Origin of the sequence: Veillonella sp. T14073-2 (genome assembly GCF_002959875.1) — a bacterium.
Taxonomy (GTDB): domain Bacteria; phylum Bacillota; class Negativicutes; order Veillonellales; family Veillonellaceae; genus Veillonella; species Veillonella infantium.
In genome coordinates, this window is record NZ_PPDC01000009.1 from 1 (window position 1) to 46,103 (window position 46,103).

Consider the following 46,103-nt stretch of genomic DNA (forward strand, 5'->3'; position numbering starts at 1 on the left):
AGATGTGTATAAGAGACAGGTGATATATTCTAATCACAGCAAGGCACCACTAATAAAGAGGTGAGACTGTGATAGAAAATATAGTCGAGGAAACGTGGACACTCCTAATATATCTTTCATAGTTATACCACTTATACAGTGAATGTCTTCTGATAATATAAATTCTTATTTATAAGAAAGAAGGAATTCATTATGAAAAAACAATTTGCAACAATTTTTGCAGCAACAGCAGTATTAGGTGTAACAACAGCATTCGCTGCTAACCCATTCTCCGATGTAACTCCAGATAGCTGGGCATACCAAGCTGTATCCCAATTAGCACAATCTGGTATCGTTAATGGTTACCCAGACGGCACTTTCAAAGGCCAAAACAATATCACTCGTTATGAAATGGCTCAAATGGTAGCTAAAGCAATGGCTAACCAAGATCGTGCTAATGCAGAACAACAAGCAATGATTAATCGCTTGGCTGACGAGTTCTCCAATGAGTTGAACAGCTTAGGCGTTCGCGTATCTCGTTTGGAAGACCGTGTAGGTAATGTAAAAGTAACTGGTGATGCTCGTATCCGTTACCAAGGTTCTGAAGATAAAGGCGTTTACAAAAATAACAGTAAATCCTTAACAGATGGCCGTGCACGTGTTCAATTCAACGGTAAAGTAAATGATAAAACTGAAGCTGTTGTTCGTGTAAAAGGTAATTACGAATTCGGTGATTCTACAAAAGGTGCTGATGCAACAATTGATCGTGCTTATGTAGATCACAAATTTGGTAATAGAGTATCTGCTAAAGGTGGTCGTTTCCAACAAACAATTGGTGGCGGTTTAATGTACGATGATACATTTGATGGTGCTCAATTGAACGTAGGTAATGACAAAGTTCAAGTACAAGGTGCTTATGGTTACATGATGGATGGCGCTGCTGATGGTAACTCCAAATCCGATAACCCTTCCGTAGCTTATGTAGGTGTTAAAGGTAAAGTTGGTCAAGAATCCACAGTTGGTGGTTTCTACTCTAAATTATCTAGCGGTAACTTGAACCATAACGGTTCCACAGTAAGCTCTGATGGCCAAGACGTATACGGATTCAATGCAGACTTCCGTAAAGATAAAGTTTGGGTTGGTGGTGAATGGTTAAAAGCTTCCAACGTAAATGATTCCCAAGCTTGGACAGCTGGTGTTGGTTATGGTAACTACGACATCGCTAAAAAAGGTACATGGGATGTGAAAGGTCAATACTTCAACCAAAAAGCTAACGCTCCAATCGTAAGCTCCACTTGGGACCAAGCATATGACTTAACAAATACATCTAATGGTTACAAAGGTTACATGGCTAGCGTAAACTACGCAGTTCAAGATAACGTAGGCTTATCCGCTGGTTATGGTTTCAACTCTAAAGACCAAAAAGGTAACGATCTTTCCGATTTCTACCGTGCAGAATTAAACTACAAATTCTAATTCCCTTACAAACAAAAAAGACTTCTTCGGAAGTCTTTTTTTGTTGTATATAGATAGATAATATTTACTTTTGTATATAATAGTATATATATAGTAAAATAAATCTATATATAGTGAACGTTAAAAATTAATTTGATTGGTATATATAGAGGGCTGTTACACAATATATTGTATGAGGTGTTTATGAACCATTTATGCATAAAATGGGCATGTACTAATTAATAATGGTTTAATTGATTAGCACAACTTAATAATATATATGATAATAAATCTCATCTAGTGTAAAAAAAGATAAATTTGATATTTTTAGTAAAAAAAAATATATCTCATAAACGTAGATAATAAGTGAATTTTAGGGCATTTTAAATTATAAAATTTTTATAATGAGAATGAAATTGAGAAAAAAGGGTTTACACGAAAATTTGGTTGTGCTAATATCACCCTACAAGAAGTAACAAACACATGAAACGAAGAACTTCGATGTAGAATGTGGCGAGGAAACGTGGACACTCCCAAAAATTCTTATTCTGAAGAACAGAGTAGAATGTGAATGTTATGACTTGTAACATTTTATATTTCTATTTTTCAGAAAGAAGGAATTCAACTATGAAAAAACAATTAGCAGCAATCTTTGCAGCAACAGCAGTTTTGGGCGTAACTACTGCATTCGCAGCTAACCCATTCTCCGATGTAACTCCAGATTCTTGGGCATACCAAGCAGTTTCCCAATTGGCAGCAGCTGGTATCGTTAATGGTTACCCAGATGGTACTTTCAAAGGCCAAAACAACATCACTCGTTACGAAATGGCTCAAATGGTAGCTAAAGCTATGGCTAACCAAGACCGCGCTAACGCTGAACAACAAGCTATGATCAATCGTTTGGCTGATGAATTCTCCAACGAATTGAACAACTTGGGCGTTCGTGTAGCTCGCTTGGAAGACCGCGTAGGTAACGTAAAAGTTACTGGTGATGCTCGTCTTCGTTACCAAGATGCTGAACATGCTAAATCCAAATTCGACGCTCGTGCTCGTGTACAATTCAACGCAAAAGTAAACGATCGCACTGACGCAGTTGTTCGTTTGACTTCTGGTAACTTCGAATTGGGTAACTCCCAAAACGGTGGTAACTCCAACGCTACAATCGACCGCGCTTATGTAAACCATAAATTCGGCGAACGCGTATCCTTGAAAGCTGGTCGTTTCGGCCAAACTATCGGTGGCGGCTTAGCATTTGATGGTACTTTCGACGGTGCTCAATTGAACGCTGGCAACGACAAAATTATGGCTCAAGCAGCTTACGGTTACATGGTATCCGGTGAAGCAGCTGGCTTAACTAAAGACCAAAACGTAACTAACACTTACCTTGGCTTAAAAGGTAAAGTAGGTAAACACACTATGCTTGGTGGTTTCTACGATCGTGTAAACCAAGATAGCACTAATGGTTACAAAAATATCTACGGCTTCAACGCTGATGCTAACTTCGACAAAGTTTGGGTTGGTGGCGAATGGTTGAAAGACTCCCACGTTGATGAATCTCAAGCTTGGACTGCAGGTCTTGGCTTTGGCGACTACAACATCGCTAAAAAAGGTTCTTGGGATGTTAAAGGCCAATACTTCAACGCTAAAGCTAACGCTCCTATCGTTGATACTACTTACAACCACCTTTACACTACAAATGCTAAAGGTTGGATGGCTTCCGTTAACTATGCATTGCAAAACAACGTTGGCTTGTCCGCTAACTACGGTTTCGACTGGAAAACTCAAGACGGTGCTGATCTTAACGACTTCTACCGTGCAGACCTTAACTACAAATTCTAATTTGATAGTTAACCATATAAAAGGGACTCCTTCGGGAGTCTCTTTTTTTATGAATAATCTATAGATTCCTATAACAAATTGATATAGAATGCCTTTTATTATGCAATTTTGATAATTAAAGATCAACTTATATACAAATAATACTTATCTTTTATTTTGTGATTTATAAGCTCTGTTACTGGGAGAAGTAAAATATTTTTGATAGAGGATTACTGTATATTTCTATCTATATAAGTATTATAAATGGTATAATAAAGAGTATTAGATTTTCTTGTGAAGGAGGTAAGAATGAATCCTTCTTTTTCTCATATAAAAATGGTAGCCATCGATTGTGATGAGACGTTAGTTCGAAGTGATAATACAGTTTCTGCGTATACAGTTGATGTATTGCATCGCTTGCAGCAGAAGGGAATTGGTATAACAATTGCAACTGGACGCATGTATCAAACGGCAAAACCAATTGGATTAGCATTACAACTTGGTAATGTTCCTATGATACTGTTCTCTGGTGGTTTAATCCAGGAGTTAGAAACGGGATATAAGCTATTTGAACAAACTGTTCCTATAGATGTCGTATATCGTGTTTTTCAACTCGGTCAACAATATAGTTGGCATATACAATCGTACGTAGATGATCATTTACTGTGTCATCATAAAAATTGGCAATCCGATCATTATGAACAGCAAACAGGGGCTGTAGCTGAGTTTTTAGGTGATACAATTTATACACTTTCTTCAGAACCCAATAAGCTCATTGCTATCGATACAGAAGAAGGAATCGATAGAATTATTGATATCTTGACCCCATTAGTTGGTAATCAAGTTACATTAGTGCGTAGTCAACGAGATTTCCTCGAAATCACTGCACCGAATGTATCAAAAGGGCGTGCATTAGCTCAATTAGCTCTAGATAATAATCTTAGTCTTGAAAATATAGTTTCCTTTGGAAATGCAGAGAACGATATTTCTATGTTAAGTGAAACGGGATATTCGGTAGCTGTTTCAAATGCAACAGAACATGTAAAATCTGTGGCTAATGAAGTATGTGGTCATCATAATGAAGATGGTGTAGCTCACTGGATAGAAAAGAATCTTTTATAATGGAGTAAAACTATGGAAGCATTTCGTTTATTAATTGTTACAGGCATGTCTGGTGCCGGCAAAACTCAGGTTCTACAAGCATTAGAGGATATGGGCTATCTATGTATTGATAATATTCCTCCTATACTGATTCCTAAGCTAAGTGAAATTTGTCGACAAGGTGGAGAACGTACAAACCGTGTAGCTTTAGTTGTAGATATTCGCGGTGGTGAATTCTTTGAAGCCCTTTCATCATCTCTTGAAACATTAAGAGAAATGAAGGTAGATTATGAAATTGTCTTTATGGATGCTACAGATGAGACGTTAATTAGACGATATAAAGAAAGTCGTCGCAGCCATCCACTGGCTCCAGATGGGATGATCACTACAGGTTTGAAAGAAGAACGTCAGATATTAAATTCTGTACGACATAAAGCAGACTTCATTATTGATACAACGAATATGAAAACTGCGAGCCTCAAAGAGTATTTAAAAACTCGATTCACTCAAGTTGACGAAGGACATGGCATGTCTATTACAGTTGTAAGCTTTGGCTTTAAATATGGATTACCATTGGATGCGGATATGGTTTGGGATGTTCGATTTTTACCAAACCCATTCTACATTCCAGATTTCCGTCATAAAACAGGTCGTGTGAAAGCTGTAAATGAATATATTCATTCTTTTGAAGTTACAGAGGAATTTAAAAAGCGTTATTTTGATACCATTGATTTTCTTGTGCCTAATTATGAACAAGAAGGGAAGTCTCAATTTATCGTTGCTGTAGGCTGTACAGGTGGTATGCATCGATCTGTGGCTATGGCAGAAGCATTATATTCGCATCTATTAGAAAACGGCTATCGCGTTTCTGTAGAACATCGAGATATGATGAAAAATAATGTAGAAGAAGATTATAATCCTCATGAAATTAAAACATTTGGTAACTAGATAGGGGTTCATATGTTGCGAAAAAGATGGTTTCGGTGGCTTATTCCGGGCCTAAATATAAAACGTTGGCTTGCCCTATTTAGTTGTGGTGTAGGTCTTTTAATCATAGGCATTTCATTGATATTTAATTATCAATGGCTTGCCGTTCTTGAAGATATTGTATTAGCCTTTTCTTATAATATGACGGGCTTTTACAATTATAATGTGCTCATTGCTGTAGGCGCTGTTGTACTATCGATTGGCGCTGTGTTAATGTTAATCGGTACGAGTAAGGTTATTAAAACGATTATTCGTGCTGTATTACCTAATCCTGATAGTAAGGTGTCAGATATTATTTTCCAAAATATACGCCTCGATAAAGGTCCTAAAATCGTTGTTATCGGCGGTGGTACAGGATTGTCTAATCTATTGCGTGGATTGAAAACACACACATCTAATTTATCAGCTATTGTTACAGTAGCTGACGATGGTGGTTCATCAGGTCGTTTACGGGAAGATTTTAAAATGATTGCCCCTGGTGACTTACGAAACTGCTTGGTCGCATTAGCAGAACAAGAAGGGGTTATGGAAAATCTTTTCCGCTACCGCTTTGAAGGGGAAAATGAGCTATCTGGACATAGTTTTGGCAATCTCTTTATTACAGCACTTGCTCAAGTATACGATGGCGATGTGGAGGAAGCACTTGAAGCAGCTAGTAAATTACTACGTGTACGCGGTCGTGTAATTCCTTCATCTACAGAGTTCATTAAATTGGTAGCTGAGATGACAGATGGTACCATTGTAGAAGGTGAAAGTAATATTCCAAACTCTGGTAAAACCATTCGCCATATGTATAGCGAACCGGCGCAACCAAAGCCGGAAGGTGCTGCGTTACGTGCTATCGATGAAGCAGATGTCATCATTTTTGGACCGGGTAGTTTATATACAAGTATCATTCCAAACTTGTTAACTGATAAAATTGCATCTCATATACGTGCTAGTAAGGCAAATAAAATTTATATTGCCAATGTTATGACTCAACCTGGAGAAACTTCAGGTTATACGCTTAGTGATCATGTGGAGGCACTCATCGCTCATGGTGGGGAAGGTATTGTAGATACCGTACTGGCAAACGATGGTCCACTACCAATTCAAATGGTAGAACAATATAGTGCCGTAGGTTCAGAGCCTGTAGCATTAGATACTAAGAAACTACAAGCTAAAGGGATTCGCACGATTCGGGCTACTTTAATTAGTCCGAAAAAGCCAGCTGTTCATGATCCAGAACGGTTGGGTAAAGTAATTATGGATATTGTTCACGCCATGCAATCGGATACTGAACCACATATCTTAGAGTATTATCTCCAACGAGATGATCATTAATGAGAAGGGATACCTATGTCATTTGCTGAAGATGTAAAAAATGAATTATGCCAATATGAATCCTCTAGTGATGCAGATGTGGCCATGAAAATTGAAGCGTCTTGCTTATTGCGCATGGGTGGATCTATCATTTTAGGGATGAAGGGCGCTGTTGGTATTAGATTAGCTACTGCAAATAATGCAGTAGCTCGTCGCTTGTTAGGCATCTTAAAGAAACAATATGAATTGCCTACCAATGTATTAGTACGACAAGGGCTTAACTTGCGTAAGAAAAATATGTATACCTTATCTGTGGAGCCATCCATAGAAGGGCGACAGGCTTTAGAAGATCTTGCTTTATGGCCTGTAACTGAACAAATTCCTCGTAGTTGGCTTAAATCTATGGAGGCACGACGTGCTTTTTTACGGGGTGCTTTTTTAGGTGGAGGATCTGTTAATAAGCCACAAAGTGATTATCATCTTGAGTTTATGACGGGGAATGAGAATTTTGCAAAGGAAATTATACATGTATTGCGGTTATTTCATATTCATGCAGGTTTGACTGAGCGTAAGGAAGAGTATGTAGTATATCTTAAAGAAGGGGACGCTGTAACGAATTGCTTGCAGATTATGGGGGCTCAATCAGCCTTGATGGAGTTTGAAAATGTACGCATTATGAAGACTGTGCGAAATCAAATCAATCGGCAAGTAAACTGTGAGACAGCCAATTTACAAAAGGTTGTAGATGCTGCAGTACGTCAGGTAAAAGCAATTCGAATCATCGATAGAGAAATTGGCATTGATGCATTGCCTGACAAGTTGAGGATTGTAGCCAGACTGAGATGGGACAATCCAGAAGCGAGCTTAAAAGAGCTAGAAGAATTGATGGATGGCGAATTATCCAAGTCGGGTATTGGTCATCGTTTAAAGAAAATCGAAGCATTAGCACTTACGTATGACCCTATGGGGCTTGAAGAAATATAGAGGTATTAATATATGTTTTCTTATAAATCAAAATATTGTGTAGCTGCGGCCATGGCCGCCATGGCTGCGCTTACAGGCCATGTAGAGGCTCGTGATATAGATTTACAATCAATTGGATATTTTCAGTTTTCTCCGTTGCCACCAAGCTTGGTGTCTCAAACGGATACATTGCTATTATCGGATAGCCCTGAATATGTAGGCCCAGTAGGCGGTACACTTAGTGCTGGTACCATTAATGGGAATGGCCGTATTTATTTTTATCACGTAAATGAAATGGATCAACCCCATAAGATTGCTATTGTACTAGAAAATCAAACGGCATATCCTAATACTGTTCATGTAATGAGACAGCTTAAATCTGTGGCAACGCCAGATTATTTTGCTGCTGGTCGCGATTTATCCCGCAAGGATTTAGAGCATCCTTTAGATGAAAGTCCTAATGCGAGACCTTTATATTCGCTAAGCATTCCGCCCCAAGGTCGACAATTAATCTTTACTGATTTAGAAAATACACCGGTATATCAAGATGCATTATTTACAGGCATTGTAGATATTAAAACAGAGGCGCCAATCTTTGCTCGCGTTATGATGCTACCTATGGGCATGGACGCCGTTGATGCATCACATTGGGCTAAGAACTTACCTATTGATGAAATTCAATTGCGCGGTACATATACTGGTTCTAAGCGTAATATGGAGGTTACCACGCCTTTTGATACTGCTTTAGGCGGTGCTTTTGTTGAAGTTGGTAATGACCGTGAGGATGCCTTTATCAATGGTGTAGATGAAATGCAAAATAAAGCATTTGTTCGTGACCGTGGTAACTATGGTGTTTCATACACTTTAAAAATTCCTACAAAGGGTAATGAACCGTTTAGATTGTATTTTAACCCTCTTGGTGGGCCATATTCTGGCTCCTTTACGGTAAAAGCACTTCATCAACAAGGTGCCCGTAGAGGTCAAACCGATACGCGTACCTATCATATCGGTGGTGCTGATGGGATTACTGCACTAGGGGACGGTACTATATTAGATAGCCGTCTTATGGGTAATTATAATGCAGGCGATTTGTTAACATTAAACTTCATGCCGGCAGGTGCATCTAATTTGCCAATACGATTCTTATTGATTCCTGAATCTCTTGCAAATCCACAAAAACATCAGACTATTGCGGTCAATGTACCAAAAGATGTAACAGACAGTTTGGGTCATCCAACTCAAAGTGGTACACAAATTCCTGTAGGTCCTATCAATGGTAAAGATAGCAATAAGGGTACTGTAGATACATCTAAATCTACTATGACTCCTGCAAAACAGGCAGAAACAATTGCTCACGAAGAAACAAAAAAATTGAGCGATAAAGCAGCTGCTGATGCTAAAAAAGAGGCACAACTTAAAAAAGCGAAAGAAGCTGAGGAAGCATTAGCTCGTAAAAAAGCGGAAGAAGCTAAATTAGCTGCCGAAAAAGCAGAAATAGCACGCAAGGCTGCAGAAGCTAAACATGCTGAAATTGAGCGTAAAATGGCTGAGAAAGCTGAAGCTGATCGTAAGGCTGCCGAGTTGAAGGCTGCTCAAGAGGCGCAAGCTGCTAAAGACAAAGCGGCCTTAGAAGCGAAAAAGGCTGAGGAAATGCGACAAGCAGAAGAGGCTAAACGCTTAGAGGCAGAAAGAAAAGCTGAGCTTGATCGAAAGGTAGCTGAAGCTCGTAAGGCCGAAGAAGAACGTAAAGCTGAAATGGCGCGTATTGAAGCTGCTAGAAAGGCCGAAGCCGATCGTTTAGAAGCAGCACGTAAAGCGGAGGAAGCTCGTGTAGCGGCCGAAGCAAAACGTCTTGAAGAAGAACGTAGAATTGAAGCGGCTCGTATTGAAGCAGCACGAAAGGCAGAAGAAGCTAGACAAGCCGCTGAAGCTAAGGCTCGTTTTGAAGCACAACGGGCAGCAGAAAAGGCTGCATTAGAAGCTAAAAAAGCTGAAGAAGAACGCTTAGCTGCAGAAGCAAAAGCTCGCTTAGAAGCACAACGAAAAGCAGAACAAGAAGCATTGGAAGCTCGTCGTGCCGAAGAAGCACGTAAAGCGGCCGAAGCGAAAGCTGCATTAGAAGCCCAACGTGCAGCTGAACAGGCTGCGTTAGAAGCAAAACGTCAAGAAGATGCTCGTAAAGCGGCAGAAGCAAAAGCAGCCTTAGAAGCACAACGTATTGAAGCGGCAAGAAAAGCTGAAGAAGCACGTCGTGCAGAAGAAGCGAGAAAGGCTGAGGAGGCAAGAATCGAAGCGGCCCGTAAAGCAGAGGAAGCTCGTGTTGCAGCAGAGGCTAAACGTGCAGAAGAAGCGCGTAAGGCTGAAGAGGCAAGAATTGAAGCGGCCCGTAAAGCAGAAGAAGCGCGTAAGGCAGAAGAAGCACGCCGCGCAGAAGAAGCACGTCGCTTAGAAGTAGCTAAACTTGAGGCACAACGCAAGGCTGAACAAGAACGACTTGAAGCGGCTCGTAAAGCTGAAGAAGCTCGCGTTTCTGCTGAAGCAAAACGTCAGGAAGAATTGCGTAAGGCCGAGGAAGCTCGAATCGCAGCTGAAGCAAAACGGGCAGAAGAACTTCGTAAGGCTGAGGAAGCTCGAATCGCAGCCGAAGCGAAACGTGCAGAAGAAGCTCGTAGAGCAGAGGAAGCTCGTCGCATAGAAGAAGCTAGACGAGCAGAAGAAGCGCGTAAAGCCGAAGAAGCTCGTATAGCTGCTGAGGCACGTAAGGCTGAACAAGCTAGATTGGCTGCAGAACGAGCAGAAGCTGAACGTCAAGCAGCAGAGGCAAAACGTATTGCTGAAGAACGCTACCAAGCTCATTTAGAAGCGGAACGCAAAGCAGAAGAAGCTCGTCAACAAGCACTTGCACAAGCTGAAGTGGAACGTAAAGCAAAAGAACGAGCTGAAGCAATTCAACGTGTCAAAGAACAGCAAGAAAATGCTCGTCGTCGTGCAGAGCTTGCACGTCAACAAATTGAGGCAGAACGTAAGGCTGCTCAAGCGGCTAAGACAGGACCTTCCTTCAGTGAACTTGATGACGTCCACGAAGATACTCCTTCCGTAACGATTCCGAATGCTGTATCTATTGATGAATTGACTAAACCAAGACCGACTGCATCTCAAAATACACGTCGTCGTGATCAACGTCAACCTCAGCATAATCAACAATATGCACAACAGAATCCAATGACTTATGATCAACAAGGTCAAGCTCCATATGGTTCACAGCAAGATCAACAAAATGATGATCAAAATCCACCAAGATTATATCCTATGAATCGATAATCCATGATCATAATAATAAAAACTAGTAATGTCTAATTATAGGTTTTGGGGATTCGGATAATGATGTAAGTATAGAGAGGACAAGCCACTTTACTGGGCTTGTCCTCTTTTTAAAATACTTATGAACTTTCGCTTTTACATTGACTTTCAAGGGCAGATTCAGTACAATAAATAAAGAAAATGCACCTATGGTACGAGAGACCATTGCATAGTACAAAACCTTTTAATTTAGTCCAGAGAGGCTGAGAAAGGAATATAGTTGAAGCGCCCCCATAAGGGCTTCTTTGTGCAAACTATTTGACCTTTTGCCCTGGGCAAAAGGTCTTTTTTGTTACGTGAGTTAGGAGGAAATCATGGGACAAGTTAGCCTAAAAGGCAAACATTTATTGGGTTTGCAAAATGTGTCACCTGAAGAAATCAAATTGATTTTGAATGTGGCAAAGAAAATGAAGAAAATCGTTCTTTCTGATGATAAGAAGGTTCCACTTTTAAAGGGGAAATCTATTATTAACCTCTTTATGGAGCCAAGTACTCGTACCCGTAGTTCCTTTGAATTAGCCGGCAAATATTTAGGGGCTGACGTTATCAATCTTTCTCCTAGCGGTTCTTCCATGGGTAAAGGTGAAAGCTTCCGTGATACTTTGCTAACATTATCCTATATGGGCACGGATGCTATCGTAATGCGTCATAGTGCAGAAGGGGCTCCTCTATATGCTACTAAAGCAGTAGATCCTATTATTATCAATGCTGGTGATGGCGCTCATGAACATCCAACACAAGCATTATTAGATATGTACTCCATTTTAGAGAAAAAAGAATCTATTGAAGGCTTAAAAGTTGTTATCTTAGGCGATATTATGCATAGCCGTGTAGCAAGATCTAACATTTATGGCCTTACAAAAATGGGTGCTAAAGTCCATTTGGCTGGCCCTCGTACAATGGTATATCCAGAGCTCGAAAAATTAGGTGTTACCGTTCACCACGATATTCGTGAAGCAGTGGCTGATGCAGATGTAGTTAACGTACTTCGCATTCAATTAGAACGTATTCATTCTGCATTGTATCCTACAAATAGAGAATATGCACGTATCTTTGGTATTAATAATGATGTATTGAAATTGGCTAAAGATGATGTAATGGTAATGCACCCAGGTCCTATGAACCGGGGCCTTGAAATTGCACCAGATGTAGCATATTCTGATCAATCCGTAATTCAAGAACAGGTACGTAATGGCGTAGCTGTACGTATGGCGGTATTGTACTTAACTATTATCGGAGGTGACGGTAGTGAGCTTGCTTATTAAAAATGGTACGGTAGTTAATCCGGCAAAAAAACAAAACGAAGTAGCAGATGTTCTTGTAAAAGATGGTAAAATTGCAGCCATCGGACAAAACTTGAGTGCTGAAGGCGCTGAAGTATATGATGCAACAGGTCTTATCGTAGCACCGGGCCTTATCGATATTCACACACATTTACGTGAACCAGGCCAAGAGGCGAAAGAAGACTTCCACTCCGGTACACAAGCGGCTGCAGCAGGTGGTTTCACACGTGTTGTAACTATGGCTAATACAAATCCAGTTGTAGATAATGCTGCTCTTGTAAGAGGCTTACAAAAACAGGCTGAGCTTACAGGTGTTGTAAAAGTAGAATTTATTGGTGCTGTATCAAAAGGCCTTGAAGGCAAAGAACTTGCTGAAATGGGTGATATGGCAGAAGCCGGTGTAGTAGCCTTCTCCGATGATGGTCACTATGTAGAAAATGCTGCGTTTATGCGTCGTGCCTTAGAATACTCCTCCATGTTCAATAAAATGGTTATCGACCATGCGGAAGACATTACATTGACTAAAAATGGTCATATGCATGAAGGTATCGTTTCTTATGAATTAGGTGTTATTGGTCGTCCTGCAGTAGCTGAAGATTTGGCTGTTGCTCGTGACATCTTGTTGTCTGAAATGACAGGTGGTCACATTCATATTGCTCACGTAAGTAGTAAAAATACTGTAGATATGGTTCGTCGTGCAAAAGCAAAAGGTCTTAATGTAACATGTGAAGTTACAAGCCAACATTTATCTTTCACAGATGAATATTTACGCGAATATAACCCAGCGTTCAAAATGGCTCCTCCAATTCGATCCGAAGATCATCGCCAAGCATTATTAGAAGGCTTGAAAGATGGCACAATTGATGCAATTATTACAGACCATGCACCACATGCGTATGAAGAAAAAGACCATGAGTTCTGCTGTGCACCAAATGGTTTCAGTGGTCTCGAAACATCTTTGGCAGCGGTTATTACTAATGCATATGGTCCAGATAAACTCAGTATTGACCAAGTTGTGTACTATATGAGTACACGTCCAGCTGAATTAATGCGCCTTGATGCAGGTGTTCTTGAGGTTGGTAAACCAGCAGATATTACTGTATTCTCTACAACAGAAGAGTGGACAGTAGATCGAAATAAATTTTATACAAAAGGCAAAGTCAGTCCATTTGATGGTATGACTGTTACAGGTAAGGCCAAACTTACAGTAGTTGATGGCAAAGTAGTTATGAAGGAGGGCGTAGTCTTATAATGAAAGGCAAGTTAGTTCTTGAAGATGGTTCCGTGTTTGAAGGTTCCTTATTAGGTGGCGCTCCTACATTAGGGGAAGTTGTATTTAACACAGGTATGACAGGGTATCAAGAAATCTTGACTGACCCGTCCTATGCGGATCAAATTATTACATTAACATATCCTTTGATTGGTAATTATGGTACATTGAATGCTATTACTCAAGGTCCTAAACCATATTGTAAAGGCTTTATCGTAGGCGAACTGTGTGATTTCCCATCTAACTGGCAAAATGAAGGGCTATTTAGCGAGTATCTTCGTTTACACGGCATCCCTTGCCTTTATGATGTAGATACACGTGCTATTACACGTGTTATTCGTAATCATGGTGTAATGAAAGGCGTACTTGTACGTTCTGATTACCCTATGGAAGATATCCAAAAATTATTTAAACAAGACTTGCCAACAGATCAAGTTATGCGTGTAACTACAAAATGGCAAGGTATGCGTGGCGATAAAAATGCAGAGTTCCATGTAGCTGTAATGGACTATGGTGTAAAAGAAAATATCCTTCGTTCTTTAGAAGCAGCTGGTTGCCGATTAACAGTGTTCCCTGCAGATGCTAAGGCTGAAGATGTATTAGCAGCAAATCCAGATGGTGTGTTCTTATCCAACGGCCCTGGAGACCCTCAAGATCTTGGCTATGCCGTAGAAGAGGTAAAGAAATTGTTCGGTAAAAAACCTATCTTCGGCATTTGCATGGGTCATCAAGTATTGGCACAAGCCTATGGTGGTGCAACATTTAAATTAAAATTTGGTCACCGTGGCTCTAACCATCCAGTACAAGATTTACGTACAGGCCGCGTATATATTACATCTCAAAACCATGGCTATGCAGTAGATGATACTTCCTTGCCAGACTTTGTAGAAATTACACATCGCAGTGTAAATGATGGCACTGTAGAAGGAATGCGCCATAAAGAATTGCCTATTTTCTCTGTACAATATCACCCAGAAGCGTCCCCAGGACCTACTGATAATCTATATTTATTTGACGAATTTGAAGACTTAATGAGAAAGGGAAAATAATATGACCACAGAAGCAAAAAAAGTACTTGTAATTGGTTCTGGTCCAATTATTATCGGCCAAGCTGCAGAGTTTGACTATGCTGGTACACAAGCATGCCGTTCCCTTCGTGAAGAAGGTTATAAAGTAGTATTGGTTAACTCCAATCCTGCTACAATTATGACTGATACAGATATTGCAGACCGCGTATATGTAGAACCAATTAGTCTTGAATTCGTAACAGAAGTAATCAAAAAAGAACGCCCTTGGGGCTTATTGGCTACATTAGGTGGCCAAGTAGGTCTTAATATGGCCGTACAATTGTCTGAAGCTGGCGTATTAGAAGAATACGGTGTAAAACTTCTTGGTACAACTCTTGAAGCAATTAAACAAGCCGAAGACCGTGAGCTATTCAAAGAAGCGATGAAGAAAATCAACCAACCAGTTCCTGAATCCGATATCTTTAATGATCTTGAAGAAGCTGTAGCCTTTGCTAATCGCATTGGTTATCCTATCATCATCCGTCCTGCATATACATTGGGTGGTACTGGTGGCGGTATTGCACATAACGAAGATGAAATGTATGAAATCACACGCCGTGGTTTGAAACTTTCACCAATCCATCAAATTTTGGCGGAGCGTTCAGTTGCAGGTTGGAAGGAAATCGAATACGAAGTAATGCGCGATAGTGCAGATAACTGTATCATCGTATGTAACATGGAAAATATCGATCCTGTTGGCGTACATACTGGTGACTCCATCGTTGTGGCACCAAGCCAAACATTGAACGATATTCAATACCAAATGCTTCGTACTGCATCTGTAGAAATTATTCGTTATTTGAAAATCGAAGGTGGTTGTAACGTACAATACGCCTTGAATCCTAATAGCAATGAATATATCGTTATCGAAGTAAACCCTCGTGTATCCCGTTCCTCTGCATTAGCATCTAAAGCAACTGGCTATCCAATTGCGAAGGTAGCTGCAAAAATTGCAGTAGGCATGACATTGGATCAAATTACAAATGCTGTAACAGGCGAAACAAAAGCATGCTTCGAGCCTACACTGGACTATGTAGTAACTAAGTTCCCACGTTGGCCATTTGAAAAATTCAATTTGGCAGACCGTACATTGGGCACTCAAATGAAGGCGACTGGTGAGGTTATGGCTATCGATCGCTCTTTAGAAGGTTCTTTGTTAAAAGCTATCCGTTCCTTGGAAATTGGTTTAGATCATATTGAACTTAAGAAAATCGGTCATGAGTCCATGGAACAATTGATTGAACGTTTACATTTAGTAGATGATGAACGTATCTATGTTGTAGCAGAAGCCCTTCGCAAGGGGATTAGTGTAGAAAAAATTCATTACATTACAAAAATTGATACATTCTTTATTGAAAAAATCAAAAATATTGTTAATGTAGAAAAAGCGTTAGATGAACATGGATTAACAGAAGAGGTCTTGCGCAAAGCAAAACGTTATTCTTTCACTGATTCTGTTATTGCTCGTTACGCTAATACAACTGTAGAAGATGTTCGGGCAAAACGTAAAGAATGGAATATTCTTCCAACCTATAAATATGTAGATACATGTGCTGCAGAATTCGAATCTAAAACACCATACTACTATAGTGCTTATGCACAAGAAGATGAAGTTAAACCACTAGGTGAAAAATCCGTTGTAGTACTTGGTTCTGGTCCAATTCGCATCGGTCAAGGTGTAGAGTTTGACTACTGCTCTGTGCATTCCTCTTGGGCACTTCGTAAAGCGGGTTACCAATCTATTATGATCAACAATAACCCAGAAACGGTGTCTACAGACTTCGATATTTCTGATTCCTTGTACTTCGAACCATTAACAGTGGACGATGTAATGGAAATCATTGATAAAGAAAAACCAGCTGGCGTTATTGCTCAATTTGGTGGTCAAACAGCTATCAACTTGGCGGGTCCATTGGCTAAGCGCGGTGTAAAAATTCTCGGTACATCCGTAGATAGCATCGACATGGCGGAAGACCGTGAACGTTTTGATGAATTATTGGCAAAACTTGGTATTCCTCGTCCAGTAGGTGCTCTTGTAACCTCTGATGAAGAAGCCCTAGCAGCAGCTAAAAACTTGAAATATCCATTAATCGTTCGTCCTTCTTATGTATTGGGCGGTCGTGCTATGGAAATCGTATACAACGATAAAGAACTCGATGTATACATGAAGGAAGCCGTAGTAGCATCTAAGGAACATCCAGTACTTATCGACCGTTACATGGTTGGCATGGAGGTAGAGGTTGACGCTATTTCCGATGGTACTGATGTTTGTATCCCTGGCATTATGGAACAAATCGAACGCGCCGGTGTTCACTCTGGTGACTCCATGGCCGTTTATCCAGCTCAACATTTAAGTCAAGAAATTATAGATCAAATTGTTGATTATACACGCCGTATTGCAATTGGCCTTAATGTTAAAGGTGTTCTTAATATTCAATATATTGTGGCTGATGGGGAACTTAATGTTATCGAAGTTAACCCTCGTTCTAGTCGTACCGTACCATTCATTTCTAAGGTTACAGGTATCAATATGGTTGAATGTGCAACACGAATTGCCCTTGGTGAAAGCTTAAAAGAATTAGGCTTGCCACTTGGTCTTGTACCTAACAAGCCATATGTAGCTGTAAAAGCACCTGTATTCTCCTTCTCCAAAATGGGCCTTGTAGAAATCGCTCTTGGACCTGAAATGAAATCTACCGGTGAGGTTATGGGTATTGGACGTACATATTCTGAAGCTTTATTTAAAGCAATCAATGGCGCCAACATGCGTATCCCAGAAGATGGTACAATTCTCATGACGGTAGCAGACCGTGATAAAGAGGAAGCTAGTCAATTAGCAAAAGGCTTTATTGAATTGGGCTATCACATTGAAGCAACTGGTGGTACTGGTAAATACTTCAAAGAACATGGCGTTGACTGCAAGGTAGTTAACAAAATCTCTGAAGGTGATGACAACTGTGCTGACCACATTCGTCAAGACAAAGTCGATCTTGTACTTAATACATTGACTGCAGGTAAACGTCCTGAACGTGAAGGCTTCCAATTGCGTCGTCTTGCGGTAGAAATGGGTACACCATGCTTAACAAGTCTCGATACAGCTCGCGAAGTATTGCGCGTTGTAGCAAACCGAAAAGATGATGCTAACTACAACGTAGAAGCATTACAGGATTTTGAATTGGAGTAAAACCATGAGTGGCTATGTAGAACAGGGCGAAGTCGTTCGCAATGAGCAAATAGGCTCTGATGTGTGGATTATGGATATTCACGCACCAAAACAGGCAGCAGAAGCAAAGGTAGGACAGTTTTGTAATGTTCGCGTAGCGAACTCTACGGCGCCATTATTGCGTCGCCCTATTAGCTATGCTGGATTCGATGTACAAAAGGGGACTATTACCCTTTTGTATCGCGTCGTAGGCAAGGGAACTGAAATTATGACACATCTCGTGCCTGGTGATACATTAGATTGTTTAGGACCTTTAGGTGAACCATTTGTAACATCTAATAATATGCTACTTGTTGGTGGTGGTGTTGGTATTGCACCGATGCTATGCATAGCGTCTCACTTGCAAAACGGTGAAGAAGCACAAGTTATTTTGGGCTTTAGAAATGAAAGTGAAACCTTCTGGGCAGACTTATTCAAAGATACGCCTGTAGAGGTGCATATCACTACTGATGATGGTAGCGTAGGTACAAAAGGTTTCCCTACAGCGATTATGCCAGAACTTATTAACGCTAATACGTTCACATCTGTTATGACTTGTGGTCCTACACCGATGATGAAGGGTGTCGCACAAGTTGCTAAAGAGCTCAATGTACTATGCCAAGTATCTCTTGAAGAACGCATGGGATGTGGTACAGGCGGTTGTTTAGGCTGCGCTTGTGATGGTGCTGGTGGCAAACGTTATAAAGTTTGTAAAGATGGTCCTGTATTCCCAGCTGAGGAGGTGTTCTTTTAATGAGTGAACGCGATTTAAATAACACCGTTACGCCTAATCCAAAGCTTGCTGTAGATTATTGCGGGATTAAGATGAAAAATCCTATTATCGCTGCGTCTGGTACCTTTGGTAATGGTCCTGAGTATGCTGGTTATTTAGACCTTAGTAATGAAGTAGGTGCTATTTCGGTAAAAGGATTAACGCCTAAAGGTCGCCATGGTAATCCAGGAACTCGTATTGCAGAAACACCATCTGGTGTATTAAACTGTATTGGACTTGAAAATCCAGGGGCAGAACATTTTGTTACAGATATTTTGCCAGACCTCAAGAAATATGATGTACCATTGCTAGCCAATATGTCTGCTGGTACAGTGGAGGAATTTGCGTGGATGGCAGAAACATTATCTGTAGATGGTATTGCAGGCCTTGAAGTTAATGTATCTTGCCCAAATGTTGCCTGTGAAGGAATGGCTTTTGGTATAGATCCAAAGGTAGTAGAACAGGTAACAAAAGCGGTTCGTAAAGTAACAGATAAGCCTGTTATTGTAAAACTTTCACCAAATGTTACGGATATTGTGGAAATCGCAAAGGCTGTAGAAGCTGGTGGTGGTGATGGGGTAAGCCTCATTAATACCATTCTCGGCATGGCTATAGATATCCATCGTCGTAAACCTGTTTTGGGTAATATTTATGGTGGTTTATCTGGGCCAGCTGTTAAACCGGTTGCACTTCGCATGGTGCACCAAGTGTATAAAGGGGTCAATATTCCTATTATGGGCCTTGGTGGCATTATGACAGGCACTGATGCTATTGAATTTATGATGGCTGGTGCACAAGCAGTTCAAGTTGGGGTTGCTACGATGGTAGATCCGACGGCTATTTCTCGTATTGCTCGTGAAATGGGCGATTATGTGGAACAATATAATCTTAACAGCATTACTGATATAGTAGGTGCTGTACATCAAGGGTAGTAATAGCTTGTAGCTAGTAAATGTAAGGACTAAAATTTTACTTGTGTAGCTTAGATGGATTACCACACATATTAAGATTACAAAGAAAAGACCTAGTACATAATGTACTAGGTCTTTTCTTATGTATTGTATTGGTATATAACATAGGGTAGGTACCAATCGTGGAAACTGTTGATATCATAATAGTAATCATATGTAGAACTTTAATTATACATATGCTTTATAGAAATCAATAAATTGCTGTGCTACCGGAGATAAAGCATGTCCTTTGAGGGTAATAAATGCTTTTTTGAAATCTCCAGAGAATTCTGGTAATTTAATGCGGGCCATTTTACGATGGTTAACAAGCTCTTTTCCATCCATAGGAACTAAAGAGACAGTTCTACCAGAAGATGCCCATTCGATGGCAGAACTCTTAGTTGTAGTGATAGCAACGGCATTGAGTTGGTCCATATCTGTCAAGCTAGATTGCATAATCATTCGTACAGAGCCGCCGGAGAGGGATAATGGGCACTTTTTGATATCATCCCAAGTGATTGTATCATGTTCACGGTCTATCCAGAATACATCACGACGGAAGATAGCATATAAGTGTTCTTCTTGTGTGAGAAGAATATCAAATTTGTCAGTGTCTACCATTTGAATGTTGGCAATTCCTAGCTCAGCATTACCATTAATCAGTTGATTAACTACATTCGTCATCAGTCCTTCATAGATTTCAAAGTGAACTGATGGGTATTTCATGGAAAAGGCTGGTAAATATTGTTGTACGATTGGTGTGGAACGAGATGCAGAGGTAGCGATTCTCAACGTACCTTCAATGCGTGAATTTAACTGATGCACCGCATTATACGTAGATTCTTCAATAGAACATAGTTGTTGGGCTTTTTCGTAGAAGATTTTACCTGCATCAGTAAGTTGTAAGTTCGATCCTCGTTGACCTCGCTTGATATTGATGAGTTGAGCCCCAAATTCAGCTTCTAAGTATTTTAATTGTTTACTTAAAGCGGGTTGTGTAATATGAAGAATCTCTGCGGCCTGTGTCATATTGCCCGTTTGAACGAGGGTAATAAAATTGTGGTAGTAAGATGTATCCATAGAATCTCCCTATTATACACAAAATAAGATAAATAAAATTTATAACGAACTAAGTAATAGTAATTTCACATTTAATAAAATGGTATATATACTATAGTTATCAAGGAAAGAGAAAGAATAATGTGTTTAAAATAAACTTTCTATCCTTATCACAAATTTTTATATAATATAGTGATTAAGAAAGTAGGTACTATCATGGGCGTAGTAAAAAGAACATTAGGTAAAGCAATTCGTAACTGGGAAGCACGTAGATTAATGACTGCACATAATACAGGTCTTAGCCGTAAAAAACAACTAGAACGCGTATGGCCTCATCCATTGACTAATGAAAAACGTCACGAACTAAGTCAAGGCATAAGTGGATTAGTCCATAGTGATAACTAATTAATGTGCGTGTCAGTAAGATTATTGTTCTAGCGGTAGCACCACTTCAATAGAATCTAATATAGTACAAGTAGCAGCTCCATGACTCATGTCTTGGAGCTCTTTTTGTATGCGTTCTACATCAGTAGGAGGTACTAAAATAGTAATATCTACATGTTCGCCAAAACTTGCTTCATAATGTAGTTTTTGATCTTGCACATATCTTTCTATAGCTCCATACATGGAATAGTCGATGGTAGCCTGCAACTGAGTTCGTGTTGTGTGTAGTTCTTTAGGGGCAAGACGTAAGGTTTCTGCAACGGAGTGTGAATATGCACGAATCAAGCCACCTGCGCCTAGCTTAATACCTCCAAAATAGCGCGTTACTACGACGGCCACATTGGTAATACCTGTTTTTTTGAGTACTTCTAACATAGGTTTACCAGCTGTACCAGATGGTTCACCATTGTCAGAAGAGCGTTGTTGTTCTTGTTTTGGTCCTAATGCAAAGGCTGTACAATTATGACGTGCATCCCAAAATTCTTTGTTGATACGGCCGATAAAAGCCTGCGCTTCCTCTTCTGTAGAACAAGGGCATACAGTTGTGATAAAACGTGACTTCTCAACAACATATTCATGGCGAAATTCCTTCGCTACTGAAGTAAATTCTATTATAGGGCTTATTGATTCAGACATATATTCACCTCCTTTAGAATCAAAGTTTATGTTTATTCATCATCACTTTATTATAATCTATTTATGAATGTTGTGTATAGGTGGGGACATGTTAAATCCCCTATGAAAAAGGAATAGTCCTCCAGATTTAGTAGGATATTGACGTAATGATAATTTATGTTATTATTGATTATAGACCTATGAATGAATACTCATGTAATTGTTCATATATTAAACCATATGTGTTTATAAAATACGCTGCTATCGATGTATGATATGTTTACTATGAGTTTCTGACTTATATAGATATATAGGAACATATATCTTTGAAGATTCTGGTAGAAAGAAGTGATATGATGAGCAAGAAGAAACAAGAGTTTGATATTACTGGTATGCACTGTGCTGCTTGTGTAAAGCGCGTTGAAAACGTTGTTTCTAAGATTGATGGCGTAGAAACTGTAAAGGTTAATCTACTCACTCGTAAGGGAAGCGTTGAATATAAAGACGGTTCTACTGTAGAACCACAACAAATTATCGATGCCATTACAAATATTGGTTTCGGTGCTGCAGAGGCAGATGAAACAAAACAAGAAATAGAAAAAGTAAATTTAAAGCCTCATATTATCCGATTAATAGTTGCAGCTTGTATGGCTGTGCCTATGATGGTGAATATGACGCTCCATCGATTCGGTATTGAAGCCTTGCCAGTATGGGTAGAGTTCATTCTTGCTACCATTGCTCAGTTCGGTCCGGGCCTTATGTTCTATAAGAGTGCGTGGAGTGCGGTGAAGAATGGTGCCCTTACCATGGATGTTCTCGTTGTAATGGGTACGACTGTTGCTTATCTATTCAGTATTTATAATTGGCAGTTCCATCCAGAACTTGGTCCTCATGGTATTTACTTTGAAACCTCTGCATGGCTCATTACATTCATCCTTCTTGGCAAACTCTTAGAAGAAATTGCTAAGGGGCGTACCTCTGAGGCACTTCAAAAATTAATTGCCTTACAACCTGCAACGGCTCATGTGTTGCGCAATGGTGAGTTTGTAGATATTCCTACATCTAAGGTTGTAGCAGGTGATATCTTACAAGTTCGGGCCGGTGAAAAAATTCCAGTAGATGGTACTGTTACTGAAGGTTATTCTACTGTAGACGAAGCTATGCTTACCGGTGAAAGCTTGCCTGTAGAAAAACAAGTAGGTTCCGAGGTAATTGGGGCGACTATTAACTTGAGTGGTGCTTTCACGATGGAAGCAAAACGTATCGGTTCTGATACAATGCTCTCTCAAATTATTAAAGTCGTAGAGGAAGCTCAAACCTCTAAAGCAAGTATTCAACGTATTGCAGATATCGTTGCTCAATATTTTGTGCCTACCGTTATTGGTCTCGCTATATTGACTGGTCTTGTATGGTATTTTATTGTAGGCGATTCTGTTAATGTAGCTCTCATTAATGCTACAGCAGTGCTTGTTATCGCTTGTCCTTGTGCCCTTGGTCTCGCTACACCAACATCTATTATGGTAGGCTCTGGCTTAGGTGCGGAGCATGGTGTTCTCATCAAGAGTGCGGAATATCTTGAAAAAGCTGGTAAACTCGATGCTATCGTTATGGATAAAACTGGCACTCTTACACAAGGTGTTCTCGATGTAACGGCTTTCAAAAATTATAATGGTGATGAAAGCACAAATATGTCTATTATGATAGCTCTAGAAAGTGGCACATCTCATCCGATTGCAAAGGCTATGGTCTACTATGGTGAAGATCATGGTTACAAAGGTAAAGGTGTAGAACTTGAAAGCTTTGGTGATGTACCTGGTAAAGGTTTGCAAGGCGCATACCAAGGCGTATCTGTACAACTTGGTCATAGCCGTTGGATGTCTGAATTAGGTTACGATTTAAGTGCAGTTCAAGACGATATTCTACACTATGAAGAACAAGGTGCTTCCGTGTCTGTTCTTGCTGTAGATGGTGTCATCAGTGCATTATGGGCTGTAGAGGATGAATTGCGTCCAGAAACTATTGAGGTGGTAAAAGAATTACAGTCTCAAGGTATCGATGTGTGGATGCTTACCGGTGATAATCGACGTACGGCTCAATATATTGCTAAACAAGCAGGTATTACTCACGTTATTGCAGAAGTCTTGCCTCAAGATAAAGCTAGCAAGGTAAAAGAGTTACAAGATAAAGGTCTGGTAGTGGGCATGGTTGGTGATGGTATCAATGATGCACCAGCTCTTGTAACGGCAGATATTGGTTTTGCTATTGGTAGTGGTACAGATATTGCCGTAGAGGCAGCAGATATCGTTCTTGTAAGAAATGATTTACACACACTAGTACAAGCAGTACGCCTCAGTCGTAAGACTATGACTAATATTAAACAAAATCTATTCTGGGCGTTGATCTTTAACTGCATTGGTATTCCATTAGCTGCTGTCGGCGCATTAAATCCGATGATTGCAGGTACAGCGATGGCATTTAGCTCCGTTACCGTTGTGGGTAACTCCCTTCGCTTGAAACGAGCTAAGATTTAATTTAACTTGTATCTTATAACACATAATATTTGATAGAGTTGATTAAAGTTTATAAAGCACCTATACCATGGTATAGGTGCTTTGTTATTTAATTCCTACGAAATCGGTATTTTTAGATTGAGTGAGATTTGTTATACTAAATATAGTTATTCAGCTAAAAGAGAGGAGCTAGATTATGAAATTAAACACGCACGATATTGTATATATTGGATTTATTGCTGCCTTATGTGCAGTAGCAACAACGATTCGCATTGAAATACCAGGTGGGGCCATGGTTCATTTAGGGTCAGCCGCATTATTCACATCATCCATTCTTTTTGGCGGCTTATATGGTGGTTTAGGTGCGGCCATTGGTTCTGCATTATTTGATCTTTTTGGTGGACATACGCAATACATTGTATTCTCTTTCTTTATTAAAGGTATTGCAGGTCTTATTGTAGGTGGTATGACAGCAGGTTACTTGCCTCCATCCATTACAAAGCCAACAGCATCCTTTACACGCATTTTGATTGCTCTTATTATTGGTACAATTTGGACTGCATTTGGCTATTTCTTAGCATGGTGGTTTGTTCTTGAAAGTGCAGCCGTAGCAGCTAGCAAAATTCAATACTCTTTAATTACTAGTGCTGCAGGTATTGTGGTGGCTATTATATTGACACCAAAGCTACAAAAGGTAGTACGTAGATTATTTACAAAAAACTAATAGAGAGAACAATTGCAGATGCTATATGGAACTATCTTAATAATAGGTACTATGAATAGGTCAAAGGGCGCTCATTAGCATATATGTTAGCTAATGAGCGCCCTTTTATTTTTCAGTATATATCAATTGTTATTAAGTTTGTTTATGGCATTAAAAGTTACAGAGGTCGTTTAGGTTTTCTGCCATGGTAGGATGTGTGAAGATTTGATTTTTGAAATATGTATATGGAATGTTGTTATCCATAGCTATTTTAATGAGGTTAATCAACTCTTCAGCACCTTGAGAATAAAGTGTAGCACCGAGGATTAAATCGTTATCTGCATTTACTACAATTTTAAAAGCACCTTTTAAATAGTCGTTTACATGAGCTCTTGGCATGGTAGCTACGAGCATTTCTTTAGTTTTAACTGTATATCCTTTGTTGATAGCATCTTCTTCTGTGAGACCTACACGAGCCAGTGGGGGTGTTAAGAATGTTGTGTAAGGAATATTTTTGCGATCTTTTAATGTGTATTGGCCATTACCTGTAAGAGCACCAAATACAATGCGGAAGTCATCGAGAGAAATATACGTAAATTGAGGACCACCGTTTACATCGCCTACTGCATATACACCAGGAACGGAGCTTTCACACGTATCATTAACTACGATAGCACCGCGTTCGTTAGTAGTAATATCCGTATTTTTTAAACCGATGTTAGCTGTATTTGGTTTGCGACCTGTAGCATATAAAACGGCATCAAACGTATAGTTTTGACCATTTGCAGTAATAACAGGTTTGTTGCCATCATTAGATACAGAGTTTAATGTTACATCGTTAAGAATAGTAATACCTTGCTCAGTCAAGTACTCGTTAGCTAATTCTTGTACAATCGGTTCTTCCCGTTTTAAGATGCTAGATTCAATATTAAATACTGTTACCTTTGTACCTAGTTTAGCGTATAGGCTAGCAAATTCGAGGCCGATAGGGCCCGCGCCGATGACGCCTAGAGTACTTGGTTGAGGGGATAATTGTTGGATTTCTGTGCTATTATAGAAGCCTGTTGCTGTGTCGATGCTATCAATATTAGGCTTAATCGCTACAGCACCAGTGTTAATAATAATTGTTTCACTAGATAAGATGATTTTATCTTCCCCAGCTGTAACGGCGATTTCTTTATTACTAATAAATTCACCATGTCCAGTATATACATCGACATGTTCATTTGTATCTAACATACCGAAGTTTTTATTGCGTAAACGAGAGGTAACTACCTCGCGTTGGTTTAATACTTGATCGTAAGATAAGCCTTTTGATGCGGCTATAATCATCGTTTTAGTTGGGATACATGCAATATTAATACATGTGCCACCATACATAAGTGGGTTTTCTTCAATCATAGCAACAGATTTGCCCATAGAGCCAAATTTTGCTGCCAATGTTTTACCGGCTTTGCCGAAACCTAGGACGATGAGGTCGTATTGTTTGGTATTCATAAAATACCTCCTGTTTTTATATTGAAAATATTAGATATTTATATTATAGCATATTATAGTAGATATAAAAGTTAAAATATAAAAACTATTATCAATTATAGTATATGAAATTTTATATGTAATATATGCAGTTGATTAATATTTTTATGTAGTGGATGGAATCATATATTAGATGTAATATAATAATCAAAAGATGTGTTAAGTATTTCTACTTGACACATCTTTTTTTATGCTGTAGTATATGTAAAGTAATATGACTTGACAGTGATGGAGGTGGCGAAATGGAAGAACGAGTACTGATCAGTTTGCTCTTAGATTTCTACGGGCCACTATTGACGGACAAGCAACGCATGTCCTTACAACTTCACCACGAAGACGATATGTCCCTTGGCGAGATTGCTGAGGAATTAGGTGTATCACGGCAAGCTGTACACGATAATTTACAGCGTGCTCGACACATTTTAAATGATTACGAATCAAAATTGCACTTGGTAGAACAATATGAACAGCGGGAAGGTTTGCTTTCACAGTTGAAAGAGACATTGCCTAAAGAGGTTCTAGCGGAGACTAAGGTACAACAAGTATTGGCGCAAATGGAGGGATATTATGGCATTTGATAGCTTGTCAGAAAAACTGCAAGAAGCCTTTCAATCCTTAAAAGGAAAGGGCAAAATTACAGAAGAAGATGTCAATCTTGCGTTGCGTCAAGTACGTACTGCACTTTTAGAAGCTGACGTTAATTTTATGGTTGCAAAGGACTTTGTTAAGTCCATCAAGGAAAAGGCCCTCGGTGAAGAGGTGTTCGGCTCCTTGAACCCAGCGCAAACGGTTATTAAAATCGTAAATGACGAATTAACGGCTCTCTTAGGCGGTACACAAAGTCGTATCATGATTTCTAGCAAACCTCCAACGATTATCATGCTCGTTGGTTTGCAAGGTGCTGGTAAGACTACAACAGCTGGTAAATTGGCAGTATATCTTCGCAAACAAGGTAAGCACCCAATGCTCGTAGCTGCCGACGTATATCGTCCAGCCGCGATTACTCAATTGCAAGTTGTAGGGAAGCAAATCGATATTCCAGTATTTGCTGATGAAACACCTGGTGCTAATCCAGTAGATATTGCGCGTCGCGCTGTAGAGCAAAGCACGCATATGTTGAAAGATGTTGTTATTATCGATACAGCGGGTCGTTTGGCAATTGACGAAGTCCTCATGGATGAGTTATCCAATATTAAAGCTGCTGTTCGACCTCATGAAATTCTACTCGTTGTAGACTCCATGATCGGTCAAGATGCGGTAACAACGGCACAAACGTTTAATGAGAAATTAGGCGTTGATGGTGTTATCCTTACTAAACTCGATGGTGATGCGCGCGGTGGTGCTGCATTATCTATTAAAGCTGTAACAGGGTTGCCAATTAAGTTCACAGGTGTGAGCGAAAAAATGGATGGTTTCGATGTATTCTATCCAGACCGCATGGCTTCTCGTATTCTCGACTTGGGCGACTTTAAAACATTGATTGAGAATGTTCAAGGCGCTATCGATGAAGAAGAAGCTCGTGAAATGGCTAAGAAAATGGCGAAAAACAATTTTACCTTGGATGATTTCTTGAAACAGATGAACCAAGTGAGAAAGTTAGGGCCATTACAAAATATTATTGGGATGTTGCCAGGCATGGGACAAATTAAGGATCAATTGAAAGACCTTGATTTGAACAGTAAAGAGGTGCGCCGCATTGAAGCTATCATTACATCTATGACGGCAGCAGAGCGAGAAAATCCAAGTATTCTTAATGGTTCTCGCCGCAAGCGTATTGCATTAGGTTCTGGTACTCAGGTACAAGATGTAAATCGCTTGTTGAAACAATTTGAGGAAGCGCGGAAGATGATGAAGCGCATGCAAGGTTTACGTGGCGGTAAGGGTGGCTTCCCTGGAATGCCTAAATTACCGTTTATGTAATACATGGGCAGGGGCGCTGAACCTGTCCACCCACATCAGTATAAGGAGGTGAATTTCACATGTTAAAAATTCGTTTGACTCGTTTAGGTGCTAAAAAAGCTCCTTTCTACCGTATCGTTGTTGCTGACGCACGTGCTCCACGTGAAGGTCGTCCTGTTGACACTATTGGTCAATATGATGCTACTAAACAACCAGCTATCGTTAATGTAGACGAAGAAAAAGCTTTGGCTTGGTTAGCTAAAGGTGCTCAGCCTACTGACACTGTTCGCTCCTTGTTCAAAAAACAAGGCGTTATGCAAAAATTTGCTGACGCTAAAAAGTAATTAATAGAGAGGCATACTGTGATGATAGAATTAATTTCATTAATTGCGAAATCATTAGTGAAGCAGCCTGATGCCGTATCTGTTACCATGGTCCAAAAGGGGAATATGGAGGTTTACGAACTTCACGTAGCTCCAGAGGATATGGGCAAAGTCATCGGAAAGCAAGGACGAATTGCGAAGGCGATTCGCGCTGTGGTGAAAGCGGCGGCTATTAAAGAGAACAAAAAGATATCTGTTGATATTGTCTAAAAGGGAGTATTCCAATGGAAGAAATGACATTACGTGTCCCTGTAGCAGTAAAAGCAAAAGTAACAGAAGACTTGAAAGCGAAAATTGTATCTGATCTTGAAACTCGCCTTGATATGGTGAATAAAGATTTGGAAGCAATTGAGTTTCAAGCTCAACGTATTTTGGCTGATGCGGCTAAAGTTGATGCTACAAGTCTTACTGCGATTCGTCAACAAATCGACGAAGAGAAAAATAAACGCTTGGCTTTCAAAGAAGAAGTAACAGCTAAATTGAAAGATGCTCAAGAATTGTCCTTAGGAACTGAAATTCCTCAAGGTACATTAGAGCAAACAGTTACCGTTAAAATCGGGGATAATTTGGATGCCATGATGGGCGCTGAAATCCTATTAGAAGACGGTAAAATCGTTGCGTTTCGTCAATAATGAAGCATAACGATTTCATCACAATAGGTGTTATCATCGCCCCGCACGGTGTGCGGGGTGATCTTCGTATTATGCCTCAAACCGATTTTCCAGAACGGTTTATGCATATGGATGCCTGTTACATCGATGGTAAAGAATACCACGTTGCATCCGCACGATTTCATAAGCAATTTGTACTAGCCTCCTTTAAGGAGATTCCAGATCGAAACACAGCTGAATTATTTGGTAAGAAAGAAATTCAAGTGCGTCGTGAAGATTTAGTGGAATTACCTGAAGGTCGCTATTACATCTTTGATATCATTGGTCTTGAAGTACAAGATACAAAGGGAAATGTGCTTGGCACAGTGACTGATGTATTACAACCGGGGGCTAATGATGTCTATGTGGTTTCCAAAGATGGGGAACCAGATCAATTATTTGCAGCCATTGAAGACGTCGTTAAAGACATCGATGTGGATAATAAATTGATGATCGTAGATCCGCCTGAATGGATATAATCCTTTAGGCGGTTTTTTTTATCTACATATAGGTATATTATGGTAAAAGTTATATAATATAGCTATATATAGATAATGCTAATGAGTTAATATGAGTTAATAAGTACAGAGGACGGTCTATGCGTATCGATATCATATCTTTATTTCCTGAGTTTTTTGATGCCTTTTTTAGTCACTCCATCATAAAACGGGCTATCGAAGCAGAACGATTGTCTATGGGTGTAACTAACCCTCGCGACTTTAGCCATAATAAACATGGTCAAGTAGATGATACGCCCTATGGTGGCGGGGCCGGTATGCTTATGATGGCACCTCCCATCTTTGAAGCGGTAGAATCTGTTATTGCTCAATATGATAGCCATATTAATAGTGCCTATTCCGTAGATGAGATGTGTGATGAAATGAGCCTCATTGGTAATCCTAGTGAAAGTTTACGACGTCGTGTTATTTTTATGGGACCTACAGGTCAGCCGTTCACACAGGAAAAGGCTCGTGAATTAGCGACGTACGATCAAATAGTTCTCATTTGTGGGCATTATGAAGGTGTAGACTATCGTGTCGAGGAACATTTAGTAGACGAAACGATTTCTATTGGCGATTATGTATTAACTGGTGGTGAATTGCCAGCTATGGTTGTGGCCGATGCAGTAGCTCGTATGATTCCTGGCGTATTAGGTGCGGCGAGTGGTGCACAAGAAGACTCATTTTATGAACCCCTATTAGAATGCCCGCAATATACAAAGCCACCAGAATTCAGAGGGTGGGGTGTTCCTGATGTATTGCGTAGCGGTCATCACAAAAATATTGCTACCTGGCGACAAAAGGAAGCCTTGAAGCGGACACGATTATTGCGACCTGATTTACTGGAACGACCATTAACAAAAGAAGAAGTTAAACTTTTAAAAGAGATTATTGCTGAAGAATCTGAAAGAGATGCAGGTGAAGTATGAAAGCGTTAGTACTAGGTGCTACTGGTGCAGTAGGTCGCCATATTGTAGAATCATTAATTGATAATCATGAAATTCAAGAAGTTCATGTATTTGTACGTCGTCAAGTTACGTTTACATCTCCAAAGGTAACGGTTCATATCGTCAATTTTGATGAACCTCGTGAATGGGCACACTTAGTAACAGGAGATATCTTATTCTCTGCTATGGGTACAAACCGTAAACAAGCGGGCTCTAAAGAAGCACAATGGACTGTAGATTATACGTATCAGTATGAAATGGCGCGCATTGCAGCTCAAAATGGTGTGAAAAAATATGGTTTAGTATCCTCTTTGGGGGCAAATCCAAAATCTCCATTCTTCTATATGTCCATGAAAGGACAATTAGAAGAGGTTATTTTAGAGTTGCCTTTTGAAGCGATTGTTATTGCTCGTCCAGCTACATTGATTCGAGAAGAACCTAAATTGGTAGAGCGTATTAGCTGTGCTGTATTTGGAGTCATCAATAAAGCACGTGTATTAATGAGTCAAGAGCCTGTAAAAACTGCTGATGTAGCTAAGGTTCTTGTAACAGCTACTATAGGGCAACAATATGGTATTTCTATTATTGAAAATGAAATGATTCATGAACGTGTAGGTTATTTTAAAGCTTAATTTCATTAAATCCCGTTTAGGAGAGGGAGTAGTTTAGACGCATATAGGTTATTGCTACTCTAACGAGGTTGTTTATGGAGTTTAATTGTTACGATGTCCTTGAGGTTCAGGGCAGCCGTTATGTAATAACAGAAAAAATTAAATATAATGAGATTATTCCAAAAGCAGATCAGGAACAGGCCTATAAAGCTAAGCCGTCAATGCAAAAATCACCTGGAGATTATTGGCACGAATATGGTCTCGAGGATGTTGAGGGGTCCGATAAAATATGGGTTACCATTGAATACAATGATAATGAATGGTGCACTGTATCTAGAACATCTTATCGCAAACGAGCGCCGAAGGGTTTTACGTTACATCAAATCGGTTTAGAGAAGGTTGTAGCTGTAGATGGTGATAGTGGTGCTTCTGTAGGTGACCGGGCTGGCTACAAGGAATACCAATTGCCTTGTGAAGGCGGTGCTAGTGTATTCTTTGAAGAAAACTGGTTTAAAGGGGAGAAGATGTTCGCCGAAGGGGCACGTGTTCCTTTGAGGAATATTCGTCTCTGTAATGATGCAGAAGCTAATGCTATTAGTAAAAAGAAACGGAATCAACGGCTGAAAAAACGCTTTGAAGGAGTTGCTACTTCTATAGGGATCGGTGTATTATTTTTACTATTTCTGTTTTGGTCGGACAATGATTTGTCTTGGCATAGTATACGCGCTATGTTTGGAGTGCCTTATACGGCGAAAGAACATATGCATGACACATCTGCATATTATACAAAAACAGATTCGGATGGCGATTATGTATACACGTCTTCGTTGGACCCTGTTAGCACCGCATTAGATTTGATTGATTCTGTGAATGGTGATATTAAAAATGAGCGGGACAACTTAGAAGAGGGACATGAAGTTATTGTATTTTATTCTGGGGACTTGGTGTATATCATTACCAATACGGATGGACAAACTAAGGTTAAGGTATGTGAACAATCAAAATTGACACAAGAGGATTGGAAAATTATTGATCGTACATTAATCAGCTCTCATATACTCGATAACTATGCGACTATGGTTCGACTAGGGGATAATACGGGACGCGAACGGTTGTATCCTACCAGCAACTCTAATAACACATCCAATACAAAATTATATTATTAGGAGGCTTATTATGATTTATATACCAGATATATTATTGACGATTTTTTATGCTTGTTTTGGAATTTTTCTAATGTTAACAGCTAATACTGTTATTGATTTCTTCGTGCCTGGAAAATTTAGTGAAGAAATTAAGCGTGGTAACTGTGCTGTCGCATGGCTCTCAGCAGGTTCATTTATCGGCATTGGTGAAATCTTGCGCGCTGTCATCATGTCTCCTGTAGTGGCTACAGCTGATACATCTTTATTGCACGGTGTTGTGGCCAGTATCGTATATGCTATTTTAGGAATTGTATTATTTGTAACAGGCTATATGTTTATTAATTTATGGCATCGAAAATATAATTTATCTGAAGAGATTATGCGTGGTAATACAGCAGCGGGTATCCTCGTTTTTGGCATCTTTGTAGGTCTTGCTCTCGTTATTAGTGGTGCTGTGCACTAAGGGAGTGTCCTATGTATAAGCCAAGTAAGAAAACTCTATACATAACGGGTGCCTTTGCCGCTGTAGCAGGTATCGTTGGTGTGTCTTCATACTGGAATGACATTGCTTATGTCGTATGTGATAAAATCTATCCTGAAGCAAATGACGGGGAAGTTCGATTAAAGGATAATCAAGGTAATCGTTATTCTCTATTAAATCATGGAGATGGTAAAGAAACAGCTTTATATGATGATAACCGGTCTGTTACATTTCACCGCGATACTAGTGGAAATTTAGTGTGGGACGCTGGTTTAGCTGGGCTGCTACCTAGTATTGCAGCAGGTTATTATATTTTTCACGGATTTAATCCACCAACAGCGCGTATGGATGGACGAACTATGACCTATCGTGTGGCAGCCCCATTAAAACCCTATGAGGAGCCTAATGTATATACAACAACAGGTTCAAATACGCATAGTTCTTTAGGACGACGTACGTATAAAGACTATGAGAAGCGTAGAAGTCAAAAAGCCTCTTCTATAGGTCAAAAGTCTGGCTTTGGTAGTGCAGGTGCACGTTCTAGTAGTTCCTAATGGAGGCCGATATTATGAAATCGTATATAGATGAACTTGATACGAATATATTGCCCTTTGTAGATTATGAAGGCTATGATGATCGGTATCCTGCTCTTACTGCACAATCCTTTCCAGCCGAATTTTATGATGAAATACGACATGCATCGCGGATGTTATTTCAAATATTTTGTAAAGCCGCTAAGGTATTTCAGCAGGCTCCTGATGAGTTCGCTCTCAATATGGATATGCCCGGAAATTTGATTCCCTATTTACATCGTGGGAATCCATTGGGCTTACCTACGTGGCTATCCCGATTTGACTTTGTCCTTGATGATAGAGGGCAATTGCGTATGGTCGAGATTAATGCGGATACACCCTGCTTTCTAATTGAAAGCTATTATGCTAATGGTGTAGCGGCACGATATTTCGATAAAGTAGATCCTAATATAGATGCTTATAATGAACTTGAACGTTTTTTGAAACGCGTATATGAAGGAACATCTCGTAAAAAATATAGTGTGACTAATAAACAACATAATATGATGACAGATAATGAAACAGAACCCTTTGTTTTCGGGTGCTTTCATGATTATTTAGAGGACTATGGAACTACACAGTTTCTCTTACAGGCTATGAAATCAGCATGCCCAGAAGCAGATGTTCGATTCCTATCCTTTTATGATATGGTCATTGATGATGAGGGTATTCTATTATCTGACGGTAGTCATGCAGCCAATCTGTATCGTTTACATCCTATGGAACTATTGATTGATGAAACTACAGCAGATGGTGAACCACTAGGTGAAATGTTTTTAGATTTGTATAATGAATACCGCTTTAATCTATTTAATCCACCAGAGGCGATTATTTTACAGAATAAATCGTTTATGTCCTTAGTGTATGCTCTATACTTAACAAACCAATTTTTTACGGCCCCTGAGCGAGATATTATCGAGCGCTATTTGACGCCGTCCTATTTTGAAAGTGATTTCCTGAACCTTGATGATGGACTTTATATTCAAAAGGAAATTTGGGGACGTGAAGGGCGAAATATTCAGGTTGTTCAAAAACGTGGAAATCAAGCTGAATTATACATGGAGAAATTTGTAGATAACTATGATGATATAGTTTGTCGGGACAGCAAAAAGGTTATGTATCAGGAATTCATTAAGCAGAAACACTTTATTCATACCGTAGATAGTGGTATGAAAGAAGGCTGTTTGACATTATCTTGTTTTATGCTTGGCGATCAAGCCTCTGCAGTCGGTTGTCGTTTTTCTCCTGAAGAAATTGCCGGCACTGAAGCATATTTTGTACCGCTTTTAGTAGATTAATTAGTATTTTAATTTTATGTTTTGTTTTAGTATCTCAATTTGGATAGTTTTATTTAACATTTACTGGATCAGATTGATATCGTTATTATTGTTGGAGATTTAAGGCGTTGGCTAATTTATATATTGGGCTTGTTCATTATCCAATTATGAACAAGCATAAAGAGGTCATTACGACGGCCATTACAAATTATGATATTCACGATATTGCACGAGCATCTATTACCTATGATGTATCTAAATATTTTGTGATTCACAATATACCTGCTCAGCGTGAGTTGGTGCGCACCATCATGGAACATTGGAAATCTGGATTTGGTTCTACTTACAATCCAGATCGCAAGGATGCTTTCACCGGCGTGGAGTTGGTTAACTCTATTGCAGTAGCAGTGCGAATGATTGAAGACCTAGAAGGTATGAAACCTATTGTGGCGACAACAGATGCGCGTACCTATGATAATACAATTTCCTATGCACGGATGCGTGAACATCTTGAAAATGAGGGGCGCCCTGTGTTAGTATTATTTGGTACCGGTTATGGTATGACAAAAGAAACGATGGAAAGCTTTGACTATATTTTAGAACCTATATATGGCCATGGTGAATACAATCATTTATCTGTGCGTAGTGCCGTTTCAATCATCTTGGATCGATTACGGGGCGAAGCATGGTGGAATAAATAGGAGGCGTCTATGTCAGGACATTCAAAATGGGCAAATATTAAACATAAAAAAGGTAAAACCGATGCATTGAAGGCTAAATTGGCTACGAAAATCGGTCGTGAAATTACTGTAGCAGCACGTATGGGTGGTGCCGATCCAACAGGTAATATGCGTTTGAAATTGGCTTTACAAAAAGCTCGTGAAAACAATATTCCTAAAGATAATATTCAACGTGCTATCGATAAGGGCGTTGGCGCTACGGATATGAACGCATACGAAGAAATCGTATATGAAGGTTATGGTCCTGCCGGTGTTGCCGTTACTGTAGAAGTTATGACGGATAATCGTAACCGTGCGGCTGCTGATGTGCGTCATGCTTTCTCCAAACAAGGTGGTAATCTTGGTGAAAGCGGTTGCGTAGGCTGGATGTTCAAATCTAAAGGCGTTTTCGTTATCGATAAAGAAGGTCATGACGAAGATGAATTGACTATGCTTGCTCTTGAAGCAGGTGCAGAAGATCTTAAGTCTGAAGATGATGTATTTGAAATTTATACTACTCCTGAAGATTATGATGCGGTAGAATCAGCTCTTGCTGATGCGGGCATTGAAACAGAAGTAGCGAAAATCACAATGATTCCAGATACTACAATTGAATTGACTGGTGATGATGCTGTAAAAATGCAAAAAATGCTAGACGTATTGGATGATCTTGATGATGTACAAAATGTATATCACAATGGTATTTTGCCAGACGACGAAGAAGAATAATATTAAGGAGTACTCTGAGGGGTGCTCCTTTTTTATTGATTCATGAAATTTAGAGTTTTTGTAAATGTTAAGAATACTAATAGATTTCTTATAAATTTTATATTGAAATTCATGAACTTCGATGTGGTATTGTGCTATAATAAAATAGATTATGTAATGGAGGTAGGCGACAGCTTATCTCATTTTTAAACTAGGGGGTTGAGATGCGAATAATAGGTATTGACCCAGGCACGGCTATATGTGGATATGGCATTATTGACGTGAAGGGCAGCAAATTAACGCCAGTAGCCTATGGGGCTATTACAACTCCTAAGGAATTAACTGATTCACAACGGTTAGAAATTTTATTTAATGATCTAAGTGATATTCTAGAGGAATTTAAACCGGATAAGTTCGGCGTAGAGGAATTGTTCTTCAATCGCAATGTAACGACGGCGATTAAGGTTGGGCAAGCACGTGGAGTTATCTTGTTAGCAGCTGAACAACAGCGTATTCCTATTTATGAATATACACCGCTACAAATCAAGCAAGCTGTTACAGGATACGGTAAGGCTGATAAGAATCAGGTTATTTATATGACCATGAATATTTTGGGGATTCGTGAGAAAATTAAGCCCGATGATACGGCAGATGCATTAGCTGTTGCCATCTGTACGGCCCATAGTTCTCACAATGATAGATTGAAGAGGTTGGTATAATGATAGGGTATGTACGGGGCATCGTAACACATCTCTTTAAAGAGTCTTGTTACGTAGATGTACATGGCGTAGGGTATCGCGTTTATGTGCCGACCACTACGCGTCAACAACTGATCGAAGGCCGTGAGGCAACGTTATTCACGTATTTAAATGTACGGGAAGATGCGATGCAACTCTATGGCTTTTTGACGGAAGAGGAGTATGAGTTGTTCATTTTACTCATTTCTGTTTCTGGTATAGGGCCTAAGGTAGGGTTAGGTATTTTGTCTGGCATGACACCGGAGGCTTTCAAATTAGCTGTTATTAATGGCCAAGTACAGCAATTAACCAAATTGCCTGGCATTGGTAAGAAATCTGCAGAGCGACTTGTTTTGGAGTTAAAGGATAAGCTAGCGAAAATGACGCATATATTTGCAGAATCTCCAGCAGCTATACAGCCGATTGGTGTTGCCGCTAGTGGTGCTACCGGTGAGGCTATTGAAGCTCTTGTATCGCTAGGTTATTCAGAACGAGATGTAGCTGATATTGTAGAGTCTTTAGATGATGGTAAACGCGATGTATCTGAGTTGATTAAGGTCAGCTTGATTGAGCTTGGGAAAGGACGATAAGGATGAACGAAGAAGTACGCCTTGTCGGAAATGGCGAGCACGAAGAAGATATGTGGCAATATAGCCTACGACCAAAGTTCTTTAATGAGTATGTAGGTCAAGAAGAGGCTAAAGGTAATCTAAATGTGTATATTCAGGCGGCTAAGCAACGTGGTGAAGCCTTAGATCACGTATTGCTCTATGGTCCACCAGGTCTTGGGAAGACTACTTTGGCAGGAATTATTGCGAATGAATTGGGTGTTAATTTTCGCATAACCTCTGGTCCTGCCATTGAAAAGTCTGGTGACTTGGCTGCGATTTTAACAAATTTAGATGATCACGATGTACTATTTATCGATGAAATTCATCGCTTGTCTCGTAGTGTAGAGGAAGTATTGTACTCTGCAATGGAGGACTATGCTATTGATATCATCATCGGTAAGGGCCCAAGTGCTCGAACGGTGCGCATTGATTTGCCAAAGTTTACTTTGGTAGGTGCCACTACTCGGGCCGGGGCTTTGGCGGCACCTTTAAGGGACCGCTTTGGTATTATTAACCGGTTGGAATATTATAAACAACCAGAATTAGAGTTTATTGTGACTCGAGCCGCAGATATACTCAATATAGGTATTGAGCCAACTGGGGCTAGCGAAATTGCGCGTCGTTCAAGGGGGACGCCGCGTATCGCAAATCGTCTACTTAAACGGGTACGTGATTTTGCACAAGTTATTGGTGATGGGGTTATCACTCAGGAAATTGCAGATGAAGCGTTACAACGTTTATACATAGACAAAGAAGGACTTGATCGAATCGATCGACGTGTGTTGGAGTGTATTATTGAAAAGTATGATGGCGGTCCAGTAGGTATCGATACTATTGCGGCGGCTATCAGCGAAGAGAGAGATACCATCGAAGATGTGTATGAACCATATTTGATGCAATTAGGATTTTTAGGACGCACACCACGTGGGAGGGTGGCTACTAAACTTGCTTATGAGCATTTAGGTATTTCACAGACAGGGAAATAAAAATGAAAACGAAACGATTACAATTGATGATAATGGCAACGTTGTTTTTAGGTGTAAATATTGGCGGTGCTTCTGTTGCTCAAGGGGCAACATTGCAACATAAAAGTACAGTAGTAACTAAAAAGCCAATGCCGAAATCAACAGTATCTACAATAAATGTATCGAAAGTAAATTCGACTAAGAAGTCAACTTTTCGACCACTTGTAACTAAACCGGCTCCAAAGCCTGTGTCAAAAGTGTCGTCGAAGCCAGCTGCTAAACCTGCAGCATCTAGTGCTACAACGAAAGCTCAGAAAACAGTAGCTCCAAAACCTGTAGCAAAAACTACATCTACTGGTGTTAAGTCTACTGCATCTAAGGTTGTAAAAACATCTAATGCAAATAGCATTCAAGCTAATACGGCAGTTATTACGCGTAATAAGGTGGGTTCTGTAGTAACGCCTGCTACGGAGCGCATAGAGCATGTACCAAATGTACGTGTTCTATTAGGGAGCCGTAGCTCCGATGCTAAGGTGACATCTACTGCCAATATGGTTGTGTTAAATAGTAATAATGGTCAGGTTAGTACAATTAGTGCGAATCATGGTACCTCTGTTGGCATCCGAGGTGGTAAAATTGTTGTTAATGGCAAGGCCATTGATAGTGTAGTTACCTTAAAACCAGCTAATAGTGATGCGCCATTCTTGTTTGAAGGTAAAGGTTATCGCGGTGGACTTACATTACGTGCTAATAATGGTAAAATGATGGTCATCAACTCTGTACCTCTTGAAGACTATCTTTATGGCGTAGTTCCACAGGAAGTCGTTCCGTCTTGGCCGGCAGCAGCATTAGAAGCACAAGCTGTAGCAGCTCGCACTTATGCGCTTCATACAATGGAAGAAAATAAAGGGAAATTGTATGATGTGAGTACGTCCACAGATCATCAAGTTTATAATGGGGTTAGTGGTGAAACCCAGGCTACTACTAATGCAGTAAATAAGACAAAGGGTATGGTTATGCTATATAATCAACGCCCTATTAATGCCTTATTCCATTCTGATGGTGGTGGCTATACTGAGGATAGTGTTAATGTGTGGGGCAGTGATGTACCATATTTGAAAGGTGTAAAGGATTTTAGTACTGGCACATCTACATCAAATTGGACTGTTACAACTTCTCGCCAGGCTCTTGAAAGTAAGCTCAATGCAGCAAGTAAAGGTGTGGGTAAATTGAAGAGCATTCAATTGACTCCTCTTGGCAAGCCTGGTCAACAAACATCTGACCGAGGCGTGTCTGGTCGTATCAAAAGTGCTACTTTCATAGGCACCTCTGGGAAGACGACGGTAGATGGCGATTCCTTGCGTAGTATTTTAGGTTTAAAATCTACACTATTTGATTTTTATGTAAATCATAACCCTGCTAAAGACACGGGTAAGGCATATCATAACTTTACGGGCAATAATGATACTGTCTATATTAAAGGCCACGGTTGGGGACATGGTCTTGGTATGTCTCAATGGGGTGCCGCAGAGATGGCGAAACGTGCTACCCCAGGGGATACAAATTATTACCAAACTATTTTGCGTCACTACTATAGTGGCATTACATTAAAGAAAATGTACTAATAAGGATTACGATGAAAGTTACAGATTTTGATTATGAATTGCCAGAGGAACTAATTGCTCAACATCCGGTAGAACCTCGCGATACTGCAAGACTTTTAACCTTGGATAAGGTTACAGGTGAGGTTGCTCATAAAGAGCATTTTTACGATTTGCTTGATGAACTCCATGAAGGGGATGTACTTGTATTTAATAATACAAAGGTTATTCCTGCGAGATTATATGGTCAACGGCAAGGTTCTGGTGGCAAGGTAGAGGTATTGCTCCTCACTCCATGCGGTGAAAACCGGTGGGAATGCCTTGTTAAACCTGGTAAAAAGTGTCCTATTGGTCAAGTTATCGAATTTGATGACCGATTAAGTGGGACTGTTATAGATAAAACGGAGTTTGGCGGTCGTATCATTGAATTCACTTGTAAAGGTGTATTTGATGATGTTATACAAGATATTGGTGAGATGCCATTACCTCCATATATTCATGAGAAGTTAGAAGATAAAGATCGTTATCAAACAGTCTATGCAAAGGAAAAGGGTTCCGCAGCAGCACCAACGGCAGGACTTCACTTTACACCTGAATTATTAGAAAAAATAAAAGCTAAAGGTGTAGAACTTGAGTTTGTTACGTTGCATGTGGGCCTTGGAACCTTTAGACCCGTATCAGCAGAGACGATTGAAGACCATGAGATGCATAGTGAGTTCTTCGTTGTATCTCAAGAAACTGCTGACCGTATTAATACAGCTAAGAGAAACGGACGCCGTATTATTGCGGTAGGTACTACATCTGTACGTACACTCGAGTCTGCTACGAATGATGACGGTATACTACAAGGTATTAGTGGATGGACTCAAATCTTTATCTATCCTGGTTATAAATTTAAGATGATTGATGCATTGGTAACGAATTTCCATTTGCCTCAATCTACATTGTTAATGTTGATCAGTGCATTAGCCGGTCGTGAACATTGTTTAGCAGCTTACGAAGAAGCTGTTCGAGAACGTTATCGCTTCTTTAGCTTTGGCGACGCTATGTTTATTCGTTAGGAGGGACTATGCCAAGTATTACTTATGAATTACAAAAGACATGTCCTCATACGGGGGCACGTGCAGGTTTATTGCATACGCCACATGGTACCTTCCAAACGCCTATGTTTATGCCTGTAGGTACACAGGCAACTGTTAAAACAATGACACCTGAAGAATTAAAGGCTATGGGTTCTCAAGTCATCTTGAGTAATACGTACCATTTATTCCTTCGTCCTGGTCCTGAGCTTGTGGAAGAAGCAGGTGGATTGCATAAGTTTATGAATTGGGATCAAGCTATTTTAACTGATAGCGGTGGGTTCCAAGTATTTAGCTTAGGCGACATGCGTAAGATCACTGAAGAAGGAGTAACTTTTAGATCACATATTGATGGTTCTAAACAGTTTTTATCTCCAGAAGTTGCCACAAAGGTACAAGAGCAATTAGGTTCTGATATTGCCATGGCCTTTGACGAATGTATTCCGTATCCTGCTGATCACGATTATGCAAAGCGGTCTACAGCGCGTACCACACGTTGGGCTCATCGTTGCCAAGAGGCTCGTAAAGCTCATGACCGTCAAGGTATGTTTGGCATTGTTCAAGGTGGCATGTACAAAGACTTGCGCAAACAAAGTGCGGAAGAGTTAGTCGCTATGGACTTTGAAGGCTATAGTATCGGCGGCTTATCCGTTGGGGAACCTCATGATTTAATGAACGAGATTTTGGAATATACTACACCATTGTTGCCAACTAACAAGGCTCGTTACTTGATGGGCGTTGGTACAGCAGATTGTCTTGTGGAAGGTGTGGCACGTGGTATTGATATGTTTGACTGCGTATATCCAACACGTGTTGCTCGAAATGGGATGGCTATGACTTGGAAGGGGCGCCTTAACATTCGAAATGCGCAATTTGCTCACGATTGGGGGCCTTTAGAAGAAGGCTGCCAATGTTATACATGTAAAAATTATTCTCGCGCTTATATTCGTCACTTGTATAAGGCGGAAGAAATTTTGGCATTGCGTCTCGTAACGTATCATAATCTTTATTTTTTACTTGAGTTTATGCGTCAAATGCGACAAGCTATCTTGGAAGATCGATTCCCTCAATTTAGAATGCAGTTTTGGGATAGCTTTAAAAAATAGTAATTAAGTCTAGTCAAATCTATATTAGGTGGCTATACTAGAAAAGAATACATATTTATTGTATAGGAGGATAACATGGAAGATATTTTACAAGTGTTGCAAACGAGCTGGCCAATTCTATTAATGGTTGTAATCTTTTATTTCTTATTGTGGCGTCCACAAAAGAAACAACAAAAAGAACGCGCTAACTTGTTAGGTAGCTTGAAAAAAGGCCAAAAAATCGTTACTATTGGCGGTATTTATGGTGAAATCGTTGAACTTGATGATGAAAAAGTAAAGGTTCAAGTATCTGAAAAAGTGGAGTTAACATTTGCGCGTTCTGCAATTGCTAACGTTCTTTCCAAGAAAAACAAGGAAGAAAAATAATGAATACAAAGGAAGCAGTGCGCCGGGCGTGCAAGGCCCAGCGCGCTGCTTTATCCGTTGCTGATTGTAATACGTGGACTACGCTTTTGACAGATCAAATTGTTAATAGTCCTGAGTATATATCAGCTAATACCATTATGGCCTATTTGGCGATGCCCAAGGAGGCCAATTTAGACGATGTTATTCGTCATGCTTTAGAACATGGTAAATCCGTATATGTTCCAGTATGTACAGATAAGACGACCATGATTGCCGTTCGTCTTAAGTCTCTAGAATCTATCACTCGGGGTGTGTTAAATATACGCATTCCCTCTGAGCCATACGAGGTTATTAATCCACATGACTTGGATTTGATTTTAGTGCCTGGTGCTGGCTTTGACCGTCAAGGTGGTCGCATGGGGATGGGGAATGGGTATTATGATCGATTTCTCAAGAAACTTTCACCAAGTACATATATGGGCGTATGTTGGAGTGTCCAAATTTGGGATGAACCAATCCCTATGGATGGATTGGACCAACGGATGAACAAGATTGTAACGGAGCAAGGCGTCATACATTGCGTATAGTAGTAGAAGGGAGCAACTATTTTGAACGGTAAAGCTATTATCAAGTTTTTAGTAGTCATTGCTGCCATCATTGGATTATTTGCGTATTTCATTCAACCTTTAGCAGGTTCTTTAAAACAAGGCCTAGACTTACAAGGTGGTACGCATATCGTATTGGAAGCAGAGGATTCTGCAACTGGTCAAGCTGACAATGATGCAGTGGAACGGGCGAAGCAAATCTTAGAGCGTCGTATTAATGAAATGGGTTTGTCTGAACCATTGGTACAACGTGAAGGTGCTCGTCGTATTATCATCGAATTGCCGGGTGTAAAAGATCCTGATGAAGCGATTAAACGTATCGGTAAAACAGCGGTCTTGGAATTTAAAAATGACCAAGGTCAAACTGTTATGACTGGTGATGATTTAAAAGATGCGAAAGAAGAGTTAGGTCAAAATAAACAACCACTCGTTGCTATTGAATTAAGCGATGAAGGGGCTAAGAAATTTGCGGATTTAACATCTAAAAATATTGGCCGTCGCATTGCCATTACATTGGATGGTAAAGAATTGACTAATCCTGTAGTGCAACAAGCAATTACAGGTGGTAAAGCCACAATTTCTGGTAGTCAAAGCTTAGAAGAAGCTAAAGACTTAGCTATTTTATTACGTTCCGGTGCATTGCCTGTTAAAATTAATGTATTGGAAGTTCGTACAGTAGGTCCTTCTTTAGGTCAAGACTCCAAGGATAAATCTGTTGTAGCCTTCAGTGCTGGTATTGCAATGATCATGATTTTCTTGGTTATTTTATATCGCTTTTCTGGTATCGTAGCTAATATCGCATTACTTGTATATGTAATGCTCTTATTACTTGTATTAGGTAAAGGCTTTAATGCGACTATGACATTGCCAGGTATTGCTGGTATTATCTTATCCATGGGTGTTGCTGTAGATGCTAATATCCTTATCTTTGAACGATTTAAGGAAGAGGTATTCTCTGGTAAATCCATGCGTGTAGCAATGGAAGCTGGTTTTAGTCGTGCTTTAGCAACAATTACAGATGCGAACGTATCCGTTATTATTACGGCTGGTATCTTGACAATCTTAGGTTCTGGTCCGGTAAAAGGCTTCGCTATCAGCTTAGGCGTTGGTGTTGTTGTAAGTATGTTTACAGCGATTACAGTGAGTCATTTCTTGTTGCGCTTACTTATTGACTGTAACTTTACGAACCATCCATTCTGGTTTGGTGCGAATATCTCTCCAAGCACAAGTGCTGACGCATTTGCACCAAAATCTTTGAAAGGAGGTAAACGCAAATGACATTAGACGTAATTAAACATCATCGTTGGTGGTTTGCTATTTCCTCCACACTTGTTATTATCAGTTTGATTTCTATCTTTACGAAGGGCTTTAACTTTGGTATTGATTATACTGGTGGTACCATTGTTGAAGTTGTATTTGACCAACCTGTAGAAGTTAGTCAAGTTCGTGATGTTTTGAAAGAATATAATCTTGAAAATGCTCAAATTCAGCTTTCTGGTGATACAACTGGTGAAACAGCTGGTGAAGACGTAATGATTCGTACACGTAATCTCGATCCTAGTGAAAGTGCAGCTGTAGTTGAATCCTTGACTAAATCTATTGGTAATAATACAGTTAAACGTATTGAAACTGTAGGTGCTGTAATTGGTTCTGAAGTTACAGAACATGCGTTGTTAAATCTTGTGATAGCATTCGCAGCCTTAGCATTATATATTTCTTATCGTTTTGAATATAAAGTTGCTATTTCTGCTCTTGTTGCTATTTTCCATGATTTGATTATGGTTCTTGGTGTATTCTCTTATTTCCAATTAGAAATTGATGCGTCCTTCTTGGCGGCTATTCTTACGGTTGTAGGTTACTCCATGAATGAATCTGTAGTTATCTTTGACCGTGTTCGTGAAAATACACATACACATAAACGTTCTGATACATTTGCAGATCTTGCGAATGCATCTATTACACAAAGTATTCACCGTAGTTTCTATACATTGGCTACCGTTATGTTTGCCTGTGTATCCCTTTATCTATTTGGTGGTGACACTACAAAGAACTTTGCTCTTTGTATGATCATCGGTTTTGCTAGTGGTGCGTACTCCTCTATCTGTGTAGCTACATCCTTATGGGTTATGTGGAAGAGTCGCAACAAAAACGACATCCGTAATCAACAATAATATAAGAACTACTTTTACTATAATAATGGTGAAAGTATTGAACCTCTCTAGCATACAGTTTAGAGAGGTTCTTTTTATTCTGCGAAAGTTGCATTACTGGCAAGTGCATTTGAATATCAATGTTTTTATATTATTACTACTTTAGCGTAGATAGTAATTGATGAAAGTTAGTTAAAGATAAAATGAACTGAATGGATTGTGAAAAGAGTGTTACATAATTTAAAACCTAAAATAATAAGAAATTAAGGCATTCTTATTGTAAAATATGGTGAGTTTAAAATGAAGTTGTAAAAATAAGGGTTTTATGTGTTGACGATTATTTTATTTGTGCTATACTTATACAAGTCGTTAGGACACAGCACAAACGATGAGCACAAAAAAACTTCTGAAAAAAGTTTTAAAAAGTGCTTGACGTAATGAGCTGAACTTGATAGAATAATCAAGTCGCCAGTTGATGAAATGCTTCGAAAGAAGGTAGTGGAAACTGGTACAGATCTTTGAAAACTGAACAATGATAGGTAATCAATCATATGATTGAACATATGCCAGAGTGCGGGTTTTGACAAAGTCAAAACCAACCATAATTCAAAGTTACTTAAATGTAACGACAACAAA

Annotated in this window: 43 protein-coding genes; 40 read left to right on the forward strand and 3 right to left on the reverse strand. The window is 39.6% G+C overall.

All coding sequences use genetic code 11. From position 1 onward, the window contains the following. The first annotated feature begins 192 nt into the window (after positions 1–192). The 13 genes from VCHSUH04_RS08515 to VCHSUH04_RS08575 all read left to right on the forward strand — a co-directional run bounded on the left by VCHSUH04_RS08515 (position 193) and on the right by VCHSUH04_RS08575 (position 19,491). The gene (locus VCHSUH04_RS08515) at positions 193–1,455 is read left to right on the forward strand and encodes an S-layer homology domain-containing protein (protein WP_105086202.1); all 1,263 of its coding nucleotides are present in this window, start codon (positions 193–195) and stop codon (positions 1,453–1,455) included. A gap of 606 nt (positions 1,456–2,061) precedes the next feature. After that, on the forward strand, positions 2,062–3,273 hold the full coding sequence (locus VCHSUH04_RS08520; RefSeq protein WP_105086203.1) for a putative porin: 1,212 nt from the start codon (positions 2,062–2,064) through the stop codon (positions 3,271–3,273). A gap of 288 nt (positions 3,274–3,561) precedes the next feature. Further along, positions 3,562–4,374 carry a Cof-type HAD-IIB family hydrolase gene (locus tag VCHSUH04_RS08525; RefSeq protein ID WP_105086204.1) on the forward strand — a complete coding sequence of 271 codons (813 nt, stop codon included), beginning with the start codon at positions 3,562–3,564 and terminating at the stop codon, positions 4,372–4,374. A 12-nt stretch (positions 4,375–4,386) separates the two neighbouring features. Next, the gene (rapZ, locus tag VCHSUH04_RS08530) at positions 4,387–5,301 is read left to right on the forward strand and encodes an RNase adapter RapZ (RefSeq protein WP_105086205.1); all 915 of its coding nucleotides are present in this window, start codon (positions 4,387–4,389) and stop codon (positions 5,299–5,301) included. Between the two features lie 12 nt (positions 5,302–5,313). Beyond that, on the forward strand, positions 5,314–6,663 hold the full coding sequence (yvcK, locus tag VCHSUH04_RS08535; RefSeq protein ID WP_105086206.1) for a gluconeogenesis factor YvcK family protein: 1,350 nt from the start codon (positions 5,314–5,316) through the stop codon (positions 6,661–6,663). Positions 6,664–6,678: 15 nt separating this feature from the next. Then, a complete protein-coding gene (gene whiA, locus VCHSUH04_RS08540; RefSeq protein ID WP_105086207.1) occupies positions 6,679–7,626 on the forward strand; it encodes a DNA-binding protein WhiA in 948 nt (315 codons plus the stop codon). Between the two features lie 12 nt (positions 7,627–7,638). Further along, positions 7,639–10,926 carry an ATPase gene (locus tag VCHSUH04_RS08545; protein ID WP_105086208.1) on the forward strand — a complete coding sequence of 1,096 codons (3,288 nt, stop codon included), beginning with the start codon at positions 7,639–7,641 and terminating at the stop codon, positions 10,924–10,926. A 353-nt stretch (positions 10,927–11,279) separates the two neighbouring features. Then, a complete protein-coding gene (locus VCHSUH04_RS08550; protein ID WP_105086209.1) occupies positions 11,280–12,230 on the forward strand; it encodes an aspartate carbamoyltransferase catalytic subunit in 951 nt (316 codons plus the stop codon). Further along, positions 12,214–13,500 (forward strand): dihydroorotase, encoded by a 1,287-nt coding sequence (locus tag VCHSUH04_RS08555; protein ID WP_039969456.1) that lies wholly within the window; start codon positions 12,214–12,216, stop codon positions 13,498–13,500. The genes VCHSUH04_RS08550 and VCHSUH04_RS08555 overlap by 17 nt, the downstream gene beginning before the upstream one ends. After that, positions 13,500–14,567 carry a glutamine-hydrolyzing carbamoyl-phosphate synthase small subunit gene (gene carA, locus VCHSUH04_RS08560; RefSeq protein WP_105086210.1) on the forward strand — a complete coding sequence of 356 codons (1,068 nt, stop codon included), beginning with the start codon at positions 13,500–13,502 and terminating at the stop codon, positions 14,565–14,567. Before VCHSUH04_RS08555 ends, carA begins: the two co-directional genes overlap by 1 nt. 1 nt (position 14,568) lies before the next feature. Further along, on the forward strand, positions 14,569–17,769 hold the full coding sequence (carB, locus tag VCHSUH04_RS08565; RefSeq protein ID WP_105086211.1) for a carbamoyl-phosphate synthase large subunit: 3,201 nt from the start codon (positions 14,569–14,571) through the stop codon (positions 17,767–17,769). 4 nt (positions 17,770–17,773) lie between these two features. Continuing rightward, on the forward strand, positions 17,774–18,541 hold the full coding sequence (locus VCHSUH04_RS08570; protein WP_105086212.1) for a dihydroorotate dehydrogenase electron transfer subunit: 768 nt from the start codon (positions 17,774–17,776) through the stop codon (positions 18,539–18,541). Then, on the forward strand, positions 18,541–19,491 hold the full coding sequence (locus VCHSUH04_RS08575; protein WP_105086213.1) for a dihydroorotate dehydrogenase: 951 nt from the start codon (positions 18,541–18,543) through the stop codon (positions 19,489–19,491). The genes VCHSUH04_RS08570 and VCHSUH04_RS08575 overlap by 1 nt, the downstream gene beginning before the upstream one ends. Positions 19,492–19,698: 207 nt before the next feature. On the opposite strand, the gene VCHSUH04_RS08580 is transcribed toward VCHSUH04_RS08575, so the two are convergent. Beyond that, the gene (locus VCHSUH04_RS08580; protein ID WP_105086214.1) at positions 19,699–20,589 is read right to left on the reverse strand and encodes a LysR family transcriptional regulator; all 891 of its coding nucleotides are present in this window, start codon (positions 20,587–20,589) and stop codon (positions 19,699–19,701) included. A 195-nt stretch (positions 20,590–20,784) separates the two neighbouring features. Between VCHSUH04_RS08580 and VCHSUH04_RS08585 the strand changes: the two genes are divergently transcribed. Further along, positions 20,785–20,973 (forward strand): hypothetical protein, encoded by a 189-nt coding sequence (locus VCHSUH04_RS08585; protein ID WP_024065726.1) that lies wholly within the window; start codon positions 20,785–20,787, stop codon positions 20,971–20,973. A gap of 21 nt (positions 20,974–20,994) precedes the next feature. On the opposite strand, the gene VCHSUH04_RS08590 is transcribed toward VCHSUH04_RS08585, so the two are convergent. Continuing rightward, positions 20,995–21,648: a YigZ family protein gene (locus tag VCHSUH04_RS08590; RefSeq protein WP_105086215.1), complete on the reverse strand. Its 654-nt coding sequence runs from the start codon at positions 21,646–21,648 to the stop codon at positions 20,995–20,997. Positions 21,649–21,983: 335 nt separating this feature from the next. Between VCHSUH04_RS08590 and VCHSUH04_RS08595 the strand changes: the two genes are divergently transcribed. Next, positions 21,984–24,158: a cation-translocating P-type ATPase gene (locus VCHSUH04_RS08595; RefSeq protein ID WP_105086216.1), complete on the forward strand. Its 2,175-nt coding sequence runs from the start codon at positions 21,984–21,986 to the stop codon at positions 24,156–24,158. A 175-nt stretch (positions 24,159–24,333) separates the two neighbouring features. Beyond that, on the forward strand, positions 24,334–24,861 hold the full coding sequence (locus VCHSUH04_RS08600; RefSeq protein WP_105086217.1) for an ECF transporter S component: 528 nt from the start codon (positions 24,334–24,336) through the stop codon (positions 24,859–24,861). A gap of 150 nt (positions 24,862–25,011) precedes the next feature. Here the strand turns inward: VCHSUH04_RS08600 and VCHSUH04_RS08605 are convergent, their stop codons facing one another. Then, complete coding sequence (locus VCHSUH04_RS08605) at positions 25,012–26,337, reverse strand: FAD-containing oxidoreductase (RefSeq protein WP_105086218.1); 1,326 nt, start codon at positions 26,335–26,337, stop codon at positions 25,012–25,014. A gap of 281 nt (positions 26,338–26,618) precedes the next feature. Here VCHSUH04_RS08605 and ylxM point away from each other — a divergent pair, with 281 nt between their 5' ends. The 24 genes from ylxM to secF all read left to right on the forward strand — a co-directional run bounded on the left by ylxM (position 26,619) and on the right by secF (position 45,488). Next, positions 26,619–26,954 (forward strand): YlxM family DNA-binding protein, encoded by a 336-nt coding sequence (ylxM, locus tag VCHSUH04_RS08610; RefSeq protein WP_105086219.1) that lies wholly within the window; start codon positions 26,619–26,621, stop codon positions 26,952–26,954. Beyond that, the gene (gene ffh, locus VCHSUH04_RS08615; RefSeq protein WP_105086220.1) at positions 26,944–28,296 is read left to right on the forward strand and encodes a signal recognition particle protein; all 1,353 of its coding nucleotides are present in this window, start codon (positions 26,944–26,946) and stop codon (positions 28,294–28,296) included. The genes ylxM and ffh overlap by 11 nt, the downstream gene beginning before the upstream one ends. Before the next feature lie 59 nt (positions 28,297–28,355). After that, entirely contained in the window at positions 28,356–28,619 is a 264-nt protein-coding gene (gene rpsP, locus VCHSUH04_RS08620) for a 30S ribosomal protein S16 (RefSeq protein ID WP_004695565.1), read from the forward strand. A gap of 21 nt (positions 28,620–28,640) precedes the next feature. After that, positions 28,641–28,868, forward strand: a complete 228-nt coding sequence (locus VCHSUH04_RS08625) for a KH domain-containing protein (RefSeq protein ID WP_009352618.1) — start codon at positions 28,641–28,643, stop codon at positions 28,866–28,868. 14 nt (positions 28,869–28,882) lie between these two features. Further along, positions 28,883–29,290: a YlqD family protein gene (locus VCHSUH04_RS08630; protein WP_105086221.1), complete on the forward strand. Its 408-nt coding sequence runs from the start codon at positions 28,883–28,885 to the stop codon at positions 29,288–29,290. Then, positions 29,290–29,787, forward strand: coding sequence for a ribosome maturation factor RimM (rimM, locus tag VCHSUH04_RS08635; RefSeq protein WP_105086222.1), 498 nt, complete (start codon positions 29,290–29,292; stop codon positions 29,785–29,787). The genes VCHSUH04_RS08630 and rimM overlap by 1 nt, the downstream gene beginning before the upstream one ends. 119 nt (positions 29,788–29,906) lie before the next feature. Continuing rightward, the gene (gene trmD / locus VCHSUH04_RS08640; protein ID WP_105086223.1) at positions 29,907–30,737 is read left to right on the forward strand and encodes a tRNA (guanosine(37)-N1)-methyltransferase TrmD; all 831 of its coding nucleotides are present in this window, start codon (positions 29,907–29,909) and stop codon (positions 30,735–30,737) included. Continuing rightward, the gene (locus tag VCHSUH04_RS08645; protein WP_105086224.1) at positions 30,734–31,387 is read left to right on the forward strand and encodes an NAD(P)H-binding protein; all 654 of its coding nucleotides are present in this window, start codon (positions 30,734–30,736) and stop codon (positions 31,385–31,387) included. Before trmD ends, VCHSUH04_RS08645 begins: the two co-directional genes overlap by 4 nt. 74 nt (positions 31,388–31,461) lie before the next feature. After that, positions 31,462–32,532 (forward strand): hypothetical protein, encoded by a 1,071-nt coding sequence (locus VCHSUH04_RS08650; protein ID WP_105086225.1) that lies wholly within the window; start codon positions 31,462–31,464, stop codon positions 32,530–32,532. A gap of 10 nt (positions 32,533–32,542) precedes the next feature. Next, complete coding sequence (locus VCHSUH04_RS08655; RefSeq protein ID WP_105086226.1) at positions 32,543–32,974, forward strand: DUF350 domain-containing protein; 432 nt, start codon at positions 32,543–32,545, stop codon at positions 32,972–32,974. Between the two features lie 11 nt (positions 32,975–32,985). Further along, positions 32,986–33,546 (forward strand): hypothetical protein, encoded by a 561-nt coding sequence (locus VCHSUH04_RS08660; RefSeq protein ID WP_105086227.1) that lies wholly within the window; start codon positions 32,986–32,988, stop codon positions 33,544–33,546. Between the two features lie 14 nt (positions 33,547–33,560). After that, positions 33,561–34,862 (forward strand): glutathionylspermidine synthase family protein, encoded by a 1,302-nt coding sequence (locus tag VCHSUH04_RS08665; protein ID WP_105086228.1) that lies wholly within the window; start codon positions 33,561–33,563, stop codon positions 34,860–34,862. 107 nt (positions 34,863–34,969) lie between these two features. Beyond that, complete coding sequence (locus tag VCHSUH04_RS08670; RefSeq protein WP_105086229.1) at positions 34,970–35,542, forward strand: RNA methyltransferase; 573 nt, start codon at positions 34,970–34,972, stop codon at positions 35,540–35,542. A 9-nt stretch (positions 35,543–35,551) separates the two neighbouring features. Beyond that, complete coding sequence (locus VCHSUH04_RS08675; RefSeq protein WP_105086230.1) at positions 35,552–36,289, forward strand: YebC/PmpR family DNA-binding transcriptional regulator; 738 nt, start codon at positions 35,552–35,554, stop codon at positions 36,287–36,289. Between the two features lie 203 nt (positions 36,290–36,492). After that, positions 36,493–36,987 (forward strand): crossover junction endodeoxyribonuclease RuvC, encoded by a 495-nt coding sequence (ruvC, locus tag VCHSUH04_RS08680; protein ID WP_005387349.1) that lies wholly within the window; start codon positions 36,493–36,495, stop codon positions 36,985–36,987. After that, positions 36,987–37,595: a Holliday junction branch migration protein RuvA gene (ruvA, locus tag VCHSUH04_RS08685; protein WP_105086231.1), complete on the forward strand. Its 609-nt coding sequence runs from the start codon at positions 36,987–36,989 to the stop codon at positions 37,593–37,595. The genes ruvC and ruvA overlap by 1 nt, the downstream gene beginning before the upstream one ends. A gap of 2 nt (positions 37,596–37,597) precedes the next feature. Next, a complete protein-coding gene (gene ruvB / locus VCHSUH04_RS08690; RefSeq protein ID WP_105086232.1) occupies positions 37,598–38,602 on the forward strand; it encodes a Holliday junction branch migration DNA helicase RuvB in 1,005 nt (334 codons plus the stop codon). Between the two features lie 2 nt (positions 38,603–38,604). Continuing rightward, positions 38,605–40,206, forward strand: coding sequence for a SpoIID/LytB domain-containing protein (locus VCHSUH04_RS08695; RefSeq protein WP_105086233.1), 1,602 nt, complete (start codon positions 38,605–38,607; stop codon positions 40,204–40,206). A gap of 11 nt (positions 40,207–40,217) precedes the next feature. Then, positions 40,218–41,243 carry a tRNA preQ1(34) S-adenosylmethionine ribosyltransferase-isomerase QueA gene (gene queA / locus VCHSUH04_RS08700; protein WP_105086234.1) on the forward strand — a complete coding sequence of 342 codons (1,026 nt, stop codon included), beginning with the start codon at positions 40,218–40,220 and terminating at the stop codon, positions 41,241–41,243. Between the two features lie 8 nt (positions 41,244–41,251). Next, positions 41,252–42,367: a tRNA guanosine(34) transglycosylase Tgt gene (gene tgt, locus VCHSUH04_RS08705; protein WP_105086235.1), complete on the forward strand. Its 1,116-nt coding sequence runs from the start codon at positions 41,252–41,254 to the stop codon at positions 42,365–42,367. Positions 42,368–42,442: 75 nt separating this feature from the next. Continuing rightward, on the forward strand, positions 42,443–42,733 hold the full coding sequence (gene yajC, locus VCHSUH04_RS08710; RefSeq protein ID WP_005387358.1) for a preprotein translocase subunit YajC: 291 nt from the start codon (positions 42,443–42,445) through the stop codon (positions 42,731–42,733). Further along, the gene (locus VCHSUH04_RS08715) at positions 42,733–43,299 is read left to right on the forward strand and encodes a 5-formyltetrahydrofolate cyclo-ligase (RefSeq protein ID WP_105086236.1); all 567 of its coding nucleotides are present in this window, start codon (positions 42,733–42,735) and stop codon (positions 43,297–43,299) included. Before yajC ends, VCHSUH04_RS08715 begins: the two co-directional genes overlap by 1 nt. A 21-nt stretch (positions 43,300–43,320) precedes the next feature. Continuing rightward, positions 43,321–44,595 (forward strand): protein translocase subunit SecD, encoded by a 1,275-nt coding sequence (secD, locus tag VCHSUH04_RS08720; RefSeq protein WP_105086237.1) that lies wholly within the window; start codon positions 43,321–43,323, stop codon positions 44,593–44,595. Then, positions 44,592–45,488, forward strand: coding sequence for a protein translocase subunit SecF (gene secF, locus VCHSUH04_RS08725; protein WP_105086238.1), 897 nt, complete (start codon positions 44,592–44,594; stop codon positions 45,486–45,488). The genes secD and secF overlap by 4 nt, the downstream gene beginning before the upstream one ends. The last annotated feature ends 615 nt before the right edge of the window (positions 45,489–46,103 follow it).

Coding starts and splice junctions, on each gene's coding strand:
- VCHSUH04_RS08515 (WP_105086202.1), top strand. CDS start 193: ATGAAAAAACAATTTGCAACAATTTTTGCAGCAACAGCAGTATTAGGT.
- VCHSUH04_RS08520 (WP_105086203.1), top strand. CDS start 2,062: ATGAAAAAACAATTAGCAGCAATCTTTGCAGCAACAGCAGTTTTGGGC.
- VCHSUH04_RS08525 (WP_105086204.1), top strand. CDS start 3,562: ATGAATCCTTCTTTTTCTCATATAAAAATGGTAGCCATCGATTGTGAT.
- rapZ (WP_105086205.1), top strand. CDS start 4,387: ATGGAAGCATTTCGTTTATTAATTGTTACAGGCATGTCTGGTGCCGGC.
- yvcK (WP_105086206.1), top strand. CDS start 5,314: ATGTTGCGAAAAAGATGGTTTCGGTGGCTTATTCCGGGCCTAAATATA.
- whiA (WP_105086207.1), top strand. CDS start 6,679: ATGTCATTTGCTGAAGATGTAAAAAATGAATTATGCCAATATGAATCC.
- VCHSUH04_RS08545 (WP_105086208.1), top strand. CDS start 7,639: ATGTTTTCTTATAAATCAAAATATTGTGTAGCTGCGGCCATGGCCGCC.
- VCHSUH04_RS08550 (WP_105086209.1), top strand. CDS start 11,280: ATGGGACAAGTTAGCCTAAAAGGCAAACATTTATTGGGTTTGCAAAAT.
- carA (WP_105086210.1), top strand. CDS start 13,500: ATGAAAGGCAAGTTAGTTCTTGAAGATGGTTCCGTGTTTGAAGGTTCC.
- carB (WP_105086211.1), top strand. CDS start 14,569: ATGACCACAGAAGCAAAAAAAGTACTTGTAATTGGTTCTGGTCCAATT.
- VCHSUH04_RS08570 (WP_105086212.1), top strand. CDS start 17,774: ATGAGTGGCTATGTAGAACAGGGCGAAGTCGTTCGCAATGAGCAAATA.
- VCHSUH04_RS08575 (WP_105086213.1), top strand. CDS start 18,541: ATGAGTGAACGCGATTTAAATAACACCGTTACGCCTAATCCAAAGCTT.
- VCHSUH04_RS08580 (WP_105086214.1), bottom strand. CDS start 20,589: ATGGATACATCTTACTACCACAATTTTATTACCCTCGTTCAAACGGGC.
- VCHSUH04_RS08585 (WP_024065726.1), top strand. CDS start 20,785: ATGGGCGTAGTAAAAAGAACATTAGGTAAAGCAATTCGTAACTGGGAA.
- VCHSUH04_RS08590 (WP_105086215.1), bottom strand. CDS start 21,648: ATGTCTGAATCAATAAGCCCTATAATAGAATTTACTTCAGTAGCGAAG.
- VCHSUH04_RS08595 (WP_105086216.1), top strand. CDS start 21,984: ATGAGCAAGAAGAAACAAGAGTTTGATATTACTGGTATGCACTGTGCT.
- VCHSUH04_RS08600 (WP_105086217.1), top strand. CDS start 24,334: ATGAAATTAAACACGCACGATATTGTATATATTGGATTTATTGCTGCC.
- VCHSUH04_RS08605 (WP_105086218.1), bottom strand. CDS start 26,337: ATGAATACCAAACAATACGACCTCATCGTCCTAGGTTTCGGCAAAGCC.
- ylxM (WP_105086219.1), top strand. CDS start 26,619: ATGGAAGAACGAGTACTGATCAGTTTGCTCTTAGATTTCTACGGGCCA.
- ffh (WP_105086220.1), top strand. CDS start 26,944: ATGGCATTTGATAGCTTGTCAGAAAAACTGCAAGAAGCCTTTCAATCC.
- rpsP (WP_004695565.1), top strand. CDS start 28,356: ATGTTAAAAATTCGTTTGACTCGTTTAGGTGCTAAAAAAGCTCCTTTC.
- VCHSUH04_RS08625 (WP_009352618.1), top strand. CDS start 28,641: ATGATAGAATTAATTTCATTAATTGCGAAATCATTAGTGAAGCAGCCT.
- VCHSUH04_RS08630 (WP_105086221.1), top strand. CDS start 28,883: ATGGAAGAAATGACATTACGTGTCCCTGTAGCAGTAAAAGCAAAAGTA.
- rimM (WP_105086222.1), top strand. CDS start 29,290: ATGAAGCATAACGATTTCATCACAATAGGTGTTATCATCGCCCCGCAC.
- trmD (WP_105086223.1), top strand. CDS start 29,907: ATGCGTATCGATATCATATCTTTATTTCCTGAGTTTTTTGATGCCTTT.
- VCHSUH04_RS08645 (WP_105086224.1), top strand. CDS start 30,734: ATGAAAGCGTTAGTACTAGGTGCTACTGGTGCAGTAGGTCGCCATATT.
- VCHSUH04_RS08650 (WP_105086225.1), top strand. CDS start 31,462: ATGGAGTTTAATTGTTACGATGTCCTTGAGGTTCAGGGCAGCCGTTAT.
- VCHSUH04_RS08655 (WP_105086226.1), top strand. CDS start 32,543: ATGATTTATATACCAGATATATTATTGACGATTTTTTATGCTTGTTTT.
- VCHSUH04_RS08660 (WP_105086227.1), top strand. CDS start 32,986: ATGTATAAGCCAAGTAAGAAAACTCTATACATAACGGGTGCCTTTGCC.
- VCHSUH04_RS08665 (WP_105086228.1), top strand. CDS start 33,561: ATGAAATCGTATATAGATGAACTTGATACGAATATATTGCCCTTTGTA.
- VCHSUH04_RS08675 (WP_105086230.1), top strand. CDS start 35,552: ATGTCAGGACATTCAAAATGGGCAAATATTAAACATAAAAAAGGTAAA.
- ruvC (WP_005387349.1), top strand. CDS start 36,493: ATGCGAATAATAGGTATTGACCCAGGCACGGCTATATGTGGATATGGC.
- ruvA (WP_105086231.1), top strand. CDS start 36,987: ATGATAGGGTATGTACGGGGCATCGTAACACATCTCTTTAAAGAGTCT.
- ruvB (WP_105086232.1), top strand. CDS start 37,598: ATGAACGAAGAAGTACGCCTTGTCGGAAATGGCGAGCACGAAGAAGAT.
- VCHSUH04_RS08695 (WP_105086233.1), top strand. CDS start 38,605: ATGAAAACGAAACGATTACAATTGATGATAATGGCAACGTTGTTTTTA.
- queA (WP_105086234.1), top strand. CDS start 40,218: ATGAAAGTTACAGATTTTGATTATGAATTGCCAGAGGAACTAATTGCT.
- tgt (WP_105086235.1), top strand. CDS start 41,252: ATGCCAAGTATTACTTATGAATTACAAAAGACATGTCCTCATACGGGG.
- yajC (WP_005387358.1), top strand. CDS start 42,443: ATGGAAGATATTTTACAAGTGTTGCAAACGAGCTGGCCAATTCTATTA.
- VCHSUH04_RS08715 (WP_105086236.1), top strand. CDS start 42,733: ATGAATACAAAGGAAGCAGTGCGCCGGGCGTGCAAGGCCCAGCGCGCT.
- secF (WP_105086238.1), top strand. CDS start 44,592: ATGACATTAGACGTAATTAAACATCATCGTTGGTGGTTTGCTATTTCC.